The organism is Escherichia sp. KTE114 (assembly GCF_000407765.1).
Taxonomy (GTDB): domain Bacteria; phylum Pseudomonadota; class Gammaproteobacteria; order Enterobacterales; family Enterobacteriaceae; genus Escherichia; species Escherichia ruysiae.
Map to the genome: position 1 here is coordinate 2,980,920 of NZ_KE136626.1, position 57,671 is coordinate 3,038,590.

Sequence of the window (57,671 nt, forward strand, 5' to 3'; positions counted from 1 at the left end):
TGGAAAACAACGAGCTGACGTCGCAACTGGCGCAAATCAGCACGGTCAGCGGGATTGAAAAACTCAATACAACGCTCGGTTCGATTTCCGGGCAGATAGACAACAGTCAGTCGCTACAGGCCAGTAACCTGATTGGTCATGGTGTGATGATCCCCGGCACCACCATTCTTGCCGGAACCGGCAGTGAAGAAGGCGCGGTAACCACGACCACACCGTTCGGTGTTGAACTGCAACAGGCGGCAGATAAAGTCACTGCCACTATCACTGATAAAAACGGCGCGGTTGTGCGCACTATTGATATCGGTGAACTGACCGCCGGCGTCCACAGTTTCACCTGGGACGGCACGTTAACTGACGGCACAACCGCTCCAAATGGTTCTTATAACGTGGCGATTAGCGCCAGTAACGGTGGTTCGCAGTTAGTGGCTCAACCGCTGCAGTTTGCTCTGGTGCAGGGCGTGATTCGCGGCAACAACGGGAACACGCTGGATCTTGGTACTTACGGCACCACCACGCTCGACGAAGTACGGCAGATAATCTAAGCCTTCACATTTCAGGAGTCAGTCATGGCCTTTTCTCAAGCGGTAAGCGGATTAAACGCTGCCGCCACCAACCTCGATGTCATTGGCAACAATATCGCCAACTCCGCCACCTATGGCTTTAAATCCGGCACGGCTTCATTTGCTGATATGTTCGCGGGTTCTAAAGTGGGACTGGGGGTAAAAGTTGCCGGTATCACCCAGGATTTTACCGATGGCACGACCACCAATACCGGACGTGGTCTTGACGTTGCTATCAGCCAGAACGGTTTTTTTCGCCTGGTAGACAGCAACGGCTCGGTGTTTTACAGCCGTAACGGGCAATTCAAACTCGATGAAAACCGCAACCTGGTGAATATGCAAGGTTTGCAATTGACGGGCTATCCGGCAACCGGCACGCCACCGACCATTCAGCAAGGGGCGAATCCGACCAATATTTCGATTCCAAATACCCTGATGGCGGCAAAAACCACCACCACGGCGTCGATGCAGATCAACCTGAACTCCAGTGATCCGCTTCCGTCTGTGACTACCTTCGATGCCAGTAATGCGGATAGCTATAACAAAAAAGGCTCGGTGACTGTTTTCGATAGTCAGGGCAATGCTCACGACATGAACGTCTTTTTTGTGAAGACCGGGGATAATAACTGGGATGTTTACACCCAGGACAGCAGTGATCCAACAGGCACAGCGAACCACGCAACGACGCTAGCGTTTAATGCCAATGGCATATTGACTTCGGGGGGGACAGCGAACATTACCACTGGCGCAATTAACGGCGCAGATCCTGCCTCATTCTCGTTAAGTTTCCTCAATTCTATGCAGCAAAACACTGGCGCGAACAACATTGTGGCAACCACCCAGGACGGCTACAAACCTGGCGATTTGGTGAGCTATCAAATCAACGATGACGGCACGGTAGTCGGTAACTATTCCAACGAACAAACCCAGTTGCTGGGGCAGATTGTGCTGGCAAACTTCGCTAACAACGAAGGTCTGGCATCCGAAGGCGATAACGTCTGGTCTGCGACACAATCTTCTGGCGTGGCGCTGCTGGGCACTGCCGGAACGGGTAATTTTGGCAGTCTGACTAACGGCGCGCTGGAAGCGTCCAACGTCGATCTCAGTAAAGAACTGGTCAATATGATTGTCGCCCAGCGTAACTATCAGTCTAACGCCCAGACCATCAAAACCCAGGATCAGATCCTTAACACGCTGGTTAACTTACGCTAATCGCTGACGGGATAGCTCAATGGATCACGCAATCTATACCGCAATGGGCGCCGCCAGCCAGACGCTGAATCAACAGGCGGTAACCGCCAGTAATCTGGCAAATGCCTCTACGCCCGGTTTTCGCGCGCAGTTAAACGCCTTGCGCGCAGTGCCGGTGGAAGGGCTTTCACTGCCTACGCGTACGCTGGTAACGGCGTCAACGCCGGGTGCAGACATGACACCCGGCAAGATGGATTACACCTCGCGCCCGCTGGACGTTGCATTACAGCAGGACGGCTGGCTGGCTGTGCAGACTACTGACGGCAGCGAAGGGTATACGCGTAATGGCAGCATTCAGGTTGATCCCACCGGGCAACTGACGATTCAGGGGCATCCGGTGATTGGCGAAGCGGGGCCAATTGCTGTGCCGGAAGGGGCAGAAATCACTATTGCCGCCGATGGCACTATTTCGGCGCTGAATCCCGGCGATCCGGCAAATACCGTCGCGCCAGTGGGTCGTCTGAAACTGGTGAAAGCCACGGGCAGTGAAGTACTGCGTGGTGATGACGGTATTTTTCGTTTAAGTGCGGAAAGCCAGGCAACGCGTGGCACGGTGCTGCAGACGGATCCGACGTTGCGCGTGATGTCGGGCGTACTGGAAGGCAGTAACGTCAATGCCGTTGCGGCAATGAGCGACATGATTGCCAGTGCGCGGCGTTTTGAAATGCAGATGAAGGTGATCAGCAGCGTCGATGATAACGCAGGCCGTGCCAACCAACTGCTGTCGATGAGTTAATTGAACGATTGATGACATTGCAATAAAAGCGCGCGGACTGTTCCCTCGCCCCTTTGGGGAGAGGGTTAGGGAGAGGGGAAATTCGCACCGCCGCGTGCTTTTGCTCTGCTTGTCAGCAATCCACCACAGGACATTTTATGATCAGTTCATTATGGATCGCTAAAACGGGTCTCGACGCCCAGCAAACCAATATGGACGTTATTGCCAACAACCTGGCAAACGTCAGCACCAACGGTTTTAAGCGCCAGCGGGCGGTGTTTGAAGATCTGCTTTATCAAACTATTCGCCAGCCTGGCGCACAGTCTTCCGAACAAACTACCTTACCATCCGGGTTGCAAATTGGCACCGGTGTGCGTCCGGTCGCCACTGAGCGTTTACACAGTCAGGGCAATCTGTCGCAAACCAATAACAGCAAAGATGTTGCCATCAAAGGGCAGGGTTTTTTCCAGATCATGCTGCCGGATGGTTCATCAGCCTATACCCGTGACGGCTCTTTCCAGGTGGATCAGAACGGGCAACTGGTGACGGCCGGTGGTTTTCAGGTGCAGCCAGCAATCACCATTCCGGCGAATGCGTTAACTATCACTATTGGTCGTGATGGGGTGGTAAGCGTAACCCAGCAAGGCCAGGCGGCGCCGGTTCAGGTTGGACAACTCAATCTCACCACCTTTATGAACGACACCGGGCTGGAGAGTATTGGTGAAAACCTCTACACCGAAACGCAATCCTCCGGTGCACCGAACGAAAGCACGCCAGGCCTGAACGGCGCGGGACTGCTGTATCAAGGGTATGTTGAAACGTCTAACGTCAACGTGGCGGAAGAACTGGTCAATATGATTCAGGTGCAACGCGCTTACGAAATCAACAGTAAAGCGGTATCCACCACCGATCAGATGCTGCAAAAACTGACGCAACTCTAAGGCATAACCGGTGGCAGGTTCACCGGTTTACTGATTTTTGAAGATGATAGCCATGCAAAAAAATGCTGTGCACACTTACGCCATTTCCAGCTTGTTGGTACTTTCACTATCCGGCTGTGCCTGGATACCCTCCACGCCGCTGGTGCAGGGGGCGACCAGTGCACAGCCGGTTCCCGGACCGACGCCCGTTGCCAACGGTTCTATTTTTCAGTCTGCCCAGCCGATTAACTATGGCTATCAACCGCTGTTTGAAGATCGCCGGCCGCGCAATATTGGTGACACGCTGACCATTGTGTTGCAGGAGAACGTCAGCGCCAGCAAGAGTTCCTCCGCTAATGCCAGCCGCGATGGCAAAACCAGCTTCGGTTTTGATACCGTGCCACGCTATTTGCAGGGGCTGTTTGGTAACGCCCGCGCCGATGTCGATGCCTCTGGCGGCAATAGTTTCAACGGTAAAGGCGGTGCTAATGCCAGCAATACCTTTAGCGGCACATTAACAGTGACGGTCGATCAGGTGCTGGTCAACGGTAACCTGCATGTAGTGGGCGAAAAACAGATCGCCATTAATCAGGGCACCGAATTTATTCGCTTCTCCGGCGTGGTCAATCCACGCACCATCAGCGGCAGCAATACCGTACCGTCTACTCAGGTGGCGGATGCGCGCATTGAGTACGTGGGTAACGGCTACATTAACGAAGCGCAAAATATGGGCTGGTTGCAGCGTTTCTTCCTTAACCTGTCGCCAATGTAAGTGAGGCTGTGGTGATTAAATTTCTCTCTGCGTTCATTCTTCTGCTGGTTGCGACGGTGGCGCAGGCCGACCGTATTCGCGATCTCACCAGCGTTCAGGGCGTACGGCAAAACTCGCTGATCGGTTATGGCCTGGTCGTTGGCCTGGATGGTACGGGCGACCAGACGACCCAGACGCCGTTTACCACTCAAACGCTTAATAACATGCTCTCGCAGTTGGGTATTACCGTTCCGACTGGCACTAATATGCAACTCAAAAACGTGGCTGCGGTAATGGTGACGGCGTCGCTTCCGCCATTTGGTCGCCAGGGGCAAACCATTGACGTGGTGGTTTCCTCTATGGGGAACGCCAAAAGTTTGCGTGGCGGCACGTTGTTAATGACCCCGCTTAAGGGCGTTGATAGCCAGGTGTATGCGCTGGCGCAGGGCAACATTCTGGTTGGCGGCGCGGGCGCATCGGCGGGAGGCAGCAGTGTCCAGGTTAACCAACTGAACGGCGGACGGATCACTAATGGTGCGATTATTGAGCGCGAATTGCCCAGCCAGTTTGGCGCTGGCAATACCCTCAATTTGCAGCTCAATGAGGAAGATTTCACCATGGCGCAGGAAATTGCCGATACCATCAACCGCACACGTGGATACGGTAACGCTACGGCGTTAGATGCGCGAACCATTCAGGTGCGCGTGCCGAGTGGCAACAGTTCCCAGGTGCGTTTCCTTGCCGATATCCAGAATATGCAGGTTAATGTCATCCCGCAGGACGCCAAAGTGATTATTAACTCGCGTACTGGTTCAGTGGTGATGAACCGTGAAGTGACGCTGGACAGTTGCGCGGTAGCGCAGGGGAATCTCTCGGTTACGGTAAATCGTCAGGCTAACGTGAGCCAACCAGACACACCGTTTGGTGGCGGGCAGACTGTGGTAACGCCACAAACCCAGATCGACTTACGCCAGAGCGGCGGTTCGCTGCAAAGCGTACGTTCTAGTGCCAGCCTCAATAACGTGGTGCGCGCGCTCAATGCGCTGGGCGCTACGCCGATGGATCTGATGTCCATACTGCAATCAATGCAAAGCGCGGGATGTCTGCGGGCAAAACTGGAAATCATCTGATGATTAGCGACAGCAAACTACTGGCGAGTGCCGCCTGGGATGCGCAATCGCTTAACGATCTGAAAGCGAAAGCGGGCGAAGATCCTGCGGCAAATATTCGCCCGGTTGCCCGCCAGGTGGAAGGGATGTTCGTGCAGATGATGCTGAAAAGTATGCGTGAAGCCCTACCGAAAGAGGGGCTGTTCAGCAGCGAGCACACTCGCCTCTACACCAGTATGTATGACCAGCAGATTGCCCAACAGATGACGGCGGGAAAAGGTCTGGGACTGGCGGAGATGATGGTTAAGCAGATGACGCCAGAACAACCACTGCCAGATGAAGCGACACCAGCGGCACCGATGAAATTCCCGCTCGAAACCGTGGTGCGTTATCAAAATCAGACACTCACGCAGCTGGTGCAAAAAGCCGTGCCACGCAACTACGATGATTCACTGCCTGGTGACAGTAAAGCATTCCTCGCCCAACTCTCATTGCCCGCACAACTGGCAAGCCAGCAAAGCGGTGTGCCACATCATCTGATCCTCGCCCAGGCTGCGCTGGAATCAGGCTGGGGTCAACGGCAAATTCGTCGTGAAAATGGTGAACCAAGCTATAACCTGTTTGGCGTCAAAGCCTCCGGCAACTGGAAAGGACCGGTGACTGAAATTACCACCACCGAATATGAAAACGGCGAAGCGAAAAAAGTGAAGGCGAAGTTTCGGGTTTACAGCTCTTATCTTGAAGCATTGTCGGATTATGTTGGACTGTTAACGCGTAATCCGCGTTACGCTGCCGTGACGACCGCCGCAAGCGCCGAGCAGGGGGCGCAGGCATTACAGGACGCGGGCTATGCTACCGATCCTCACTATGCCCGCAAACTCACCAATATGATTCAACAGATGAAATCGGTAAGCGACAAGGTGAGTAAAACCTACAACATGAGTATCGATAATCTGTTCTGAACAACTCAAGTCCGGCGGGTGTCTGCCGATAATGCTCTGTAATTGAAAGCTTATAAGGAACCTCCATGTCCAGCTTGATCAATAACGCCATGAGCGGACTTAACGCGGCTCAGGCGGCGTTAAATACGGCGAGTAATAATATTTCCAGCTATAACGTTGCCGGATATACCCGTCAAACGACCATTATGGCGCAGGCCAATAGCACTCTGGGTGCAGGCGGCTGGGTTGGCAATGGCGTCTACGTTTCTGGCGTGCAGCGTGAGTACGACGCCTTTATTACCAACCAGTTACGTGCGGCGCAGACCCAGAGTAGCGGCCTGACTTCCCGCTATGAACAGATGTCGAAAATCGACAATATGCTCTCTGGTAGCACCACGTCGCTGGCAACACAGATGCAGGACTTCTTCACCAGTCTGCAAACGCTGGTCAGCAACGCGGAAGATCCAGCAGCACGTCAGGCGATGATTGGTAAATCAGAAGGGCTGGTGAATCAGTTTAAAACCACCGATCAGTATCTGCGCGACCAGGACAAACAGGTCAATATCGCGATAGGTGCAAGTGTTGACCAGATCAACAATTACGCTAAACAAATCGCCAGCCTGAACGATCAAATCTCACGCCTGACAGGTGTGGGGGCAGGGGCGTCACCCAACGATCTCCTGGATCAACGCGATCAACTGGTGAGTGAATTAAACCAGATTGTTGGTGTAGAAGTCAGCGTTCAGGATGGCGGCACTTATAACATCACGATGGCCAATGGTTACTCGCTGGTACAAGGTAGCACGGCGCGCCAGCTTGCGGCAGTACCGTCCAGCGCCGATCCTTCTCGTACCACTGTCGCTTATGTTGATGGGACAGCAGGCAATATTGAGATCCCGGAGAAGTTACTGAATACCGGGTCGCTGGGCGGCATTCTGACATTCCGTTCTCAGGATCTTGACCAGACGCGCAATACGCTCGGGCAACTGGCGCTGGCATTTGCCGAGGCTTTCAATACCCAACATAACAAGGGATTTGATGCCAATGGTAAGGAAGGGCAGGATTTCTTTGCCGTCGGGAAGCCGGCTGTACTGGAGAATACTAAAAACCAGGGTAACAGCGCGATTAGCGCCACCGTGACCGATGGCTCCGCCGTGCTGGCGACAGATTACAAAATCTCCTTTAGCAACGATCAGTGGCAGGTCACCCGCCTTGCCAGCAATACCACTTTTACGGTGACGCCTGATGCTGACGGTAAAGTCACGTTTGATGGTCTGGAGTTGACGTTTACTGGCACACCAGACGCTAACGACAGCTTTACGCTGAAACCGGTAAGCGATGCCATCGTCAACATGGATGTTTTAATCACCGATGAAGCAGAAATCGCCATGGCGAGTGATAAAACGGCTGGTGAGAGCGACAACCGCAATGGTCAGGCGCTGCTGGATTTGCAAAGCAACAGTAAAACGGTGGGCGGGGCGAAATCCTTTAACGACGCCTATGCCTCGTTGGTCAGCGACATCGGTAATAAAACAGCTACCTTGAAAACCAGCAGTACTACGCAGGGTAATGTGGTGACGCAGCTTTCTAATCAGCAGCAATCTATTTCCGGCGTCAACCTCGACGAAGAGTACGGCAACCTGCAACGTTTTCAACAGTATTACCTGGCGAATGCGCAGGTTTTGCAGACGGCGAACGCCATTTTTGATGCGCTGATTAACATTCGCTAAGGGAGAGAAAAAATGCGTTTCAGTACTCAAATGATGTACCAGCAGAATATGCGCGGTATCACCAGTTCTCAGGCTGAATGGATGAAGTATGGCGAACAGATGTCGACGGGTAAGCGAGTCGTTAACCCTTCAGATGATCCCATTGCTGCATCACAAGCCGTAGTGCTCTCACAAGCGCAGGCGCAAAACAGCCAGTACACGCTGGCGCGTACTTTTGCCACTCAAAAAGTGTCACTGGAAGAGAGTGTGCTTAGCCAGGTGACCACTGCTATCCAGAATGCTCAGGAGAAAATTGTCTATGCCAGCAACGGCACCTTGAGTGACGATGACCGGGCATCGCTGGCAACGGATATTCAGGGGCTACGTGACCAGTTGTTGAATCTGGCGAATACCACTGACGGTAACGGGCGCTACATTTTTGCGGGTTATAAAACAGAAACCGCGCCGTTTAGCGAAGAGAAAGGTAAATATGTCGGCGGAACAGAAAGTATTAAGCAACAGGTCGATGCTTCGCGTTCGATGGTGATAGGGCATACCGGCGACAAAATTTTTAATAGCATTACCAGTAATGCTGTAGCGGAACCAGACGGTAGCGATTCTGAAACCAATCTTTTTGCCATGCTGGATAGCGCCATTGCGGCGCTTAAAACACCGATTGCGGATAGTGAAGCGGATAAAGAAACCTCCGCTGCGGCGTTAGATAAAACCAACCGTGGCCTGAAAAACTCGCTGAATAATGTGCTCACCGTACGCGCGGAATTAGGCACACAGCTGAACGAGCTGGAGTCGCTTGATTCTTTAGGTAGCGATCGCGCTTTAGGCCAAACGCAGCAGATGAGTGATTTGGTTGATGTGGACTGGAACGCGACTATTTCATCTTACATCATGCAGCAAACGGCGTTGCAGGCGTCGTACAAAGCGTTTACTGATATGCAGGGGTTATCACTTTTCCAGCTCAACAAATAAGCACTTTTTCAAACATATCATGAAACTGGGTATGTTTTGTCTGCCTGCTCTGGGATCGCCGGGGCGGGCATTTTTTTTGCCTGATTTGAGTAGTTGGCTAGCAAGAATGCCATTTGATGAATTTGAATCTATTGATTCAAAGATGAAATAAAAAGCCCCGGCGGTTGCCAGGGCTTGATTACTTTGAGCTAATGATTACTCAACAGGTTGCGGACGCGCAGGAGCGGCAGAGGCATGATGCGTTGCCGTATGACCACCTGCGGCACCTTTACCTTCGAAGGCAAAAGTAGGGCGCTGCCAGTCACTGTGACGCGGTGCTTCCGGAACATATTCCGGTGCCGGAGCGCGTGTCATCGGCGCGGTAGCGTGGTTATGTTCAGCTGCGACCTCAGGTTCAACAGCGGCTACCGTTTCAACTTCTGCTGCGACTTCAGCGACCACAGGTGCGGCAGGTTGAGCGACAACTTCAGGTTCGGCAACCACAACCTCGGCAGTTTCAGCCACTTCTTCAATATCTGCCGTCTCTTCCTGTGGTTCAACCACTGGCTCCGCATGTTCTGCAACGTCCTGTGCTACAGCAACATCAGCCTCGGCAATCACCTGTGGCTGTTCAGTTACCGCTGCGGCAATCACTTCAGGATGCGTCGTTTCAACCACTTCCGGTTGCGCTTGTGCAACCTGAACTGGTGCTTCTACGGTTTCGGTCACTTCTTCAATAACCGGCGCAGTAACGACGGGTTCGACGGCGGCGGCGACAGGAACTTCAGTCACCATCGGCTGCATCTGTACTTCTTCCTGTTCGCGTTGCTCTTCAACCTGTACATCTTGCGGACGTACTACCGGATAGCGAATCCAGACTTTGCCAGAGGCCAGTTCAGGAGACGCACACGCTACGGTTAATGGCATTGGTGACTGAACCGGATAACGCTCATCACGATAGCGGCGACGACGCTGACCACTCACGCGCAGGTGGCGCGGCGAGCGGCGAGAACGACGCGGCATACCACCGTTGTCACGGTTATCGGCATTGTTCTCTTCTTGTTGTTGTTCCGGCGCAGTTTGTGCAACGACTGGCAATGGTACTTTCACCAGTTCAGTACGCTGGGCTGGCGCTTCATGCATAACAGGTTCGGCGGCGACGGTTTCTTCAACCACCGGTGCGGCTACTACTTCTTCCGCAACGCTTTGCTCGTAACGCACTTTCTGATTTAGCTGGCGCTGTTTACGACGCGGCTGAACCGGACGTACACGCTCCTCCTGTTCGGTTTCCTGAACAGATTGCTCTTCAACATTCAGTGCCTTCGCTTCTTGTTGTACCTGACGTTTATCATCGTTGCGGCGACGACTACGCTCACGACGCGGTGCTTGCTGCTCGTCGGTGGTACGCGCTTTTTCTGTTACATCAGTCTGCTGACGGCTCTCACGCGTCTCGGCAGTCTGCTGCTGTGACTGGCGACGATTACGACGGTTTTCTTCGCGATTATCGCTACCCTCTGTACGTTCGCTACGCGTGTCGCGGCGTTCATTACGGTCACGGCGATTGTTCTGACGAGGCTTGCGGCGATCCTGTTGACGTTCCGGTTTCGCTTCTGCTTTCGGTGCAGGCTGCTCGGTTGGTTTGGTTTCTTCACCACCGCTGAACAGCGATTTCAGGGCGCTGAAGAGACGGCTTAACAGGCCTGGTTGGGCAGGAGCAGCAGGCGTTGTCGGCGCTGCTTTAGGCGCCGGGGCTGCTGCAGGCGCTACAGGTTCAGCCGGGGCTGGAGCAGGTGGCACATCCGGCATGGCAAAAGTTGCCAGTGCAGGTTGTTCCGGACGTTTACGCTCCGCAAACTCTTCTTCTGACGGCAGCGCCATTGCTTCTTCATGTAGCTTCGGCAGCATGTAGCTTAAGGTCGGCGTCTCTTCCCCTTTACGCACGCGCAGTACGTGGTAGTGCGGAGTTTCCATCTGATCGTTTGGTACAATCACACAGCGCACGCCGTCCTGACGGGTTTCAATTGCATTTACCGCAGAACGTTTTTCGTTCAGCAGGTAAGAGGCAATAGGGACAGGAACAATAGCGTGGACTTCCTGAGTGTTCTCTTTCAGGGCTTCTTCTTCAATCAGACGCAGAATAGAGAGCGACAGGGATTCATTATCACGCACGGTGCCAGTACCAGAGCAACGCGGGCAGACGTGATGGCTGGATTCACCCAGCGACGGGCTCAGGCGCTGACGGGACATCTCCAGCAGGCCAAAGCGAGAGATATGGCTGATTTGAATACGCGCACGATCCTGACGCACTGCTTCACGCAGACGGTTTTCTACGGCACGCTGGTGGCGTACTGGCGTCATGTCGATGAAGTCGATAACAATCAGACCGCCGAGGTCACGCAGGCGTAGCTGACGAGCAATTTCATCGGCAGCTTCCAGGTTGGTGTTAAACGCGGTTTCTTCGATATCGCCGCCGCGAGTTGCACGAGCGGAGTTGATGTCGATGGCGGTTAACGCTTCGGTGCTGTCGATAACAATGGAGCCACCAGACGGCAGACGGACTTCACGCTGGAAAGCGGACTCGATCTGCGATTCGATCTGGTAGTGGCTGAACAGTGGAATTTCACCCGTGTACAGTTTGATTTTGCTGCTGAAATCCGGGCGACCTAATGCAGCGATATGCTGACGCGCCAGTTCGAGTACTTTCGGGTTATCGATAAGGATTTCGCCGATGTCCTGGCGTAAGTAATCGCGGAATGCGCGAACGATAACATTGCTCTCCTGATGGATCAGGAACGGAGCAGGGCGACTTTCAGCGGCTTTTTTGATTGCTTCCCAGTGTTTCAGACGGAAGCTTAAATCCCATTGCAGCGCCTCAGCAGATTTGCCGACGCCTGCGGTGCGCACGATAAGCCCCATGCCTTCAGGCAGTTCGAGGCTCGCCAGTGCTTCTTTTAATTCGGTACGGTCGTCGCCTTCAATACGGCGAGAAATGCCACCCGCGCGCGGGTTGTTCGGCATCAGAACCAGATAGCTACCCGCCAGACTGATAAAGGTGGTTAATGCCGCGCCTTTGTTGCCGCGCTCTTCTTTATCGATCTGAACAATGACTTCCTGACCTTCACGCAACACATCTTTAATGTTGGGACGACCATGAGCACTGTAGTTAGCAGGGAAATATTCGCGGGCAATTTCTTTTAGTGGGAGGAAACCATGACGTTCAGCGCCGTAATCAACAAAAGCAGCTTCCAGACTCGGTTCAATGCGGGTGATTTTACCTTTGTAGATGTTCGCCTTTTTCTGTTCATGCCCTGGACTTTCGATATCCAGATCATACAGACGCTGCCCATCTACAAGGGCAACGCGCAACTCTTCCTGCTGAGTTGCGTTGATTAACATTCTTTTCATCGTAACTTACTCATTATTCTTACATTGACGACTAAGCTGCGGGCAAAGTAACGCCTTTCCGGGTGTGAACCGATGGCCTCGTGTCTAGTCGCGTCGCCAACCTCACGGTTATCGTCAGCTCAAAGAGGCGCAGAGTGTCGGTTGCCCGTTTTTCATGCGGAAAAACAGCGCAATTATCAGAGAAACAGACTGGGTATTACTCTCCAGAAATATTTCCATCTACCGGTAAGGACTGCAACCCGCAGCCCGCTAACTGCCTGAAAGATCAATACGTCTTACGCCATTGCTGCGTTGATGATCGGTCGGGCAAAATGGGGTATTCCGTAAAATTTCTTGTTTTAACAAGGTTGGACACGGAAACGTTCTCATTATTCCACTGCAAGCCTTGTTATAGCAAGATGACTTTTACCATTTATCACCCACTTACTCACAGTTTTTTCACTTCTTGCTGGCGATTGGTTTAATAACCATCAATTAAGTGATTGCACTGGGAAGTAATAAGGTGCAGAACTAAATATAAGCATAGAAAAATGAGTGGCGCGAATCCTGTTGGCTATTTAGAATCGCCCACCATGAAAACAGAGACTCCATCCGTAAAAATCGTTGCTATCACCGCTGATGAAGCGGGGCAACGTATCGACAACTTTTTGCGTACCCAATTGAAAGGCGTACCAAAAAGTATGATTTACCGTATTTTGCGTAAAGGCGAAGTGCGGGTGAACAAAAAACGTATTAAGCCTGAATATAAACTCGAAGCTGGTGATGAAGTGCGTATTCCGCCGGTTCGCGTTGCCGAACGGGAAGAAGAGGCCGTTTCGCCGCATCTGCAAAAAGTGGCGGCGCTGGCGGACGTCATCTTATATGAAGATGATCATATCCTGGTGCTCAATAAACCCTCAGGTACGGCGGTGCATGGCGGCAGTGGTTTAAGTTTCGGCGTTATTGAAGGGCTGAGGGCGTTGCGCCCGGAAGCGCGGTTCCTTGAACTGGTGCATCGACTCGACCGGGACACTTCAGGTGTATTGCTGGTAGCGAAAAAACGTTCGGCGTTACGTTCTCTGCATGAGCAATTACGTGAAAAAGGGATGCAAAAAGATTATCTGGCGCTGGTGCGCGGTCAGTGGCAGTCACACGTGAAGAGTGTCCAGGCTCCGCTGCTGAAGAATATTCTGCAAAGCGGCGAACGTATTGTGCGTGTGAGCCAGGAAGGTAAACCGTCAGAAACACGCTTCAAAGTGGAAGAACGCTATGCGTTTGCCACGCTGGTTCGTTGCAGTCCGGTTACCGGACGTACACACCAGATCCGTGTGCATACTCAATACGCTGGTCATCCGATTGCGTTTGATGATCGTTACGGCGATCGTGAGTTTGATCAACAGCTCACTGAGACCGGAACGGGGCTGAAGCGTTTGTTCCTGCACGCGGCAGCGTTGAAGTTTACCCATCCGGGTACGGGTGAGGTGATGCGTATCGAAGCGCCGATGGATGATGGTCTGAAGCGTTGTTTGCAGAAACTGCGTAATGCGCGTTAATACAAACATATAAGCCAGATATAATGGGTGGTAGACCTGATAAGGTGTTTACGTCGCGTCAGGCCGCCAGAACCGATTGCCGGATGCGGCGTAAATGCTTTATCCGGCAGACAAAACTACCCCATCAGCGGGTTTTTCCCTTCCCGACGTAACATCTGACAGAGCGCGATGAGCGGTAAACCAACCAGCGTATTAGGGTCACGTCCTTCTAAACGTTCGAATAGCGTAATGCCAAACCCTTCACTCTTAAAACTGCCAGCGCAGTGCAGGGGATGTTCTTTACGCACGTAATTATCAATCTCCGCCTCGCTTAAGTGGCGGAAATGAACGTCAAAAGGTTCCACTTCCGTTTGCAGATGCCCGCTCGCCGAATTAAACAGCGCCAGCCCAGTATAGAAGGTGACAATATTGCCGCTGGCTTTGCGTAATTGCAGACGCGCATTTTCTTCCGTTAACGGTTTACCGGTGATTTCGCCATCAAGAACACACACCTGGTCTGAACCGATAATTAAATGAGAGGGATAACGTGATGCTAAGGATTGCGCTTTTTCTTGCGCCAGCCGGAGCACCAGCTGGCGCGGCGATTCATCGCTATGCGGGGTTTCGTCGACCTCCGGAGCGGCACATTCGAAAGAGATTTGTAGTTTTTCAAGTAAGGCGCGGCGCCAGGGCGAAGTGGAGGCTAAAATAAGTTTAGACATATTTTTTTCCATCAGATATAGCGTATTGATGATAGCCATTTTAAACTATGCGCTTCGTTTTGCAGGTTGATGTTCGTTATCAGCACTGAACGAAAATAAAGCAGTAACCCGCAATGTGTGCGAATTATTGGCAAAAGGCAACCACAGGCTGCCTTTTTCTTTGACTCTATGACGTTACAAAGTTAATATGCGCGCCCTATGCAAAAGGTAAAATTACCCCTGACTCTCGATCCGGTTCGTACGGCTCAAAAACGCCTTGATTACCAGGGTATCTATACTCCTGATCAGGTTGAGCGCGTCGCCGAATCCGTAGTCAGTGTGGACAGTGATGTGGAATGCTCCATGTCGTTCGCTATCGATAACCAACGTCTCGCAGTGTTAAACGGCGATGCGAAGGTGACGGTAACGCTCGAGTGTCAGCGTTGCGGGAAGCCGTTTACTCATCAGGTCTACACAACGTATTGTTTTAGTCCTGTGCGTTCAGACGAACAGGCTGAAGCACTGCCGGAAGCGTATGAACCGATTGAGGTTAACGAATTCGGTGAAATCGATCTGCTTGCAATGGTTGAAGATGAAATCATCCTCGCCTTGCCGGTAGTTCCGGTGCATGATTCTGAACACTGTGAAGTGTCCGAAGCGGACATGGTCTTTGGTGAACTGCCTGAAGAAGCGCAAAAGCCAAACCCATTTGCCGTATTAGCCAGCTTAAAGCGTAAGTAATTGGTGCTCCCCGTTGGATCGGGGATAAACCGTAATTGAGGAGTAAGGTCCATGGCCGTACAACAGAATAAACCAACCCGTTCCAAACGTGGCATGCGTCGTTCCCATGACGCGCTGACCGCAGTCACCAGCCTGTCTGTAGACAAAACTTCTGGTGAAAAACACCTGCGTCACCACATCACTGCCGACGGTTACTACCGTGGCCGCAAGGTCATCGCTAAGTAATCACGCATCTGCGTGATGAAGCTTAGTGAGGATTTTCCCCAGGCAACTGGGGAAAGACCAAACCGGGCGGCGACGATACCTTGACACGTCTAACCCTGGCGTTAGATGTCATGGGGGGTGATTTTGGCCCTTCTGTGACAGTGCCTGCAGCTTTGCAGGCACTGAACTCTAATTCGCAACTCACTCTTCTTTTAGTCGGTAACCCCGACGCCATCACGCCATTACTTGCTAAAGCTGATTTTGAACAACGTTCGCGTTTGCAGATTATTCCTGCGCAGTCAGTTATCGCCAGTGATGCCCGGCCTTCGCAGGCTATCCGCGCCAGTCGCGGTAGCTCAATGCGCGTGGCGCTGGAGCTGGTGAAAGAAGGTCGAGCGCAAGCCTGTGTCAGTGCTGGCAATACCGGGGCGCTGATGGGGCTGGCTAAATTATTACTCAAGCCCCTGGAGGGGATTGAGCGCCCGGCGTTGGTGACGGTGTTACCGCATCAACAAAAGGGCAAAACGGTGGTTCTCGATTTAGGAGCCAACGTCGATTGTGACAGCACAATGTTGGTGCAATTTGCCATTATGGGCTCAGTTTTGGCTGAAGAGGTGGTGGAAATCCCTAACCCTCGCGTGGCGTTGCTCAATATTGGTGAAGAAGAAGTAAAGGGTCTCGACAGTATTCGGGATGCCTCAGCGGTGCTTAAAACAATCCCTTCTATCAATTATATCGGCTATCTTGAAGCCAATGAGTTATTAACTGGCAAGACAGATGTGTTGGTCTGTGACGGCTTTACAGGAAATGTCACATTAAAGACGATGGAAGGTGTTGTCAGGATGTTCCTTTCTCTGCTGAAATCTCAGGGAGAAGGGAAAAAACGGTCGTGGTGGCTACTGTTATTAAAGCGTTGGCTACAAAAGAGCCTGACGAGGCGATTCAGTCACCTCAACCCCGACCAGTATAACGGCGCCTGTCTGTTAGGATTGCGCGGCACGGTGATAAAAAGTCATGGTGCAGCCAATCAGCGAGCTTTTGCGGTCGCGATTGAACAGGCAGTGCAGGCGGTGCAGCGACAAGTTCCTCAGCGAATTGCCGCTCGCCTGGAATCTGTATACCCAGCTGGTTTTGAGCTGTTGGACGGTGGCAAAAGCGGATCTCTGCGGTAGCAGGACGCTGCCAGCGAACTCGCAGTTTGCAAGTGACGGTATATAACCGAAAAGTGACTGAGCGTACATGTATACGAAGATTATTGGTACTGGCAGCTATCTGCCCGAACAAGTGCGGACAAACGCCGATCTGGAAAAAATGGTGGATACCTCTGACGAGTGGATTGTCACTCGTACTGGCATCCGCGAACGCCACATTGCCGCGCCAAACGAAACCGTTTCTACCATGGGCTTCGAAGCGGCGACGCGTGCAATTGAAATGGCGGGCATTGATAAAGACCAGATTGGCCTGATCGTTGTGGCAACAACTTCTGCCACGCACGCCTTCCCGAGCGCAGCATGTCAGATTCAAAGCATGTTGGGCATCAAAGGTTGCCCGGCGTTTGACGTTGCTGCAGCCTGTGCAGGTTTCACCTACGCGCTGAGCGTAGCCGATCAATATGTGAAATCTGGTGCGGTGAAGTATGCTCTGGTCGTCGGTTCCGATGTACTGGCGCGCACCTGCGATCCAACAGATCGCGGGACCATTATCATTTTTGGCGACGGCGCGGGCGCTGCGGTGCTTGCTGCCTCTGAAGAGCCTGGAATTATCTCCACGCATCTTCATGCCGATGGCAGCTATGGTGAATTGCTGACATTGCCTAACGCCGACCGTGTGAATCCAGAAAATTCAATTCATCTGACCATGGCGGGCAACGAAGTCTTCAAGGTTGCGGTAACCGAGTTGGCGCACATCGTTGATGAGACGCTGGCGGCAAATAACCTTGATCGTTCCCAACTGGACTGGCTGGTTCCGCATCAGGCGAACTTGCGTATTATCAGCGCGACGGCGAAAAAACTCGGCATGTCGATGGACAATGTCGTCGTGACGCTGGATCGACACGGTAATACCTCTGCCGCTTCTGTGCCTTGTGCACTTGATGAAGCTGTACGCGACGGGCGTATTAAGCCTGGACAGCTGGTTCTGCTTGAAGCCTTTGGCGGTGGGTTCACCTGGGGCTCCGCGCTGGTTCGTTTCTAGGATAAGGATTTAAAGATGACGCAATTTGCATTTGTGTTCCCTGGACAGGGCTCTCAAACCGTTGGAATGCTGGCTGATATGGCGGCGAGCTATCCCATTGTCGAAGAAACGTTTGCTGAAGCCTCTGCGGCGCTGGGCTACGACCTGTGGGCGCTGACCCAGCAGGGGTCTGCCGAAGAACTGAATAAAACCTGGCAAACCCAGCCTGCGCTGTTGACTGCATCTGTTGCGTTGTACCGTGTGTGGCAGCAGCAGGGCGGTAAAACACCGGCGATGATGGCCGGTCACAGCCTGGGTGAATACTCCGCGCTGGTTTGCGCTGGTGTGATTGATTTTGCTGATGCAGTGCGTCTGGTTGAGATGCGCGGCAAGTTCATGCAGGAAGCTGTACCGGAAGGGACAGGCGCAATGGCGGCAATCATCGGTCTTGATGATGCGTCTATTGCTAAAGCTTGCGAAGAAGCGGCAGAAGGTCAGGTGGTTTCTCCGGTAAACTTTAACTCTCCGGGGCAGGTCGTTATTGCCGGTCATAAAGAAGCGGTTGAGCGTGCAGGTGCTGCCTGTAAAGCTGCGGGCGCAAAACGTGCGTTGCCGTTGCCAGTGAGCGTACCGTCTCACTGTGCGCTGATGAAACCGGCTGCCGATAAACTGGCTGTTGAATTGGCGAAAATCACCTTCAATACCCCAACCGTCCCGGTTGTGAATAACGTTGATGTGAAATGCGAAACTAATGGCGATGCTATCCGTGATGCGCTGGTACGTCAGCTGTATAATCCGGTTCAATGGACGAAATCTGTTGAATACATGGCAGCGCAAGGCGTTGAACATCTTTATGAAGTGGGACCAGGCAAAGTGCTTACTGGCCTGACAAAACGCATTGTCGACACCCTGACCGCCTCGGCGCTGAACGAACCTTCAGCGATGGCAGCGGCGCTCGAGCTTTAAAAGAGGAAAAACATGAATTTTGAAGGAAAAATCGCACTGGTAACCGGTGCAAGCCGTGGGATTGGTCGCGCAATTGCGGAAACGCTCGCAGCTCGTGGCGCGAAAGTTATCGGTACTGCGACCAGTGAAAGCGGTGCTCAGGCGATCAGCGATTATTTAGGTGATAACGGTAAAGGTCTGATGTTGAATGTGACCGACCCGGCATCTATCGAATCTGTTCTGGAAAAAATTCGCGCAGAATTTGGTGAAGTCGATATCCTGGTCAATAATGCCGGTATCACTCGTGATAACCTGTTAATGCGAATGAAAGATGATGAGTGGAACGATATTATCGAAACCAACCTTTCATCTGTTTTCCGTCTGTCAAAAGCGGTAATGCGCGCTATGATGAAAAAGCGTCATGGTCGTATTATCACTATCGGTTCTGTGGTTGGTACCATGGGAAATGGCGGTCAGGCCAACTACGCTGCGGCGAAAGCGGGCTTGATCGGCTTCAGTAAATCCCTGGCGCGCGAAGTTGCGTCACGTGGTATTACTGTAAACGTTGTTGCTCCGGGCTTTATTGAAACGGACATGACACGTGCGCTGAGCGATGACCAGCGTGCGGGTATCCTGGCGCAGGTTCCTGCGGGTCGCCTCGGCGGCGCACAGGAAATCGCCAACGCGGTTGCATTCCTGGCATCCGACGAAGCAGCTTACATCACGGGTGAAACTTTGCATGTGAACGGCGGGATGTACATGGTCTGACCGCGATTTGCACAAAATGCTCATGTTGCGCGCAGTCTGCGTGGTTATGAGTAATAATTAGTGCAAAATGATTTGCGTTGTTGGGGGGTATGGCCTCAAAATAACGTAAAATCGTGGTAAGACCTGCCGGGATTTAGTTGCAAATTTTTCAACATTTTATACACTACGAAAACCATCGCGAAAGCGAGTTTTGATAGGAAATTTAAGAGTATGAGCACTATCGAAGAACGCGTTAAGAAAATTATCGGCGAACAGCTGGGCGTTAAGCAGGAAGAAGTTACCAACAATGCTTCTTTCGTTGAAGACCTGGGCGCGGATTCTCTTGACACCGTTGAGCTGGTAATGGCTCTGGAAGAAGAGTTTGATACTGAGATTCCGGACGAAGAAGCTGAGAAAATCACCACCGTTCAGGCTGCCATTGATTACATCAACGGCCACCAGGCGTAAGTGAACATCTCCAGGCGGTCGTTCGACCGCCTGAGTTTTATCTTTTTGTCCCACTAGAATCATTTTTTTCCCTCCCTGGAGGACAAACGTGTCTAAGCGTCGTGTAGTTGTGACCGGACTGGGCATGTTGTCTCCTGTCGGCAATACCGTAGAGTCTACCTGGAAAGCTCTGCTTGCCGGTCAGAGTGGCATCAGCCTAATCGACCATTTCGATACTAGCGCCTATGCAACGAAATTTGCTGGCTTAGTAAAGGATTTTAACTGTGAGGACATTATCTCGCGCAAAGAACAGCGCAAGATGGATGCCTTCATTCAATATGGAATTGTCGCTGGCGTTCAGGCCATGCAGGATTCTGGCCTTGAAATAACGGAAGAGAACGCAACCCGCATTGGTGCCGCAATTGGCTCCGGGATTGGCGGCCTCGGACTGATCGAAGAAAACCACACATCTTTGATGAACGGTGGTCCACGTAAGATCAGCCCATTCTTCGTTCCGTCAACGATTGTGAACATGGTGGCAGGTCACCTGACTATCATGTATGGCCTGCGTGGCCCAAGCATCTCTATCGCGACCGCCTGTACTTCCGGCGTGCACAACATTGGTCATGCTGCGCGTATTATCGCGTATGGCGATGCTGACGTGATGGTTGCAGGTGGCGCAGAGAAAGCCAGTACGCCGCTGGGCGTTGGCGGTTTCGGCGCGGCACGTGCATTATCTACCCGCAATGATAACCCGCAAGCGGCTAGCCGCCCGTGGGATAAAGAGCGTGATGGTTTCGTACTGGGCGATGGTGCCGGTATGCTGGTGCTCGAAGAGTACGAACACGCGAAAAAACGCGGTGCGAAAATTTACGCTGAACTCGTCGGCTTTGGTATGAGCAGCGATGCCTATCATATGACGTCGCCGCCGGAAAATGGCGCAGGCGCAGCTCTGGCAATGGCAAATGCTCTGCGTGATGCAGGTATTGAAGCGAGCCAGATTGGCTACGTTAACGCGCACGGTACTTCAACGCCTGCTGGCGATAAAGCCGAAGCGCAGGCAGTGAAAACCATCTTCGGTGAAGCTGCAAGCCGTGTGCTGGTAAGTTCCACGAAATCCATGACCGGTCACCTGTTAGGTGCGGCGGGTGCGGTAGAGTCTATCTACTCCATCCTGGCGCTGCGCGATCAGGCTGTTCCGCCGACCATCAACCTGGATAACCCGGATGAAGGTTGCGATCTGGATTTCGTACCGCATGAAGCGCGTCAGGTCAGCGGAATGGAGTATACCCTGTGTAACTCCTTCGGCTTCGGTGGCACTAATGGTTCTTTGATCTTTAAAAAGATCTAAGTTGCTATTTCCCACCTGTATAAAAGGTCCGCTTGCGGGCCTTTTTTCTTAGCTTTTATTCAGACTTGTTCCGCAGTGAACATGCTGCCACACTAACAATCCTCTGATAAGGAGCCGGTATGTTCTTAATTAACGGTCATAAACAGGATTCGCTGGCAGCAAGCGATCGGGCAACGCAATTTGGCGATGGTTGTTTCACCACAGCCAGAATTATCGACGGTGAAGTCAGTTTGTTATCCGCGCATATACAGCGACTACAGGAAGCTACTCAGCGGTTAATGATCGCCTGTGATTTCTGGCCGCAGCTTGAGCAAGAGATGAAAACGCTGGCAGCAGCACAGCAGAACGGTGTGCTGAAAGTGGTGATCAGTCGCGGCAGCGGTGGGCGAGGATACAGCACATTGAACAGCGGTCCGGCAACGCGCATTCTCTCCGTTGCGGCTTACCCTGCACATTATGACCGCTTACGCAAAGAGGGCATTACTCTGGCGCTAAGTCCAGTACGCCTTGGACGCAATCCTTATCTCGCAGGTATTAAACATCTTAATCGGCTTGAGCAAGTGCTAATTCGCTCTCATCTTGAGCAGACAAACGCCGATGAGGCGCTGGTTCTTGACAGCGAAGGGTGGGTTACGGAATGCTGTGCGGCTAATTTGTTATGGCGCAAGAGCAACGTAGTTTATACGCCGCGTCTGGATCAGGCTGGTGTCAACGGTATTATGCGACAATTCTGCATCCGTTTACTGGCACAATCCTCTTATCAGCTTGTCGAAGTACAAGCCTCGCTGGAGGAGGTGATGCAGGCAGATGAGATGGTAGTTTGTAATGCGTTGATGCCAGTGATTCCCGTGCGTGCCTGTGGCGAGGCCTCCTTTTCGTCAACAACGCTATATGAATATTTAGCCCCACTTTGTGAGCACCCGAATTAGTCATGAAAAAAGTGTTATTGATTGTTTTGTTATTGCTGGTGGTACTGGGTATCGCCGCTGGTGTGGGCGTCTGGAAGGTTCGCCACCTCGCCGACAGCAAATTACTTATTAAAGAAGAGACGATATTTACTCTGAAACCGGGGACCGGACGTCTGGCGCTCGGTGAACAGCTTTATGCCGATAAGATCATCAATCGCCCACGGGTATTTCAATGGTTGCTGCGTATCGAGCCGGATCTTTCTCATTTCAAAGCCGGGACTTACCGCTTTACACCGCAGATGACCGTGCGTGAGATGCTGAAATTGCTGGAAAGCGGTAAAGAAGCACAGTTTCCACTACGCCTGGTGGAGGGGATGCGTCTGAGCGATTACCTCAAACAATTGCGTGAGGCACCGTATGTCAAGCACACGCTGAGCGACGATAAATACACCACCGTGGCACAGGCGCTGGAGCTGGAAAACCCTGAGTGGATTGAAGGCTGGTTCTGGCCAGACACCTGGATGTATACCGCCAATACCACCGATATTGCGTTACTCAAGCGAGCGCACAAGAAAATGGTGAAAGCGGTAGAAAGCGCCTGGGAAGGGCGTGCGGACGGTCTGCCCTATAAAGATAAGAACCAGCTGGTAACGATGGCGTCAATTATCGAAAAAGAAACGGCCGTTGCCAGTGAACGCGATCAAGTTGCCTCGGTATTTATCAACCGCTTACGCATTGGTATGCGCCTGCAGACCGACCCGACGGTGATTTACGGGATGGGAGAGCGTTATAATGGCAAACTTTCTCGTGCAGATCTGGAAACGCCGACAGCGTATAACACCTACACCATAACTGGTCTGCCGCCAGGCGCGATTGCTACGCCGGGGGCAGATTCGCTGAAGGCTGCTGCGCATCCGGCGAAAACGCCGTATCTCTATTTTGTGGCCGATGGTAAAGGTGGTCACACGTTTAATACCAATCTTGCCAGTCATAACAAGTCTGTGCAGGATTATCTGAAAGTGCTTAAGGAAAAAAATGCGCAGTAAGTATATCGTCATTGAAGGGCTGGAAGGCGCAGGCAAAACCACCGCACGCAACGTGGTGGTTGAGACGCTTGAGCAACTGGGTATCCGCGACATGGTTTTCACTCGGGAACCCGGCGGTACGCAACTTGCCGAAAAGTTAAGAAGCCTGGTGCTGGATATCAAATCGGTAGGCGATGAAGTCATTACCGATAAAGCCGAAGTGCTGATGTTTTATGCCGCGCGTGTACAACTGGTAGAAACCGTCATCAAACCGGCACTGGCAAACGGCACATGGGTGATTGGTGATCGCCACGATCTCTCCACTCAGGCGTATCAGGGCGGTGGTCGTGGTATTGACCAGCATATGCTGGCAACGTTGCGTGATGCCGTTCTTGGGGATTTTCGCCCTGATTTAACGCTCTATCTCGATGTTACTCCAGAAGTCGGCCTTAAGCGCGCGCGTGCGCGCGGCGAGCTGGATCGCATTGAGCAAGAGTCTTTTGATTTCTTTAATCGCACCCGCGCTCGCTACCTGGAACTGGCTGCACAAGATAAAAGCATTCACACTATTGATGCAACACAATCGCTGGAAGATGTCATGGACGCGATTCGCACCACCGTGACTCACTGGGTTAAGGAGCAGGGCGAATGAGATGGTATCCATGGTTACGACCTGATTTCGAAAAACTGGTAGCCAGCTATCAGGCCGGAAGGGGTCACCATGCGCTACTGATTCAGGCATTACCTGGCATGGGCGATGATGCCTTAATCTACGCTCTGAGCCGTTATTTACTTTGCCAACAACCGCAGGGCCACAAAAGCTGTGGTCATTGTCGCGGATGCCAGTTGATGCAGGCGGGGACGCACCCCGATTATTACACTCTTGCTCCCGAAAAAGGGAAGAATGCTCTGGGCATTGATGCCGTGCGTGAAGTCACCGAAAAGCTTAATGAACACGCACGATTAGGCGGTGCGAAAGTTGTCTGGGTCACCGATGCCGCCTTGCTGACCGATGCCGCTGCCAATGCCTTGCTGAAAACACTGGAAGAGCCGCCAGCGGAAACCTGGTTTTTCCTCGCTACACGAGAACTTGAACGCTTACTGGCAACACTGCGCAGCCGTTGTCGCTTGCATTATCTTGCACCGCCGCCGGAACAGTACGCAGTGAGCTGGCTTGCGCGTGAAGTGACAATGTCACAAGAGGCTATGCTAACCGCATTGCGCCTGAGCGCCGGTTCGCCTGGCGCTGCATTGGGGCTGTTTCAAGGGGATATCTGGCAGGCACGTGAGACACTTTGTCAGGCGTTGGCAAACAGCGTGCAATCTGGCGACTGGTATTCGATGTTGTCGGCACTTAACCACGAACAAGCTCCGGCGCGTCTGCACTGGTTGGCAACTTTGTTGATGGATGCGCTCAAACGCCATTATGGCGCTTCACAAGTCACCAATGTTGATGTTCCTGGCGTTGTCGCCGCGCTGGCAAACCAGCTTTCTCCCTCTCGCCTGCAGGCTATACTGGGGGATGTTTGCCAAAGTCGTGAGCAGTTAATTTCTGTCACAGGCGTAAACCGCGAGCTTGTCATTACCGATCTTTTACTGCGTATTGAGCATTACCTGCAACCGGACGTTGTGTTACCGGTTCCTCATCTTTAAGAGAGACATTATGTTTTTAGTCGACTCACACTGCCATCTCGATGGTTTGAATTATGAATCTTTACACAAGGACGTGGATGACGTTCTGGCGAAAGCCGCCGCGCGCGATGTGAAATTTTGTCTGGCGGTCGCCACGACATTGCCCGGTTACCTGCATATGCGGGATCTGGTTGGCGAACGTGACAACGTCGTTTTTTCTTGCGGTGTGCATCCGCTAAACCAGAATGATCCCTACGATGTGGAAGATTTACGCCGTCTGGCAGCAGAAGAGGGCGTTGTTGCGCTGGGTGAAACCGGGCTGGATTATTATTACACGCCGGAAACAAAAGTCCGTCAGCAAGAATCCTTCATTCATCATATCCAGATTGGTCGCGAACTGAACAAGCCGGTTATCGTCCATACGCGTGACGCCCGCGCCGATACGCTGGCTATTCTGCGCGAAGAAAAAGTGACGGATTGTGGTGGCGTACTACACTGTTTTACAGAGGACAAAGAAACGGCGGGCAAGTTACTGGATCTCGGATTTTACATCTCCTTTTCCGGCATTGTGACCTTCCGTAATGCGGAACAACTGCGCGATGCCGCGCGTTATGTCCCGCTGGATCGGCTACTGGTGGAAACTGACTCGCCTTACCTGGCGCCAGTGCCACATCGAGGAAAAGAGAATCAACCTGCGATGGTTCGTGACGTTGCAGAATACATGGCTGTGTTGAAAGGTGTTGCCGTTGAAGAACTGGCGCAGGTAACCACCGATAACTTCGCCCGTCTGTTTCACATCGACGCTTCCCGCCTGCAGTCCATCAGTTGAATGAATTTTTTTTAAGCTCGTAATTAATGGTTAAAACGAGTAAAGTTCACCGCCGCAAATTGGGCGGTGGCTAACCATGTTTGAAACATCTTGACATATGTTTTGTCAAAATGTGCAACTTCGCTAAAGACCTGAAGTTGAAACGTGATAGCCGTCAAACAAATCGACACTGAATTATTTTACTCTGTGTAATAAATAAAGGGCGCTTAGATGCCCTGTACACGGCAAGGTTCTCCCCCCTTGCCACGCGTGAGAACGTAAAAAGCACCCATACTCAGGAGCACTCTCAATTATGTTTAAGAATGCATTTGCTAACCTGCAAAAGGTCGGTAAATCGCTGATGCTGCCGGTATCCGTACTGCCTATCGCAGGTATTCTGCTGGGCGTCGGTTCCGCGAATTTCAGCTGGCTGCCAGCCGTTGTATCGCATGTTATGGCAGAAGCAGGCGGTTCCGTCTTTGCAAACATGCCACTTATTTTTGCGATCGGTGTCGCCCTTGGCTTTACCAATAACGATGGCGTATCCGCTCTTGCCGCAGTAGTTGCCTATGGCATCATGGTAAAAACCATGGCTGTGGTCGCGCCGCTGGTACTGCATTTACCTGCTGAAGAAATTGCCGCTAAACATCTGGCGGATACTGGCGTACTTGGGGGGATCATCTCCGGTGCGATTGCAGCGTACATGTTTAACCGTTTCTACCGTATTAAGCTGCCTGAGTATCTTGGCTTCTTTGCCGGTAAACGCTTTGTACCGATCATTTCTGGTCTGGCTGCCATCTTTACTGGCGTTGTGCTGTCCTTCATTTGGCCGCCGATTGGTTCCGCAATCCAGACTTTCTCCCAGTGGGCTGCTTACCAGAACCCGGTAGTTGCATTTGGTATTTACGGCTTCATCGAACGTTGTCTGGTGCCGTTTGGTCTGCACCACATCTGGAACGTACCTTTCCAGATGCAGATTGGTGAATACACCAACGCAGCAGGTCAGGTCTTCCACGGCGATATTCCGCGTTATATGGCGGGTGACCCGACTGCGGGTAAACTGTCTGGCGGCTTCCTGTTTAAAATGTACGGTCTGCCGGCTGCTGCGATTGCTATCTGGCACTCTGCTAAACCAGAAAACCGCGCTAAAGTTGGCGGTATCATGATCTCCGCTGCGTTGACCTCGTTCCTGACCGGTATCACCGAGCCGATCGAGTTCTCCTTCATGTTCGTTGCGCCGATCCTGTACATCATCCACGCTATTCTGGCTGGTCTGGCATTCCCAATCTGTATTCTGCTGGGAATGCGCGACGGTACGTCGTTCTCGCACGGCCTGATCGACTTCATCGTACTGTCTGGTAACAGCAGCAAACTGTGGCTGTTCCCGATTGTCGGTATTGGTTATGCGATTGTTTACTACACCATCTTCCGTGTGCTGATTAAAGCTCTGGATCTGAAAACGCCGGGCCGCGAAGACGCAACTGAAGATGCGAAAGCAACCGGTACTAGCGAAATGGCTCCGGCTCTGGTTGCCGCATTTGGTGGTAAAGAAAACATCACTAACCTCGACGCATGTATTACTCGTCTGCGCGTCAGCGTTGCTGATGTGTCCAAAGTGGATCAGGCTGGCCTGAAGAAACTGGGCGCAGCGGGCGTAGTGGTTGCTGGTTCTGGTGTTCAGGCGATTTTCGGTACTAAATCCGATAACCTGAAAACCGAGATGGATGAGTACATCCGCAACAACTAATCAGTAGAATGTTGGGGAGACTAAGGCAGCCGAATGGCTGCCTTTTTTACAGGTGTTAATCAGAATTGATACGTGCCGGTAATACTGAAATTACGTGGTGCGCCGTAGACGATAGAACCTTCCACATTAGTGTCATAAGTTTTATCGAACAGATTATTGACGTTCCCCTGCAACGAGAAGTTTTTCGTCACCTGGTAGCGGGTGAACAGATCCACCAGCGCGTAGCTACCTTGCTCGGCGCGGAAGGTACCATACGGTGTCACGGTGTCGGTATACACCCGATTTTGCCAGTTAACGCCGCCGCCGACCGTCAACTCTGGCATGACAGGCGACCGATAGCTGGTAAACATTTTAACCGTGGTACGTGGCAGATTCGGATTAACGGCATTCCCCTCGTTATCTTCCGCCACATAGCGCGTTGCGCCAAACGTCAGCTGCCAGTTGTCGGTAATTGCGCCGTTAAGTTCAAATTCCACGCCTTTACTTACTGTCCCATCCACCGCTTTATAGGCGGTTTCGCCGTTACTGCCGGGGATAGGCATTCCGGTGGACTGGGCGACATTATCCTGCTCAATACGGAAGATGGCTAACGTGGTGGTCAGACGGCTATTCATCCAGTCTGATTTTAGACCCAGTTCGTAGTTGTTACCGGTGATTGGCGCCAGATATTTGCCCGAACTGTCGCGATCATTTTGCGGCTGGAAAATAGAGGTATAGCTGGCATAGGTCGACCAGTTGTCATTGATGTCAAACACCAGACCCGCATAAGGCGTAGTGTGGTTTTTCTCCATGCTGTAAGTCAGCGTATCAACCCGCCAGTTGGTATAACGTGCGCCGAGGATAAGATGCAGCGGATCGGCAAGGGTGACACGAGTGGCGGCATATAACGATTTCATATGTGTGGTATCGTCCTGCGCCAGGCTTTGCGGCGCCCAGTTAGTCTGCGGGAAGTTACCGTTGAAGTTGTAGAAACTGCCAATTTCATTGGGGAAAACGTTAGCCCAGGAGCTGAAATAGCGGTTGTTTTGTTTACTGTAGCTACCGCCGAGCATCAGATTGTGCTGGTGACCAAATAATTTATAACTGCCGTCGGCAAACAGATCCAGCGCGTCAACTTTACGTTTGCCACTGTTCCAGCCAGTGCCGCCAACATAATCAAATCCGGGGCCATAGCTGCCATATGGTCCCACCAGCGTTCCATCTGCTTTATTTACGTAGGCATCGATATACATCATTTTGCTGTCAAATTCGACTTCGGAATGGGTAGCATTCAGCGTCGCCTGCCAGGTATCGGCAAATCGCTGCTTCAGTGACAGAAAGACTTTGTTGATCTCTTTGTCGTTATACGCCCAGCCAGGCGCGGTACTGCGGGTGCGATCGTAACTGTTGCTGCTGCCATCGGTATTCCAGCGTGGCAGGCCGCCCCAGGTCGGGCTGTTAACATCAATACGTTGATATTCATAACCGGCAGAAAATGTGGTCAGCTCGCCCAAATCAGCATCCACAATGCCGGAGAAGAAAGTTTTTTCGCTATTGTAGCGATCCAGCCATAAATCGTTGTTCTGATAGCCGCCAACAATTCGTGCGCGGACTTTACCATCTTCCGTGAGCGGACTTTGTAAATCCGCCACATAACGTTCTTTGTTCCAGCTACCGTATTCCGCCGAGACATCGCCTTTAAATTCACGGCTGGTGGCGTGTTTGCGGACCATATTAATCGCCGCAGAAGGATTGCCGGTGCCGGTCATTAGCCCGGTCGCGCCACGCACCACTTCTACACGCTCGAACAGCGCCATATCCGTGAGTGCGTCGCCCAGATTCCAGCGCGATTCAAAATAGGTGGGGAGGCCATCGACCATATAGTTATCGATCTGGAATCCACGCGAATAATAGAGGGTGCGGTCGGAGTCGGCCTGGCTTTTGCTTATCCCCAGAGTGTTTTCCATCACTTCGCCCAGCGTTTGCAGTTGCTGATCTTCCATTCGCTGCTGGCTGACAATAGTGACCGACTGTGGAATATCACGTTGGGTCATCTGCATTTTAGTACCTACAGAGGTAGACGTTACGCTGTAATCATTTTCCTCATCAACTGGAGCATTGGCAGCCCCTTCAACAATCACTGTTTCTTCGGCGGTTGGCACGGCCAGTGTAGCGGAAGGAAATAAAGCCAGAGCAATGCAGGCTGCGAGCAGCGACGGCGTGGCTGCGGCTTGATGCTGATTATCCCTGTTAAATTGTGTCGAAAGCATCTGAAATCTCTTGATTTATGTTGTAGTCAGGCTCATTCCAGAGGAGGGCGATGAGCAGTAATATTTAGCGCGCTAATAATTTTTCATGGTAATGCAAATGAGAAATATACGCATTCATATTTAACATGTAAACCAAAGAGAAAGTGTGTTTTCGGTTCATTCGCAGGCATAAAGGGGAATAATGGCGATGTATGCGGCAGTAAAACGGTTTTTTGCTTAATAAATCGTGGGTTAAGGTTGAAAGAGCGGGTTTAACTCGACCATACTCTATACTCGCAGTGTGGCGCGGCGTAGCATGGCGCAACGCATGACTATTTGAAAAAGGAAAATGTCGTGGCAGAAGAAACTATTTTCAGCAAAATTATTCGTCGTGAGATCCCCTCCGATATCGTCTACCAGGATGATCTGGTAACGGCGTTTCGCGATATTTCGCCGCAAGCGCCAACGCATATTTTAATTATTCCTAATATCCTGATTCCTACCGTAAACGACGTCTCTGCCGAGCATGAGCAGGCGCTGGGACGCATGATCACTGTAGCGGCAAAAATTGCTGAGCAAGAAGGCATTGCCGAAGATGGCTATCGTCTGATCATGAACACCAACCGCCATGGCGGGCAAGAGGTGTACCACATCCATATGCACTTGCTGGGTGGCCGTCCTCTGGGCCCAATGCTGGCGCATAAAGGTCTGTAACGATGAGAAAAGGATGCTTTGGGCTGGTGTCTCTGGCGCTGTTATTGCTGGTGGGGTGTCGTTCACATCCGGAGATTCCGGTGAATGAAGAACAATCTCTGGTGATTGAGTCATCTCTTCTGGCTGCGGGCATCAGTGCAGAAAAGCCCGTTCTTTCAATGTCTGATATTCAGCCTTCTGCATCCTCGACGCTTTATAACGAAAGGCAAGAACCCGTTACCGTTCATTATCGTTTTTACTGGTATGACGCCAGAGGGCTGGAGATGCATCCTCTGGAAACGCCCCGCAGCGTTACCATTCCCGCACGTTCGGCGGTAACTCTGTACGGCAGCGCCAATTATCTGGGGGCGCACAAAGTCAGACTTTATCTATATTTGTAAGGGGTGAATCTTGATGACAAAAATGAGTCGCTACGCCTTAATCACCGCGCTGGCGATGTTTCTCGCCGGGTGTGTGGGGCAACGAGAACCTGCACCGGTAGAAGAGGTGAAACCTGCGCCGGAGCAACCTGCCGAGCCGCAACAGCCTGTACCAACCGTGCCATCGGTGCCGACGATCCCGCAGCAGCCAGGGCCAATTGAGCACGAAGATCAAACCGCACCGCCTGCGCCGCATATTCGTCATTATGACTGGAACGGTGCAATGCAGCCGATGGTCAGTAAAATGCTTGGGGCTGATGGTGTGACCGCAGGCAGCGTTCTGCTGGTTGATAGCGTTAACAACCGTACTAACGGCTCGCTGAATGCCGGAGAAGCGACCGAAACGCTACGTAATGCGCTGGCCAATAACGGTAAATTTACACTCGTTTCTGCCCAACAGCTTTCAATGGCCAAGCAGCAGTTAGGTTTGTCGCCGCAGGACAGTTTAGGCACTCGCAGTAAAGCGATTGGCATTGCCCGTAACGTCGGCGCTCATTATGTGCTGTACTCCAGTGCCTCTGGTAACGTCAATGCACCGACCCTGCAAATGCAACTCATGCTGGTGCAGACGGGTGAAATTATCTGGTCAGGTAAAGGTGCCGTTCAGCAACAATGATCCCATCACGCGCGACGAATTATTGTCGCGCTATTTCCCGCAGTATCATCCCGTCGCGACGTTTAATCATGGACTTAGCGGCGGGAGTTTTCTCATTGAACATCAGGATCTGCGTTTCGTTGTGCGTCAGACTCACGATCCTGATGCTCCGCAGTCCGTGTTCCTGCGCCAGTATCGGGCGTTATCACGATTACCGGCATACCTTGCACCGAAGCCACATCTCTATCTCCGTGGCTGGATGGTGGTTGACTATTTGCCCGGCGAGGTAAAAACGCAATTGCCGGATACCGACGAACTGGCAGGCTTGCTGTATTATCTGCATCAACAACCGCGCTTTGGCTGGCGAATAACCCTGCTGCCGTTACTGGAAAGGTACTGGCAGCGAAGCGATCCTGCGCGGCGGACAGCGGGTTGGCTGCGACTATTAAAACGTCTGCGCAAAATACGGGAACCACAGCCATTACGCTTAAGCCCATTGCATATGGATGTTCATGCCGGAAACTTAGTGCATAGTGAGTCAGGGTTAAAACTCATTGACTGGGAGTATGCCGGTGATGGCGATATCGCGCTGGAACTGGCGGCGGTGTGGGTGGAAAATACTCACCAGCATCGGCAATTGGTCAATGACTATGCCGCGCGTGCGAAGATTAATCCGGCGCAATTATGGCGTCAGGTCAGGCGCTGGTTTCCCTGGTTGCTGATGCTCAAAGCAGGGTGGTTTGAGTACCGTTGGCAACAAACCGGCGATCAACAATTTATCAGGCTTGCCGATGACACCTGGCGGCAGCTATCAATAAAACAATAAGGAGAGCAGTGTGGGTCCAGTAATGTTGGATGTTGAAGGTTACGAACTGGACGCGGAAGAGCGTGAAATACTGGCGCACCCGCTGGTGGGAGGGCTGATTCTCTTTACGCGTAACTATCATGATCCTGCCCAGTTACGCGAACTGGTGCGCCAAATCCGCACAGCTTCGCGCAATCATCTGGTGGTGGCGGTAGATCAGGAAGGTGGGCGCGTGCAGCGTTTTCGTGAAGGTTTTACCCGCTTGCCAGCGGCACAATCATTCGCTGCGCTGTTGGGAATGGAAGAAGGCGGCAAACTGGCACAAGAGGCAGGCTGGTTGATGGCCAGTGAAATGATCGCCATGGATATTGATATCAGCTTTGCACCCGTGCTGGATGTAGGGCACATTAGCGCGGCGATTGGCGAGCGTTCTTACCATGCCGATCCCGAAAAAGCCCTCGCAATCGCCAGCCGGTTTATTGATGGTATGCATGAAGCCGGAATGAAAACCACTGGTAAACACTTTCCTGGCCATGGTGCAGTAACGGCAGACTCGCACAAAGAGACGCCGTGCGACCCACGTCCGCAAGCGGAAATTCGCGCCAAAGATATGTCAGTCTTCAGTACGTTAATTCGCGAAAATAAACTCGACGCCATTATGCCTGCGCATGTGATCTACAGCGATGTTGATCCGTGTCCGGCGAGCGGTTCTCCCTACTGGCTGAAAACAGTTTTACGCCAGGAACTGGGGTTTGACGGCGTGATTTTCTCAGACGATTTATCGATGGAAGGTGCCGCGATTATGGGCAGTTATGCCGAACGTGGGCAGGCATCACTGGATGCGGGTTGCGATATGATCCTGGTCTGCAATAATCGTAAGGGAGCCGTCAGCGTGTTAGATAATCTGTCACCGATCAAGGCAGAGCGTGTTACACGTTTGTATCATAAAGGTTCATTTTCGCGACAGGAGCTGATGGACTCGACTCGCTGGAAAGAGATCAGCGCCCGTCTGAATCAGTTACATGAACGCTGGCAGGAAGAGAAAGCAGGTCACTAACCCTGGCTTATGTGAGGAAGCGATGATTATCTATTTACACGGTTTTGACTCTAACAGTCCGGGTAACCACGAGAAAGTTTTACAATTGCAGTTTATTGACCCGGATGTACGCTTGATAAGCTACAGCACTCTGCATCCGAAACACGATATGCAGCATCTGCTCAAAGAAGTAGACAAAATGCTGCAACTGAATGTTGACGAGCGCCCGCTAATTTGCGGTGTCGGGCTGGGCGGTTACTGGGCAGAACGGATTGGTTTTCTCTGCGATATCCGCCAGGTGATCTTCAACCCCAATTTGTTCCCTTACGAGAACATGGAAGGGAAGATTGATCGCCCGGAAGAGTACACCGATATCGCGACTAAATGTGTGACCAATTTCCGTGAGAAGAATCGCGATCGTTGTCTGGTGATTTTGTCGCGTAACGATGAGGCGCTTAACAGTCAGCGGACATCTGAAGAGTTGCATCATTATTACGAGATTGTCTGGGACGAAGAGCAGACGCACAAATTCAAAAATATCTCCCCGCATTTGCAGCGCATTAAGGCGTTCAAAACCCTCGGTTAAAAGCTATCGTCGGTCGCATCAGGTAACCTTGCTGGTATCTGATGCGCCCCGGATTCTGTAGGTTGGATGAAGCGTCCACGCCGCATCCGACAGCCGTGCACCAATGCCTGATGCGATGCTGCGCATTGTATCTGGCCTACCAAATGCCCTCCATATACGCCTCACTCTCCCGATCCAGCTTAAATAATAAACAATAATCTCTGTTTTTTGATCTCACCCAGTAAATCCGCCTATCTTTTCAGCAACAAAACTTGATTCATATCAATTTTGGTATGACCAATGCACCATTCATGTTATTCTCAATAGCGAAGAGCATTTTCATCACTGTAACCTGCTGTTAATTAAGGGCTATGCATATAACCATTAATTAACAATTGGTTAATAAATTTAAGGGGGTCACGTTGACTACGCCATTGAAAAAGATTGTGATTGTCGGCGGCGGTGCTGGTGGGCTGGAAATGGCGACACAGCTTGGACATAAGCTGGGACGTAAGAAAAAAGCCAAAATTACGCTGGTAGATCGCAATCACAGCCACCTGTGGAAACCGCTGCTGCACGAAGTAGCGACTGGCTCGCTCGATGAAGGCGTCGATGCACTGAGTTACCTGGCTCATGCGCGTAATCATGGTTTTCAGTTCCAGTTGGGTTCTGTGGTTGATATCGATAGAGAAGCGAAAACAATCACCATTGCTGAACTGCGCGACGAAAAAGGCGAACTGCTGGTGCCGGAACGCAAAATCGCTTATGACACGCTGGTGATGGCGCTGGGCAGCACCTCTAACGATTTCAATACGCCGGGTGTAAAAGAGAACTGTATTTTCCTCGATAACCCGCATCAGGCGCGTCGTTTCCATCAGGAGATGCTGAATCTGTTTCTGAAATACTCCGCCAACCTTGGCGCGAATGGCAAAGTGAATATTGCGATTGTTGGCGGCGGCGCGACTGGCGTAGAACTCTCCGCTGAATTGCACAACGCCGTCAAGCAACTGCACAGCTACGGTTACAAAGGCCTGACCAACGAAGCGTTGAACGTAACGCTGGTAGAAGCGGGCGAGCGTATTTTGCCTGCGCTGCCGCCACGTATCTCTGCTGCCGCCCACAATGAGTTAACTAAACTGGGCGTTCGCGTGCTGACGCAAACCATGGTCACCAGCGCCGATAAAGGTGGTCTGCACACTAAAGATGGCGAATATATTGAGGCTGATCTGATGGTGTGGGCTGCCGGGATCAAAGCGCCAGATTTCCTGAAAGATATTGGCGGTCTCGAAACCAACCGTATCAACCAGCTGGTGGTGGAACCGACGCTGCAAACCACGCGCGATCCAGACATTTACGCTATTGGCGACTGTGCGTCATGCCCGCGTCCGGAAGGGGGTTTTGTCCCGCCGCGCGCTCAGGCCGCACACCAGATGGCTACCTGCGCAATGAACAATATTCTGGCGCAGATGAATGGCAAACCGCTGAAAAATTATCAGTATAAAGATCACGGTTCGCTGGTATCGCTGTCGAACTTCTCCACCGTCGGTAGCCTGATGGGTAACCTGACGCGCGGCTCAATGATGATTGAAGGGCGTATTGCGCGCTTTGTGTATATCTCGCTGTATCGGATGCATCAGATTGCGCTGCATGGCTACTTCAAAACTGGACTAATGATGTTGGTAGGTAGTATCAACCGCGTTATCCGTCCGCGTTTGAAACTGCATTAATCAACTTGTACTGGCGGATGCGGCGTAAACGCCTTATCCGCCCAGGATAAATGGTACGAGCGGCAGGCCTGATAAGACGCGTTAAGCGTCGCATCAGGCATTCCCTCAGACTCCTCCGAATCCTTAAGTATTTCCTGCTATTCCTGCGCTTTTCATCTTCTGTCTGATGGTTGTTTCACCCCTTCGATTGCATGATTGACATAACTGCAAAGAAGGAGGTGTTCCCGTGAATAAATCAATGTTGGCGGGTATCGGGATTGGTGTCGCGGCTGCGCTGGGCGTAGCGGCAGTGGCCAGCCTGAACGTGTTTGAACGTGGCCCGCAATACGCTCAGGTTGTTTCTGCAATCCCAATCAAGGAAACAGTTAAAACACCGCGCCAGGAGTGCCGCAATGTCACAGTGACCCATCGCCGGCCGGTGCAGGATGAAAATCGCATCGCTGGTTCAGTTCTGGGCGCTGTGGCTGGTGGGGTGATAGGGCATCAGTTTGGCGGTGGTCGCGGTAAGGATGTTGCTACAGTCGTTGGGGCGCTTGGTGGTGGATATGCTGGTAACCAGATCCAGGGCTCTCTCCAGGAACGTGATACTTACACCACCACCCAACAGCGTTGTAAAACGGTGTATGACAAGTCAGAAAAAATGCTCGGTTATGATGTGACCTATAAGATTGGCGATCAGCAGGGCAAAATCCGCATGGACCGCGATCCGGGTACACAAATCCAATTAGATAACAACGGGCAACTGATTCTGAATAACAAAGTATAACAAGGCTGTACTCTGCAATTTAGCCCCTCATTCGCTCAGGCTGAGGGGCTTTTTTTGCGTTTTATTTCACCAGTTCGGGCCATAAACGCAAAGTGGTTTGAGCAATCTGCATCAGTTTTTCCAGCGATGCGCCTTCGCGGGCGCTGATCGACATTCCCTGAATAATACAATTAAGGAATTCCGCCAGATGCGTCACGTCACAGTGGGTCGGGATTTCCCCGCGCGCCTGTCGTTGACATAAAAACTGCTGCAAAGTGCGCTCTTGCATCGCATGGCGTGATTTCAACGTATTGGCGATATCTCCTGAATCCGGGGAGAGCGTGGTGCAGTTGTTGATCATAAAGCAGCCAGCAGGGGTGTCTTTGCTGGTAAAACAGCTGGCGATGGCAGCGAAATAGTCAGTCAGCGCAGACACCACGCTTTTCTCTTCACAAAACAGTTGTGCTTCGTGCTTTGCGGCAAAACGGTCGATATAGCGATCAAGTACGGCGCGGAATAATCCCTCTTTATTGGTGAACTCCGCGTATAGCGTTGGCGCTTTGGCTCCGGTCGCTTCGACGAGATCGGCAAGAGAAGTAGCTTCATAACCGTGCTGCCAGAACAACTTCATGGCCTTATCAAGCGCGGCTTCCCTGTCGAACACTTTTGGGCGACCACGGCTTTTTTTTACACAATGTGTTGAGTCAGTTGCCATGATGCCGTTGTACCTTTTAGCTGTGAATGAATGGTTATTATAAAAATAATCACTTCTGTTCACCAGTCCAGAAGCCAGAAAAATAATTGCCCTCTATTTAACTGAAATTTAAAGAATTTTAATTTAATTAATGAATGTTATAAAAAACATCTTGTATGTGATCCAGATCACATCTATCATTTAGTTATCGATCGTTAAGTAATTGCTTGCGACGCCATTCATCTGCATAAGGTCACTATTATGAAAAACGTAAAAACCCTCATCGCTGCGGCGATTTTAAGCTCCATATCATTTGCCAGCTTTGCGGCTGTTGAAGTTCAGGCAACACCGGAAGGTCAACAAAAAGTGGGTACTATCAGTGCTAACGCGGGGACAAATCTGGGATCGCTGGAAGAACAACTGGCACAAAAAGCGGATGAGATGGGTGCTAAATCTTTCCGTATTACTTCAGTAACCGGTCCGAATACCCTCCACGGAACGGCAGTAATTTATAAATAAGCATTAACCCTCATTAATGCCTGTTATTGCTGCTTTTTCCCCGCAACACCCTGTGCTGCGGGGATTTTTTTGCTCGCGATTTACAGCGTCTGTTGATTCACTTGATGACGGCGCACATCAACCGGCATTCCGGAACGCACGTCCATTACGCGCTGCATCACTTCGGCGTCAGTTTGCGCAGCATTTTTAAATGCCTGCATCGTACTGTTGAGCGTAATCGGCAACAATTGCGGATCGTCATCTATCTTCTCTGACAGCGGCTGATGCACTTCCACCAGACGTGCGCCGTTTGGTTCGGCGGAGACTTTAATCGGCGTGTTGATAATATTCACTTTGGTGCCGGGGCTGACCTGGCTGAAAAGTGTTTTGATATCGTCATCTCGCAAACGGATGCAGCCAGAACTTACCCGCATACCAATACCGAAATCGGCGTTTGTACCGTGAAGCAAATAGACACCGCCATAGGCCGCCAGACGAATCGCATGATGGCCCATCGGGTTATCCGGTCCTGCCGGAACGACTGGTGGAAGCTCAATCCCCTGGGCTTTATAACGGGCGCGGATGTTTGCAGTCGGCGTCCAGGTTGGGTTTGCACGTTTGTCTGAAACGGTGGTCACCATTGTCGGCGTCAGCGTATCACCCCCCAACTGACCAATGCCGATGGGGTACACGGTCACTGAATTTTTGCCCGGTGGGTAGTAATAGAGACGCAACTCCGCAATGTTGATCACAATGCCTTCACGCGGCGCGTCTGGCAGTAAAGTTTGCAATGGAATGGTTAACACACTGCCTGCGCGCGGTACATACGGATCAATACCGGGATTAGCCTGTAACAGAGCGAGGAAGCCGACGTTATATTTTTTCGCGATAGCTTCCAGCGAACCACCATCGTTTTCCACCACATGAAATTTGTTTTCGCCAACCAGACGACTACCCGCTGGCGGTAGCGGCCAGGTGTTGGCTTTTGCCGGTAGCGCCAGAGCCACGGCAGCGGCGAACGTAAAAAACGTTAGCCAGCGAGAAAAACGCGTTTTGATCATCACCAAAAATCCATAATAAATATAAGGTTATTGTAATAAAAAGATAAGTCTGAATTATGGATGGTGGCAGTGTCGGATAGTGCAGGGAAGTGCAAAGAATTTGTAAATGTTGGGGATGGGGCGCAGAAACGCCCCCGATTTGCCATTATGCGATCGCGTTCTCTTCCAGTTCACGCATAAACTGGCGCACCCATTCGATACGTTTTTTCCGTTCGCCCAAATCCTGAATAAACTTCAGGCGCGTCGGGCCATCGAGACGATAGTGCTGTGGTTGCTTTTGCAGCAAACCAATCAGCCAGGCAGGATTCACGTGATTCTTCTCGGCAAATTCGATCACGCCGCCTTTCTCATTCCCTTCCAGCTTCCTGATCCCCAGCTTCTGCGCTTGCTGGCGCAGACGGGCAATATCTAGCAGGGTTCGCGCCGGATCTGGCAGCAGACCGAAGCGATCGATAAGTTCGACTTTGATCTCTTCCAGTTCGCTTTCCGTTTTGGCGCTGGCAATACGTTTATAGAACGACAGACGGGTATTTACATCAGGAATGAAGTCATCCGGCAACAGCGACGGCATCCGCAGTTCGACTTCCGTTTGCTGGCTGGTGAGATCTTCCAGCGACGGCTCGCGTCCGGCTTTCAGTGCATCGACGGCGTTTTCCAGCAACTCCATATACAGCGAGAAACCGATAGTTTCCATCGAACCACTTTGTTCTTCGCCGAGCAGTTCACCGGCGCCGCGAATCTCCAGATCGTGCGTTGCCAGCGCAAATCCCGCGCCAAGGTCTTCCAGAGACGCAATCGCTTCTAGACGTTTTTGCGCATCGGTAGTCATCGCTTTCGGATGCGGCGTCAGCAGCCATGCATATGCCTGGTGATGCGAACGTCCGACGCGGCCACGCAACTGGTGTAGTTGCGCCAGACCGAAGTGATCTGCTCGTTCAATAATAATGGTGTTGGCGGTAGGGATGTCGATCCCGGTTTCGATAATCGTGGTACAAACCAGCACGTTAAAACGCTGATGATGGAAATCATTCATCACCCGTTCCAGTTCGCGTTCGCGCATCTGCCCGTGACCGATGGCAATCCGCGCTTCTGGCACCAGTTCCGCCAGCCGTTCGGCGGCTTTCTGGATGTTTTCCACATCATTGTAGAGATAATAAACCTGTCCCCCGCGCAGAATTTCACGCAGGACAGCCTCTCTGACCACCAGACTGTCATACTCACGGACAAAGGTTTTAACTGCCAGACGGCGGGCGGGTGGCGTGGCAATAATCGACAGATCGCGCATTCCGCTCATTGCCATATTCAGCGTACGTGGGATCGGCGTTGCGGTAAGCGTCAGAATATCCACGTTCGCGCGCATCGCTTTAATGCGCTCTTTATGACGCACCCCGAAGCGGTGCTCTTCATCGACAATCAGCAGGCCTAAATCTTTAAACTTGACGTCACTTTGCAGCAGTTTGTGCGTACCGATCAGAATATCGATTTTCCCTTCCGCCACTTCCGTAAGGATTTGCGTCTGCTCTTTGGCGCTGCGGAAACGGGAGATCATTTCGATGCGTACCGGCCAGTTGGCGAAACGGTCGCGGAAATTGTCGTAATGCTGCTGTGCGAGAAGAGTCGTTGGCACCAGTACCGCTACCTGCTTGTGGTTCTCTACTGCCAGGAAAGCGGCGCGCATCGCCACTTCTGTTTTACCAAAGCCAACATCGCCGCACACCAGACGATCCATTGCCAGCGGCTGACACATGTCGCTAAGCACCGCATTAATCGCTTGCGCCTGATCCGGCGTGGTTTCGAACGGGAAGCTGTCGCAGAACAATTGATATTGCTCGCGATCGTGTTTAAACGCGAAGCCCTCTTTGGCGGCACGCTGGGCGTAGATATCCAGTAATTCCGCCGCCACATCACGCACTTTTTCCGCCGCTTTCTGCCGCGCCCGCGACCAGGCATCGCCGCCAAGTTTATGCAGCGGGGCATTTTCTTCCGCGCCACCGGCGTAACGGCTAATCAGATGCAGTGACGACACCGGAACATACAGTTTGGCGTCGTTGGCGTAAGTGAGCATCAGGTACTCGCCGGTAATGCCGCCAGCCTCCAGCGTGGTCATTCCGGCATAGCGCCCGACGCCGTGCTCCAGATGCACCACCGGCTGACCAATGTGCAGCTCCGCGAGGTTACGGATCAGTGTATCGGGGTTGATGGCGCGGCGAGAATCCTGACGACGACGGGCAACGCGTTCACCGAGCAGATCGCTTTCGCAAATCAGCGCCAGATTACGTACCGTATCAACAAAACCATGTTCGGCAGCGCCAATCATCAGATAACGCCCACGGTCGCTGGCCTCATCGAGACGCATAATACGTTGTGGAGCTATTTTAATACGGGCGAGCAGTTCACCGAGTGCTTCACGGCGACCTTCACTTTCTACCGAGAACACCACCGGGCCGTCGAAAGATTCAAGAAATTTACGCAGCGCATCCAGCGGGGCTTTTTGCTGCGCCTGAACGGCAAGGTCTGGCAGTTTCTGAAAGCCTAAATTGGCATTCGCTGCTTTTGTCGGTAAATGTTCATTTTTTAGCTGTACACGCGGCCAGTTTTTCAGCTCTGAGAACAGTTCATCGACCCGCAGCCAGAGCGATTGTGGCGGCAGCAGTGGACGCATCGGATCGACGCCGCGATTCTCAAAACGCGCCAGCGTGTCAGCCTGGAAACGTTCGGCACTGTTTTCCAGATCGCCAGTATTCACCAGCAATGTATTGGCAGGGAAATAACTGAACAGTGGCGGCAACGGTTCGCTGAAGAATAGCGGTTGCCAGTACTCGATCCCGGCAGGCAATGTGCCTTTGCTCACTTGTTGATAAATATGTTCTGGATCGCGTTTTACTTCGAAAGAATCACGCCACTGACTGCGGAACAGTTCAATTGCCGCTTTATCGGTCGGAAATTCGTGTGCGGGCAGCAGGTTGATAGCTTCAACTTCCTCCAGCGTGCGTTGGCTATCGACATCAAATACTCGCAGGCTGTCGATTTCATCATCAAAGAAATCAAGACGATAAGGTAGCTCACTACCCATCGGGAAGAGATCCAGCAATGCGCCGCGCGTGGCGTATTCACCGTGCTCCATCACCTGATCAACATGGCGATAACCGGCGCTGTCCAGTTGGGTACGCAATGCATCTCGTGACAGGCGCTGACCTTTTTTCATCACCAGCGCATGACCGTGGAGAAAACTGTGCGGGCAAACGCGCTGCATAAGCGTATTCACCGGAACAATCAGTACGCCACGTTGCATCGTTGGTAACTGGTAAAGGGTGGAAAGACGCGAGGAGATAATATCCTGATGAGGCGAAAAACTGTCGTAAGGGAGGGTTTCCCAGTCCGCCAGATTCATCACCATCTGGTCGGTGAACTGGCTGATTTCATCATGCAAACGTAGAGCATTTTGCATATCTGGTGCAATGAGCACCACCGGTCCGGTGTGACGTTCGGCAATTTCCGCTACCAGCGTCGCGCAGGCAGCGCCGGTTAACTCGCCCAGCAGACGCTGTTCACCCGCTTTGACGGGCAGCGTATAACGATATTGTTCAGGCATAACGGTTGTCAGATTCTCGTTAGGATATGCCTCAACATATGGGGACATATCTCTGATAAGCAATGCTGTTCATTATCCGGAATCGACATGGTTTAGCAAATTGAATCGCCCCGGCTGGGGCGATGGCTTAGCGAGAATAACTGGTTGCAGGCAGAGAAGGCGGGGAGAACAACAGGTCGCTGAATGCGCGTTGTGAAAATTTTCGTACCAGCAAGCCAGCCAGTGTACAAATCAACAAACTGACAAAGGGATAAACCAGCAGGAGCGCCAGTTCGAGTTGCGGCGACCAGCGCGCCGCGTTCATTTGCGGAATCAGACTTAAGCTGAATATCTCTACCAGAATGCGATGGGTGGTGTAGATGGCAATGGTGTTGGAACCAATCACATTCAGCAGGCTGGAGGAGCGCATACCGAAACGCTGCTCGTACTGATAAAACAGCTTCATGATCACCACAATCGACACCAGCGACAACAGCAACGAAATATTAAACAACCAGGCACTGACCGCCAGAACGGCCAGCAGCGAAGACATCAGCAGATGGCGGCGCAACGGTACTTCTTTAACACAGGTCATTAATGTTGCGCCAAACCATGCGCCAAGGCTGTAATAAGGCAAATTGCGGATCACACTGTTCATTCCCCACCACGGCGTGGGAACGAAATTAACAGCCACACTCATCAGTACAAACAGGGCGAATAACGGCAGAGCCTGGCGATTAAAAATTTTACATATCACGAAATAGACAATTAAAGCGTACAGATACCACAAGCTGGTGCTGGCGGTGAGCATCCCGTGCAGGAATTCACCGGTGGAATCGGCATAAGCGGCATTGGAGGCATTGCTTAAATCGCGCTCAGGTGCCAGCCACTGATTCAGTGCGCTTAGCGCCAGCCACTGCACCACGCCCCAAAGCGCCAGCACCCAGAAGATGCTCCAGATGCGTTTATCGAGACAATTTCCCCACGGCACACTGTCGATATAGCGGCGAATCAAATAGCCGGAGATAAAGAAAAAAACCGGCATACGGAAGGGCGCAAGGTAAAGATTGAAATAGATCCAGCATTTACTCAGTACTTCCGATAACGGATGCTGAAAAGTGGTCAGATGCGGGTAAAAGGTGATTACCGAGTGATAAACCACCACCAGACAGATGCATAACCCTTTGATCTGGTTAATCCATAGTTCTTTTTGTTTCATCAGAACAACACGCTCTTTTATTTAACATGCTGTTGATCCTGCGGGGCGAGTCGCGTGGTGTAATGCGTATCTGTCTGTATTTGGTTATTTTTCAGATAAAGATCAGGCCACAAGGCCGATGAGAAAATGAGACCCTTTAGCCGATTGATTTACTGATGCTTTTCAGATTAGCCCTGATGATCACTTACAGTTCAGGCGTTTACCCATCCTGCTTTCGCTTATATACTCGTGTCTTTGCTAACAGCAACCAGACGGATTTCATGTACCAACCTGTCGCTCTATTTATTGGCCTGCGTTACATGCGTGGGCGTGCAGCGGATCGCTTCGGTCGTTTCGTCTCCTGGCTTTCTACCATCGGCATTACCCTCGGGGTGATGGCGCTGGTCACAGTATTGTCAGTGATGAACGGCTTTGAGCGCGAACTGCAAAACAACATCCTTGGCCTGATGCCACAGGCGATCCTCTCTTCGGAGCAGGGCTCTCTTAACCCGCAGAAACTCCCGGAAACGGCAGTCAAACTGGACGGCGTAAATCGCGTCGCGCCTATCACTACTGGTGATGTGGTGCTGCAAAGCGCACGCAGCGTGGCGGTAGGCGTCATGCTGGGTATCGATCCGGCGCAAAAAGATCCGCTAACCCCGTATCTGGTCAATGTGAAACAAGCCGACCTCGAGCCAGGGAAATATAATGTCATCCTCGGTGAACAGCTTGCTTCACAGTTGGGCGTTAATCGCGGTGATCAAATCCGCGTGATGGTGCCTTCTGCCAGCCAGTTCACGCCGATGGGGCGTATTCCAAGTCAGCGCCTGTTCAATGTGATTGGTACTTTTGCCGCTAACAGTGAAGTCGACGGCTATGAAATGCTGGTGAATATTGAGGATGCCTCGCGTCTGATGCGTTATCCGGCAGGCAATATCACCGGCTGGCGTCTGTGGCTGGATGAGCCGCTGAAAGTGGACTCGTTAAGCCAGCAAAAACTGCCAGAAGGCAGTAAATGGCAGGACTGGCGCGACCGTAAAGGTGAGCTGTTCCAGGCCGTGCGCATGGAAAAAAATATGATGGGCTTGCTGCTGAGCCTGATTGTCGCCGTTGCGGCGTTTAACATTATTACCTCGCTGGGGCTGATGGTGATGGAGAAGCAGGGCGAAGTGGCAATCCTGCAAACGCAAGGTTTAACTCCGCGACAAATCATGATGGTCTTTATGGTACAGGGTGCCAGCGCCGGAATTATTGGTGCGATCCTGGGCGCGGCGCTTGGTGCGCTGCTTGCCAGCCAGTTGAATAATCTGATGCCGATAATCGGCGTCCTGCTTGATGGCGCGGCGCTGCCGGTCGCTATCGAACCTTTACAGGTCATTATTATTGCGCTGGTGGCGATGGCTATCGCGCTGCTTTCTACGCTTTACCCTTCCTGGCGCGCTGCCGCCACTCAACCCGCTGAGGCTTTACGTTATGAATAAGATCCTGTTGCAATGCGACAACCTGTGCAAACGCTATCAGGAAGGCAGTGTGCAAACCGACGTGCTGCACAATGTCAGTTTCAGCGTGGGCGAAGGCGAAATGATGGCTATCGTCGGTAGCTCTGGTTCTGGCAAAAGCACCTTGCTGCACTTGCTGGGTGGGCTGGATACGCCAACTTCCGGCGATGTGATTTTTAACGGTCAGCCGATGAGCAAACTATCGTCGGCGGCGAAAGCAGAACTGCGTAACCAGAAGCTGGGCTTTATTTATCAGTTTCACCACCTGCTGCCGGATTTTACCGCGCTGGAAAACGTGGCTATGCCGCTGCTGATTGGCAAGAAAAAGCCCGCTGAAATCAACAGTCGAGCGTTGGAAATGTTAAAAGCGGTGGGGCTGGAGCATCGCGCGAATCACCGTCCATCCGAACTTTCTGGCGGCGAACGTCAGCGTGTGGCGATTGCCCGTGCGCTGGTTAATAACCCGCGTCTGGTACTGGCGGATGAACCTACTGGTAACCTTGACGCACGTAACGCCGACAGCATCTTCCAGTTGCTTGGGGAGTTGAATCGCTTGCAGGGCACCGCTTTCCTGGTGGTTACTCACGACCTGCAACTGGCGAAACGTATGAGCCGCCAACTGGAAATGCGTGATGGTCGTCTGACGGCGGAACTGAGCCTGATGGGGGCGGAGTAATGGCGATGCCTTTATCGTTATTAATTGGTCTGCGTTTTAGTCGCGGACGGCGACGTGGCGGCATGGTGTCGCTGATCTCCGTCATTTCTACCATTGGCATTGCACTTGGCGTGGCGGTATTGATCGTCGGCTTAAGCGCGATGAACGGCTTTGAGCGTGAACTGAATAACCGCATTCTGGCGGTAGTACCGCATGGCGAAATTGAAGCGGTGGATCAGCCGTGGACTAACTGGCAGGAAGCACTGAATAACGTGCAAAAAGTGCCAGGTATTGCCGCCGCTGCGCCGTATATCAACTTCACGGGGCTGGTGGAAAGCGGTGCGAATCTGCGCGCGCTTCAGGTAAAAGGGGTTGATCCGCAACAGGAACAGCGCCTAAGTGCGCTGCCCTCGTTTGTCCAGGGCGATGCCTGGAACAATTTTAAAGCCGGTGAGCAGCAGATTATTATCGGCAAAGGCGTAGCGGATGCGTTAAAAGTGAAGCAGGGCGATTGGGTGTCGATCATGATCCCAAATTCGAATCCCGAGCATAAACTGATGCAGCCAAAACGAGTGCGCTTGCAAATTGCCGGAATTTTGCAGCTGAGCGGTCAACTCGATCACAGTTTTGCCATGATCCCGCTGGCGGATGCCCAACAATATCTTGATATGGGTTCCAGTGTGTCAGGTATTGCCCTTAAAATGACGGATGTTTTTAACGCCAACAAACTGGTGCGTGACGCGGGCGAAGTGACCAATAGCTATGTTTATATCAAGAGCTGGATCGGCACTTACGGCTATATGTATCGTGATATCCAGATGATCCGCGCCATTATGTATCTGGCGATGGTACTGGTGATTGGTGTGGCCTGTTTTAACATCGTCTCCACTTTAGTGATGGCGGTAAAAGACAAGAGTGGCGATATCGCAGTATTAAGAACGCTGGGCGCGAAAGACGGTTTAATTCGCGCCATTTTTGTCTGGTATGGATTGCTGGCTGGGTTGTTCGGCAGCTTGTGTGGTGTGATTATCGGCGTGGTGGTTTCGCTGCAACTCACTCCGATTATCGAGTGGATTGAAGATCTGATCGGCCATCAGTTCCTCTCCAGTGACATTTATTTTATTGACTTCCTGCCATCGGAATTGCACTGGCTGGACGTCTTCTACGTACTGGTCACAGCATTGTTGCTGAGTCTTTTGGCAAGTTGGTATCCGGCGCGGCGCGCCAGTAATATTGACCCTGCGCGAGTCCTTAGCGGCCAGTAAAGGCAGTACATTAAAACAAGGAGCGGCAATGTATTACGGGTTTGATATTGGTGGAACAAAAATTGCGCTAGGTGTGTTTGATAGCAGTCGGCAGTTGCAGTGGGAAAAGCGGGTGCCGACGCCGCGTGACAGCTATGACGCATTTTTGGATGCAGTGTGCGAGCTGGTAGCCGAAGCTGACCAGCGTTTTGGCTGTAAAGGTTCTGTCGGCATCGGTATTCCGGGAATGCCAGAAACAGAAGATGGCACGCTGTATGCTGCCAATGTCCCCGCCGCCAGTGGTAAACCGCTGCGTGCCGACCTGAGCGCACGTCTTGAGCGCGATGTGCGACTTGATAATGACGCTAACTGTTTTGCCCTTTCTGAAGCCTGGGATGATGAATTTACCCAATATCCGCTGGTGATGGGGTTAATTCTCGGCACCGGCGTTGGCGGTGGACTGGTATTCAACGGTAAGGCGGTGACGGGTAAGAGCTACATTACCGGCGAGTTTGGTCATATGCGTCTGCCGGTCGATGCGTTAACCATGATGGGGCTGGATTTCCCATTACGCCGCTGTGGCTGTGGTCAGCATGGCTGCATTGAAAATTATCTGTCTGGTCGCGGTTTTGCGTGGCTGTATCAACACTATTATCATCAACCGTTGCAGGCTCCCGAAATTATTGCGCTTTATGATCAAGGCGATGAGCAGGCAAGGGCGCACGTTGAGCGTTATCTGGATCTATTAGCGGTTTGTCTGGGAAACATCCTGACCATTATTGACCCTGATCTGGTGGTCATTGGCGGTGGGTTATCCAATTTCCCGGCAATCACAACGCAACTGGCGGACAGGCTGCCTCGTCATCTCTTACCTGTAGCTCGTGTTCCGCGTATTGAACGCGCGCGCCACGGTGATGCAGGCGGAATGCGTGGAGCTGCGTTCCTACATCTAACCGATTAAACAACAGAGGTTGCTATGCTGTCGCGTCGGGGTCATCGGTTAAGTCGTTTTCGTAAAAATAAACGCCGCCTGCATGAGCGTTTACGTCAGCGTATTTTTTTCAGAGATAAAGTGGTGTCGGAAGCAATGGAAAAACCAAGAGTACTCGTACTGACAGGGGCTGGTATTTCTGCGGAATCAGGTATTCGTACCTTTCGCGCCGCAGATGGCCTGTGGGAAGAGCATCGTGTTGAAGATGTTGCGACGCCAGAGGGCTTTGATCGCGACCCGGAACTGGTGCAAGCGTTTTATAATGCTCGTCGCCGACAGTTACAGCAGCCAGAAATACAGCCTAACGCCGCGCATCTTGCGCTGGCTAAACTGCAAGATGCCCTCGGCGACCGCTTTTTGCTGGTGACGCAGAATATCGATAACCTGCATGAACGCGCAGGCAATACCAATGTGATTCATATGCATGGAGAATTGCTGAAAGTACGTTGTTCGCAAAGTGGACAGGTTCTCGACTGGACTGGCGATGTTACGCCAGAAGATAAATGTCATTGCTGCCAGTTCCCGGCTCCGCTGCGCCCGCACGTGGTGTGGTTTGGTGAAATGCCGCTCGGCATGGATGAAATTTATATGGCACTGGCAATGGCGGATATTTTCATTGCTATTGGTACATCCGGGCATGTTTATCCGGCGGCCGGTTTTGTTCATGAAGCAAAATTGCATGGCGCGCACACCGTGGAACTCAATCTTGAGCCGAGCCAGGTTGGTAACGAATTTGCCGAGAAATATTACGGTCCGGCAAGCCAGGTAGTGCCAGAGTTTGTTGAAAAGTTGCTGAAGGGCTTATAAAGCAGGCAGCATTGCCTGATGCGCTACGCTTATCAGGCCTACGATGGGGCGCAATTAATTGAATTTGCGGGTTTTGTAGGCCGGATAAGGCGTTCGCGCCGCATCCGGCATAATACACGCGCACTTTACCGGCCTCTTTTAACTTTTACTCGTCCATAACAGTGCTGCAAAAAACGTACAGACTCCAATCAGCCCCGCCCAGAGCGGCGATATTTTAACAATCGCAAAGCTATTATCGATATACAGGCATAAAGCCTGATAGCCCATATTGGCGACAGTCATAGCCACTGCAAATTTTAAGGCATAATAAAAGCGCGACGTGTAGTTAAAAATTGCAGCAAAGATGATGAATGCAACTGCCCAGGCAAAAAGACCTAATGTCGAGGTGCTGCCTGGCGGATCATTCTCATGCTTTTGTTCGGGATGCGGATAATATGTCAGTGGTGGCGTCGGTTGTTTTAATATCTGTGCTTGCAAAATATCCAGGGCATTATTGATTCCCTGATACCAGAGGTCCGCATGTAAATAAGCCAGCGTGTGATTTTCTACCAGAAGGCCAAGATGTTTATCGTCCATGCTGCTTTCAACCTGGCCGTTGGTTATCACAATTAACCGTGGCTCGCGGGTAGTAAAGATTAACAGAACACTCCCTTTTACATCAGTCAATGAAGATGACGCATACGCCAGCATCGCTTTGCCATTTTGCCTGAGACTGGCTTCATTAATGCCAGGAACAACCACGATAAATGGCGCGATCCCGGTTTGTTGGTGGAAGTGTTCTGCTTTACGCGCGATCTCTTCAGCATCTGGTACAGTACCTGTAACATCCGTAAAAAGTGTCTTCATTATTGGAATTAAGGGCTTACTGGTTACCGTCAGAGGCAGAAATATCAGTAAACTGAGCAGTATCATGAATTTTTTCATGGGCGGGACTTCCGTTTCCTGCGTGATTTTTTAGAGGAGGGGACCATGATTATCAGACCGATACCACCGAAAATAATGCCTGCTATGCCAACAAAGCCCCATTCAAAAAAATTAACCCAGGGATTGTTTATTTCGGCTTCTTCTGGATGCCCTGGCGGATAATAGACATTGACTCTGTCACCTTCGCTATCTTCATAAAAATCACTACCAATACTCGAATTAAAAATTAGCGTGTAATCTGGTGTAGGGCGAAAGGCAACCACTGGATACCAGGAACCATTATCACCGACGTCGTTTGAATGATTGTTGTACCAGACGACATCAACAATGACCCCTTCGGTATGCATCGCATTTTTGGTATAGGTGAACTGGTTGTAAAATATAACAACAGAAATAACGAGCAGTACCAAACCAATACCGACGAAAGAGCGGGATAAAACGTTACTGTCCTGACTCATTAGCCACATCCTTGCTAAATAAAAAACGGGCGGTAATACCACCGCCCGTTTGCTGAATTAACGTCCTGCTTTCAGCTTCTGATAATACTCTTCATAAATGCTGCTGGCTGCGCCAACGTCATTCTGCCATTCACCATTTTTAATGGTTTCAGCATCCGGGTAGAGCGTTTTATCGTTCGCCACTTCCGGGCTTAACAGCTTACGCGCCGCAAGGTTTGGCGTTGGATAACCGATAGTTTCGGCAACCTGTTTTGCCACATCCGGGCGCAGCAGGAAGTTGATCAATTTCAGCGCGCCTTCTTTGTTTTTGGCATTTGCCGGGATCGCCAGGCTGTCCATCCAGAAAATGCCGCCTTCTTTCGGCCATACCACGTCAATTGGCGTACCCGCCTGGCGCGCAACGAAAGCAGAGCCGTTCCAGATCATGCCGAGGTTAACTTCGCCTTCCATGTACGGGTTAGCCGGGTTATCGGAGTTAAACGCTGCCACGTTTGGCATCAGTTTTTTCAGCTCGTTATACGCAGCTTCAATCTCTTTCGGGTCGGTAGTGTTACCGGAGTAGCCCAGCTTACGCAGCGCCATCTGGAATACTTCACGGGCATCATCGGTCAGCAGCAGGCTGCCTTTGTACTCAGGCTTCCACAGATCGGCCCAGCTGGTAACGGATTTCGGATCCACCGCATCACCGTTAACGCCAATCGCCGTCGCACCCCAGATATACGGAATGGAGTAGTCGTTATTCGGGTCAAACGGCTTGTTGAGCATGTCTGGATCGAGGTTGCTGAAGTTGCTTAACTTCGACTTGTCGATCTTCTGGATCATCCCTTCTTTACGCATTTTATCGACGTAATAGGTTGAAGGAACCACCAGGTCATAGGCACCGTCTTTGTACGTTTTCAGTTTTGCGTACATGGTTTCATTTGACTCGTAAGTCGAATAGATAACCTTAATACCGGTTTCTTTGGTGAACTGTTCAAGCAGTCCTGGCGGCACGTACTCGGTCCAGTTGTAGAAATACAGCGTGTTGTTGTCATCGGCGTGAGCGGCGCTCATGCCCAGTACCAGAGCACCCGCCGCGAGCAGGTGGCGTGACCATTTTTTCATTTAACGTCCCCTGTGTTACCTTTCGTTTTATCACGAGCAATAAACTGGCTGGCAATAACCATCACCAGCGACAGCACCAGTAATATGGTTGCCAGCGCGTTAACTTCTGGCGATACGCCGACTTTGACCATCGAATAAATTTTTAACGGCAGAATTTCATAGCTCGGTCCGGTGACAAACGACGAAACTACCACATCGTCCATCGACAGGGTAAAGCTTAGCACCCAGCCCGCCGCCACAGCCGGCATTGCCAGTGGCAAAATGATTTTCCGTAGAATGGTAAATTCGCTGGCGCCGAGATCTTTCGCCGCTTCCAGCATCCGCACATCAAAACCTTTCAGGCGCGAATACACTGTCACCACCACAAATGGCAGGCAGAAGGTGATATGCGAGAACAATAGCGACCAGAAGCCAAGCTGAATACCCAACAGCATAAACAGCACCAGCAGAGAAATCGCCATCACGATATCTGGCGACATCATCACCACAAACAGCATTCCGCTAACGAACGGCTTACCGCGAAAGCGATAACGGTACAGCGCAACCGCCGTCAGTGAACCGATAAGCGTAGCAAACGTCGCCGAGAATACCGCCATCGTCAGTGAATGTTGCGCCGCCTGTAACAAGCTGTCGTTGTTCATCAGCAGGCTATACCATTTGGTGGTAAAACCCTGCCAGTTAATGCCAAAGCGCGAGCTGTTAAAGGAGTTCACAATCAAAATAATGATTGGGATATACAGGTACGCGTAGATAGCGGTCATAAAACCGCCGCGAAGCAGTCGACCGATCATTCGAGTTCCACCTTCTTATTCAGCAAACGAGAAGCGCGCCAGTAAACCAGCAACATCAGGCCCATTACGATAGTTAGCGTAATGCTGGTGGCGGCACCAAACGGCCAGTCACGAATATTGAGGAACTGTACCTTGATGACGTTACCGATCAGCAGGTTTTTCGCACCGCCCATCAGGTCGGATACATAGAACAAGCCCATGGCTGGCAGCATCACCAGCAGACATCCGGCAATAATTCCTGGCATCGTCAGCGGAATAATAATACGGATAAAAGTCTGCAGTTTGCTGGCACCGAGATCGCGTGCCGCTTCCAGTAAAGGTTTATCCAGTTTTTCAATACTGGAATAGAGTGGCATCACCATAAACGGTAGCAGAATGTAAACCAGACCGATAATCACCGCGCTGGGGGTGAACATGATGCGAATTGGGGTATCAATAACGCCCAGCCACAGCAGGAACTCGTTGAGATAGCCTTTGGTGCTGAGGAAAATTTTTAGCCCATAGATTCGAATCAGCGAGTTTGTCCAGAACGGAACAATCAGCAGAAACAGCAGCAGCGGTCGCACTTTATGCGGCAGTTTTGCCAGAAACCAGGCAAACGGGTAGCCCAGCACCAGGCAGGCGAGAGTGGCGATCAGCGCCATATTCAGCGAGTGCACGAGCACTTCAAAATAGAGCGGATCGAGCAGACGTGTGTAATTATCCAGCGTAAAGACCATTTTGACGAAACTGGCGTCGTCGCGGGTCAAAAAGCTGGTGCCAATGATCATCAGGTTGGGCAGAAAAACAAACAACACAAGCCAACCGACGATAGTGACAATCACTACATTCTGGAACTTACTTGTGTTCTTCATCAGCCAGTACGACCTCCCAGCTTTCTACCCAATTAATGGCCATTTTCTGGTCGAGAGAGTGGTCAAAGTCAGGATCGTCTTCATTAAAGAATTCGCTAACCATCACCATCTTGCCATTTTCCAGTTCGACAACTGACTCCAGCGTCATGCCTTTGTAGTTGCGTTCGCGAACGTAACCAATCAGCCCTTCGACGTGGTTGTCGTCGTTGATTTCGTCAACGCGTAAGTCTTCCGGGCGTAGCAGAACATGCAGTTTTTGCCCCGGCTCAACGGCGAAGTTAACGTAAATATTACACTCGCGGCCTTCAACGTTGGCGCGTACGCGTTGCTCGTCGAGACGTTCGATCACCGTGGCGTTAAACATATTGATTTCGCCAATGAACCCGGCAACGAACAGGTTTTTTGGCTCTTCGTAGATTTCACGTGGTGTGCCGTCTTGTTCAATGCGACCATCGCGCATCACCACAATCCGGTCAGACATAGTGAGTGCCTCTTCCTGGTCGTGGGTAACGAAGACGAAAGTAATGCCAAGTTTTCGCTGTAACGCTTTTAACTCGTTCTGCATCTGTTTGCGCAGTTTGTAATCCAGCGCGGAAAGCGATTCATCAAGCAACAATAGACGAGGCTTGTTAACCACCGCGCGGGCAATGGCCACGCGTTGCTGCTGACCGCCAGAGAGTTGATGCGGTTTGCGTTGAGCGAAGGTTTCCAGTTGTACCATCCGCAGGGCTTCCATCACGCGAGGCGTAATTTCAGCAGCGGGGGTTTTTTGCATACGCAAGCCAAAGGCCACATTTTCGAATACGGTCATGTGGGGGAATAACGCGTAGCTTTGGAAAACGGTGTTCACATAGCGGTTTTCCGCCGGAACGTGGGTGATGTCCTCGTTATCCAGCATGATGCGCCCGGAATCAACAGTTTCCAGACCCGCAATCAGGCGAAGAACGGTTGTTTTACCGCAGCCAGAAGGGCCAAGCAGCGTGAGGAACTCGCCATTGTTGATAGTCAGATCAAGCTGGGGAATGACTTCTTTACCATCAAAGCATTTGCGAATTCCCGCCAATTGCACCAGCGGTGAAAGCGAACTCGGTTGTTTATTCAATTTTTTACTCTGTCCCATGTAAACGCAACGGATGGCTTACCGATGCGGGGTTTGTGGTTAACCACCTTGGTGACTCTTAATGAGGGCGGTAATTCTACGGCAAACCATCGGAATCGCCAATCCTTGTTGTGAATTACTGGCTTAGCTTTATATTGATTAAGGTAATGTTGATAAATATTCCCGCTTGCAGGGGTAAAAGTGACCTGACGCAATATTTGTCTTTTCTTGCTTCTTAATAATGTTGTCACGAAAAGTGAGGGTGACTACATGGATAAACTACTTGAGCGTTTTTTGAACTACGTGTCTCTGGATACCCAATCAAAAGCGGGAGTGAGACAGGTTCCCAGCACGGAAGGTCAGTGGAAGTTATTGCATCTGTTGAAAGATCAGCTCGAAGAGATGGGGCTTATCAATGTGACCTTAAGTGAGAAAGGAACGCTAATGGCGACGTTACCGGCTAACGTTCCTGGCGATATCCCGGCGATTGGTTTTATTTCTCATGTGGATACCTCTCCGGATTGCAGCGGTAAAAATGTAAATCCGCAAATTGTTGAAAGCTATCGTGGTGGCGACATCGCGTTGGGTATCGGCGATGAAGTTTTATCACCGGTTATGTTCCCGGTTCTGCATCAGCTTCTGGGTCAGACGCTGATTACCACCGATGGTAAAACCTTGTTAGGTGCCGATGACAAAGCAGGTATTGCAGAAATCATGACCGCGCTGGCGGTATTGCAACAGAAAAACATTCCGCATGGTGATATTCGCGTCGCTTTTACGCCAGATGAAGAAGTGGGGAAAGGGGCGAAACACTTTGATGTTGACGCCTTTGATGCCCGTTGGGCTTACACCGTCGATGGCGGTGGCGTAGGCGAACTTGAGTTTGAAAACTTCAACGCCGCATCGGTGAATATCAAAATTGTCGGTAACAACGTTCACCCAGGCTCGGCAAAAGGCGTGATGGTTAACGCGCTATCGCTGGCCGCACGTATTCATGCAGAAGTTCCGGCGGATGAAAGCCCGGAAACTACCGAAGGTTATGAAGGTTTTTATCACCTGACGAGCATGAAAGGCACCGTTGAGCGTGCCGATATGCACTACATCATTCGTGATTTCGACCGTAAACAGTTTGAAGCACGCAAACGTAAAATGATGGAAATTGCCAAGAAAGTGGGCAAAGGGCTGCACCCTGACTGCTACATTGAACTGGTGATTGAAGACAGTTACTACAACATGCGCGAGAAAATTGTGGATCATCCGCATATTCTCGATATCGCCCAGCAGGCGATGCGCGATTGTGATATTGAACCGGATCTGAAACCGATCCGTGGCGGCACCGACGGCGCGCAGTTGTCGTTTATGGGATTACCGTGCCCGAACCTGTTTACTGGCGGTTACAACTATCATGGTAAACATGAATTTGTGACCCTGGAAGGAATGGAAAAAGCGGTGCAGGTGATCGTGCGTATTGCCGAGTTAACGGCGCAACGGAAGTAAGCGAAAAGGGATGCGGCATGTGATGCCGCATCCGGCTTACATTCAAACTTACCCTTCGAAGAACCAATACCCGCTATTGACCAGCGCCGCGAGCATCGCGAGGAATGACGGATCTTCCAGCGCATCGCCAAAATTCTCGGCGGTCAGCACAATATTACTGGCGAGCGCATCCAGCGCCGGACGGTGCGGAGAATCGATCTTTTCGCCATTGGCGTACACATCATCACCAATGCGCAACACGCGTAAACCACCCAGACGAACCAGTACATCACCTTGTTTCAGCGCGTCGTAAATTTCATCCGGCTGATAAGGCGGTTCTGGCGGGGCGATATCCAGTTCATGACGTGACTGGGAAATAAACTCGCCAAACCATTGTTTAAAGTGTTCCGGCTGGTTGATCAATTCGAGCATCATCTCACGCAGTTTATCCATCTCCTGCGGCAGAACATCAGCCGGATGGGCGCGAGGAGGGATATCCGGATCGCTGTAATAATTACCGCCCAGCTCACGTTGCAGAACATAATCGGCAAAACCGCTGATCAGCTCCCGCGTATTGGGCGCACGAAAACCGACAGAGTAGTTCATCGCATTTTCCAGCGCGTAGCCTTCGTGCGGGAATCCCGGTGGAATATAAAGAATATCGCCCGGCTCCAGTTCTTCGTCGATAATTGCTTCAAACGGATCGACCTGTAACAGATCCGGGTGCGGACAATGCTGTTTCATTTGCAGCTTTTCGCCGACCCGCCAGCGACGACGACCGGTGCCCTGGATAATAAACACGTCGTACTGATCGAGATGCGGGCCGACGCCACCACCAGGTACGGAAAATGAGATCATCAGATCGTCAATGCGCCAGTCCGGTAATTCACGGAACGGACGCATCAGCGCGGCAGTTGGTTCATGCCAGTGATTTACTGCCTGCACCAGCAATGACCAGTTGGTCTCACCGAGATGATCGTAGCTTTCGAACGGGCCGTGGCTGACCTGCCATTTGCCATCCTGGTGACTGACCAGTCGACTGTCGACTTCACTTTCCATCGCCAGACCCGCCAACTCGTCTGGAGAGATCGGATCAATAAAATTATTAAAGCCGCGTTTTAACACTACCGGACGTTTCTGCCAGTGGCGTTCAAGAAAATCGGGCCAGTTAAGGGTAAGTTGGTATTCCATGTTAAGCGTCCATAGGCGGGTATCTGCAACCGATTATAACGGATGCTTAACGTAATGCGTGAAGAAAGGGCATATTTATTCACTCTTTGGCGAAGGATGCTGGCGACCAAAAATCACTTCCATTCGTGCACCGCCGAGCATACTCTCTCCGGCGATGATTTTTCCGTCGTATTGCTCGGTAATTTCACGTGCGACAGCCAGACCAACACCTTGTCCTGGACGCAAGGTATCAACCCGTTGACCACGGTCGAAGACCACTTCACGCTTGCTTTTCGGGATACCGGGGCCATCATCCTCGACCACAATATAGAGATGATCATCGGTTTGTCTGGCTGAAATTTCGACAAACTCAAGACAATATTTACAGGCGTTATCCAGTACGTTGCCCATCACTTCGACAAAATCATTCTGCTCTCCCACAAAGCTGATTTCTGGCGAGATATCGAGGGAAATATTAACCCCTTTACGCTGATAAACTTTGTTCAGCGCCGAGGTGAGATTGTCCAGCAGTGGGGCGACAGGATGCAACTCGCGGCTAAGTAATGTTCCACCGCGCATACTGGCGCGATGCAGGTAGTAGCCAATTTGCTGCGAGATGCGGCTGATTTGTTCCAGCATTACCGGCTCTGCTTCGCTGACGCTCATCTTCTCACTACGCATGGAACGTAGCGTACTTTGCAGCACCGCCAGAGGTGTTTTCAGACTGTGCGTCAGGTCGGTGAGCGTGGTGCGGTATTTGTCGTAACGTTCACGCTCACTTTTTAACAGTCGGTTCAGGTTACGTACCAGGCTGGTAAGTTCCCTCGTGGTGGTGGGGTTGAGCAGTTCCCGGTTGTGCTCTTCCAGTTCGCGGACTTCTTTTGCCAGGGCTTCGATAGGGCGTAAACTCCACCATGCGGCGACCCATAACAGAGGGATCACTAACAGCAGGTTGGCTGAGAGCACATAGACAAACCAGCTCCACACCATATAGGAACTTTTAAGCTCTACAGGGATGGTATCAACCACCACAATGGTTAACTTCGGCATCTGCGACGTTGCCGGGTAGATGTTTACCGCCACCGAGTGAGTCATCTCAGCGTCGTCGTCATCTTCCCGTACCTCCTGCAACTGTTGCTGTATAGAATGATCTTCACTCAGCAAGATGCTGGTATCGTTAACATCCGCTTCTATTTCATGGAAGCCATTAGATTTCAGCCAGTCAGGCTGGATCATTTTCATCAGCCAGGGAACGTCACGCTGCGCCCATAAAAGCTGCCCGTTCTCATCATAGATCAGTGTCATAGTAGGGCTTTGCTTGTCGATATTTTCTGGCAATTCGACATGCAATTTGTTGTTTTCCCACTTCGCGAGGGTATAGAACAGGTTGCTCTCGCCACGTAACAGCCGAAACGTGGTTTTATCGAAACTGACGCTATAACCGATCAGCGCGACCATCCCGTAGGCAAGCGAAAGC

The 57,671-nt window shown here is 51.6% G+C and carries 54 protein-coding genes (2 of these 54 cut by a window edge); 39 read left to right on the top strand and 15 right to left on the bottom strand.

Annotated features, from left to right (window positions below; genetic code table 11):
* The 9 genes from flgD to flgL all read left to right on the top strand — a co-directional run.
* On the top strand, nucleotides 1-542 hold the 3' portion of the coding sequence (gene flgD, locus WC5_RS07035; RefSeq protein ID WP_000020457.1) for a flagellar hook assembly protein FlgD. It extends 154 nt beyond the left edge of the window; 542 of the gene's 696 nt are visible here — the last part of the coding sequence; the start codon falls outside the window, past its left edge; it ends in the stop codon at nucleotides 540-542.
* 24 nt (nucleotides 543-566) lie between these two features.
* Nucleotides 567-1,772, top strand: coding sequence for a flagellar hook protein FlgE (gene flgE / locus WC5_RS07030; protein WP_000885863.1), 1,206 nt, complete (start codon nucleotides 567-569; stop codon nucleotides 1,770-1,772).
* 19 nt (nucleotides 1,773-1,791) lie between these two features.
* Nucleotides 1,792-2,547, top strand: a complete 756-nt coding sequence (flgF, locus tag WC5_RS07025) for a flagellar basal-body rod protein FlgF (protein ID WP_000349337.1) — start codon at nucleotides 1,792-1,794, stop codon at nucleotides 2,545-2,547.
* Nucleotides 2,548-2,684: 137 nt separating this feature from the next.
* Nucleotides 2,685-3,467 (top strand): flagellar basal-body rod protein FlgG, encoded by a 783-nt coding sequence (gene flgG / locus WC5_RS07020; protein WP_000625824.1) that lies wholly within the window; start codon nucleotides 2,685-2,687, stop codon nucleotides 3,465-3,467.
* 52 nt (nucleotides 3,468-3,519) lie between these two features.
* Nucleotides 3,520-4,218 carry a flagellar basal body L-ring protein FlgH gene (flgH, locus tag WC5_RS07015; RefSeq protein ID WP_010351791.1) on the top strand — a complete coding sequence of 233 codons (699 nt, stop codon included), beginning with the start codon at nucleotides 3,520-3,522 and terminating at the stop codon, nucleotides 4,216-4,218.
* Nucleotides 4,219-4,229: 11 nt separating this feature from the next.
* Complete coding sequence (gene flgI, locus WC5_RS07010; protein ID WP_000589294.1) at nucleotides 4,230-5,327, top strand: flagellar basal body P-ring protein FlgI; 1,098 nt, start codon at nucleotides 4,230-4,232, stop codon at nucleotides 5,325-5,327.
* Nucleotides 5,327-6,268: a flagellar assembly peptidoglycan hydrolase FlgJ gene (gene flgJ / locus WC5_RS07005; protein ID WP_016158060.1), complete on the top strand. Its 942-nt coding sequence runs from the start codon at nucleotides 5,327-5,329 to the stop codon at nucleotides 6,266-6,268. The genes flgI and flgJ overlap by 1 nt, the downstream gene beginning before the upstream one ends.
* A gap of 65 nt (nucleotides 6,269-6,333) precedes the next feature.
* On the top strand, nucleotides 6,334-7,977 hold the full coding sequence (flgK, locus tag WC5_RS07000; protein WP_000096515.1) for a flagellar hook-associated protein FlgK: 1,644 nt from the start codon (nucleotides 6,334-6,336) through the stop codon (nucleotides 7,975-7,977).
* 12 nt (nucleotides 7,978-7,989) lie between these two features.
* Nucleotides 7,990-8,943, top strand: coding sequence for a flagellar hook-associated protein FlgL (gene flgL / locus WC5_RS06995; RefSeq protein ID WP_001212794.1), 954 nt, complete (start codon nucleotides 7,990-7,992; stop codon nucleotides 8,941-8,943).
* Between the two features lie 195 nt (nucleotides 8,944-9,138).
* On the opposite strand, the gene rne is transcribed toward flgL, so the two are convergent.
* Nucleotides 9,139-12,327, bottom strand: coding sequence for a ribonuclease E (rne, locus tag WC5_RS06990; RefSeq protein WP_000827348.1), 3,189 nt, complete (start codon nucleotides 12,325-12,327; stop codon nucleotides 9,139-9,141).
* 572 nt (nucleotides 12,328-12,899) lie between these two features.
* Here rne and rluC point away from each other — a divergent pair.
* Entirely contained in the window at nucleotides 12,900-13,859 is a 960-nt protein-coding gene (rluC, locus tag WC5_RS06985) for a 23S rRNA pseudouridine(955/2504/2580) synthase RluC (RefSeq protein ID WP_024191101.1), read from the top strand.
* A 116-nt stretch (nucleotides 13,860-13,975) separates the two neighbouring features.
* On the opposite strand, the gene yceF is transcribed toward rluC, so the two are convergent.
* Nucleotides 13,976-14,560 carry a 7-methyl-GTP pyrophosphatase gene (gene yceF / locus WC5_RS06980; protein ID WP_010352275.1) on the bottom strand — a complete coding sequence of 195 codons (585 nt, stop codon included), beginning with the start codon at nucleotides 14,558-14,560 and terminating at the stop codon, nucleotides 13,976-13,978.
* 198 nt (nucleotides 14,561-14,758) lie between these two features.
* Between yceF and yceD the strand changes: the two genes are divergently transcribed.
* The 14 genes from yceD to ptsG all read left to right on the top strand — a co-directional run bounded on the left by yceD (nucleotide 14,759) and on the right by ptsG (nucleotide 27,266).
* On the top strand, nucleotides 14,759-15,280 hold the full coding sequence (gene yceD, locus WC5_RS06975) for a 23S rRNA accumulation protein YceD (RefSeq protein ID WP_001174481.1): 522 nt from the start codon (nucleotides 14,759-14,761) through the stop codon (nucleotides 15,278-15,280).
* A gap of 51 nt (nucleotides 15,281-15,331) precedes the next feature.
* Entirely contained in the window at nucleotides 15,332-15,505 is a 174-nt protein-coding gene (gene rpmF, locus WC5_RS06970) for a 50S ribosomal protein L32 (RefSeq protein WP_000290727.1), read from the top strand.
* 80 nt (nucleotides 15,506-15,585) lie between these two features.
* The gene (gene plsX / locus WC5_RS06965) at nucleotides 15,586-16,656 is read left to right on the top strand and encodes a phosphate acyltransferase PlsX (RefSeq protein ID WP_000197577.1); all 1,071 of its coding nucleotides are present in this window, start codon (nucleotides 15,586-15,588) and stop codon (nucleotides 16,654-16,656) included.
* 67 nt (nucleotides 16,657-16,723) lie between these two features.
* Nucleotides 16,724-17,677, top strand: a complete 954-nt coding sequence (gene fabH, locus WC5_RS06960) for a beta-ketoacyl-ACP synthase III (protein WP_000288127.1) — start codon at nucleotides 16,724-16,726, stop codon at nucleotides 17,675-17,677.
* 15 nt (nucleotides 17,678-17,692) lie between these two features.
* Entirely contained in the window at nucleotides 17,693-18,622 is a 930-nt protein-coding gene (gene fabD / locus WC5_RS06955; RefSeq protein ID WP_000191388.1) for an ACP S-malonyltransferase, read from the top strand.
* Between the two features lie 12 nt (nucleotides 18,623-18,634).
* The gene (fabG, locus tag WC5_RS06950) at nucleotides 18,635-19,369 is read left to right on the top strand and encodes a 3-oxoacyl-ACP reductase FabG (RefSeq protein ID WP_001008544.1); all 735 of its coding nucleotides are present in this window, start codon (nucleotides 18,635-18,637) and stop codon (nucleotides 19,367-19,369) included.
* A gap of 210 nt (nucleotides 19,370-19,579) precedes the next feature.
* A complete protein-coding gene (gene acpP, locus WC5_RS06945; RefSeq protein ID WP_000103754.1) occupies nucleotides 19,580-19,816 on the top strand; it encodes an acyl carrier protein in 237 nt (78 codons plus the stop codon).
* A gap of 88 nt (nucleotides 19,817-19,904) precedes the next feature.
* Nucleotides 19,905-21,146 carry a beta-ketoacyl-ACP synthase II gene (fabF, locus tag WC5_RS06940; protein ID WP_000044679.1) on the top strand — a complete coding sequence of 414 codons (1,242 nt, stop codon included), beginning with the start codon at nucleotides 19,905-19,907 and terminating at the stop codon, nucleotides 21,144-21,146.
* Between the two features lie 119 nt (nucleotides 21,147-21,265).
* Complete coding sequence (gene pabC / locus WC5_RS06935) at nucleotides 21,266-22,075, top strand: aminodeoxychorismate lyase (RefSeq protein ID WP_000478661.1); 810 nt, start codon at nucleotides 21,266-21,268, stop codon at nucleotides 22,073-22,075.
* A 2-nt stretch (nucleotides 22,076-22,077) separates the two neighbouring features.
* Nucleotides 22,078-23,100, top strand: coding sequence for a cell division protein YceG (gene yceG, locus WC5_RS06930; protein WP_000756885.1), 1,023 nt, complete (start codon nucleotides 22,078-22,080; stop codon nucleotides 23,098-23,100).
* A complete protein-coding gene (gene tmk, locus WC5_RS06925) occupies nucleotides 23,090-23,731 on the top strand; it encodes a dTMP kinase (RefSeq protein ID WP_001257009.1) in 642 nt (213 codons plus the stop codon). The genes yceG and tmk overlap by 11 nt, the downstream gene beginning before the upstream one ends.
* On the top strand, nucleotides 23,728-24,732 hold the full coding sequence (gene holB / locus WC5_RS06920) for a DNA polymerase III subunit delta' (RefSeq protein ID WP_001267911.1): 1,005 nt from the start codon (nucleotides 23,728-23,730) through the stop codon (nucleotides 24,730-24,732). Before tmk ends, holB begins: the two co-directional genes overlap by 4 nt.
* A 10-nt stretch (nucleotides 24,733-24,742) precedes the next feature.
* Nucleotides 24,743-25,540: a metal-dependent hydrolase gene (locus WC5_RS06915; RefSeq protein ID WP_000480283.1), complete on the top strand. Its 798-nt coding sequence runs from the start codon at nucleotides 24,743-24,745 to the stop codon at nucleotides 25,538-25,540.
* Between the two features lie 292 nt (nucleotides 25,541-25,832).
* Nucleotides 25,833-27,266 (top strand): PTS glucose transporter subunit IIBC, encoded by a 1,434-nt coding sequence (gene ptsG, locus WC5_RS06910; RefSeq protein ID WP_000475698.1) that lies wholly within the window; start codon nucleotides 25,833-25,835, stop codon nucleotides 27,264-27,266.
* Nucleotides 27,267-27,325: 59 nt separating this feature from the next.
* Here the strand turns inward: ptsG and fhuE are convergent, their stop codons facing one another.
* A complete protein-coding gene (gene fhuE, locus WC5_RS06905) occupies nucleotides 27,326-29,515 on the bottom strand; it encodes a ferric-rhodotorulic acid/ferric-coprogen receptor FhuE (protein ID WP_000953401.1) in 2,190 nt (729 codons plus the stop codon).
* 333 nt (nucleotides 29,516-29,848) lie between these two features.
* On the opposite strand from fhuE, the gene hinT reads away from it, so the two are divergent.
* From hinT to WC5_RS06865, 8 genes are all read left to right on the top strand, one after another.
* Nucleotides 29,849-30,208: a purine nucleoside phosphoramidase gene (hinT, locus tag WC5_RS06900; protein WP_000807125.1), complete on the top strand. Its 360-nt coding sequence runs from the start codon at nucleotides 29,849-29,851 to the stop codon at nucleotides 30,206-30,208.
* Between the two features lie 2 nt (nucleotides 30,209-30,210).
* Nucleotides 30,211-30,588, top strand: coding sequence for a YcfL family putative periplasmic lipoprotein (locus tag WC5_RS06895; RefSeq protein ID WP_001225286.1), 378 nt, complete (start codon nucleotides 30,211-30,213; stop codon nucleotides 30,586-30,588).
* Between the two features lie 13 nt (nucleotides 30,589-30,601).
* Complete coding sequence (gene lpoB / locus WC5_RS06890; RefSeq protein ID WP_000164442.1) at nucleotides 30,602-31,243, top strand: penicillin-binding protein activator LpoB; 642 nt, start codon at nucleotides 30,602-30,604, stop codon at nucleotides 31,241-31,243.
* On the top strand, nucleotides 31,224-32,048 hold the full coding sequence (gene thiK / locus WC5_RS06885; RefSeq protein WP_001116776.1) for a thiamine kinase: 825 nt from the start codon (nucleotides 31,224-31,226) through the stop codon (nucleotides 32,046-32,048). The genes lpoB and thiK overlap by 20 nt, the downstream gene beginning before the upstream one ends.
* Before the next feature lie 10 nt (nucleotides 32,049-32,058).
* Complete coding sequence (nagZ, locus tag WC5_RS06880) at nucleotides 32,059-33,084, top strand: beta-N-acetylhexosaminidase (protein ID WP_000529324.1); 1,026 nt, start codon at nucleotides 32,059-32,061, stop codon at nucleotides 33,082-33,084.
* A gap of 22 nt (nucleotides 33,085-33,106) precedes the next feature.
* On the top strand, nucleotides 33,107-33,649 hold the full coding sequence (gene ycfP, locus WC5_RS06875) for an alpha/beta hydrolase YcfP (RefSeq protein WP_000587922.1): 543 nt from the start codon (nucleotides 33,107-33,109) through the stop codon (nucleotides 33,647-33,649).
* 401 nt (nucleotides 33,650-34,050) lie between these two features.
* Nucleotides 34,051-35,355 (top strand): NADH-quinone dehydrogenase, encoded by a 1,305-nt coding sequence (gene ndh, locus WC5_RS06870; protein ID WP_010352391.1) that lies wholly within the window; start codon nucleotides 34,051-34,053, stop codon nucleotides 35,353-35,355.
* Between the two features lie 226 nt (nucleotides 35,356-35,581).
* Complete coding sequence (locus WC5_RS06865; protein ID WP_010350841.1) at nucleotides 35,582-36,121, top strand: glycine zipper 2TM domain-containing protein; 540 nt, start codon at nucleotides 35,582-35,584, stop codon at nucleotides 36,119-36,121.
* A 61-nt stretch (nucleotides 36,122-36,182) separates the two neighbouring features.
* On the opposite strand, the gene comR is transcribed toward WC5_RS06865, so the two are convergent.
* Complete coding sequence (comR, locus tag WC5_RS06860) at nucleotides 36,183-36,815, bottom strand: TetR family copper-responsive transcriptional repressor ComR (protein ID WP_010350843.1); 633 nt, start codon at nucleotides 36,813-36,815, stop codon at nucleotides 36,183-36,185.
* Between the two features lie 240 nt (nucleotides 36,816-37,055).
* On the opposite strand from comR, the gene bhsA reads away from it, so the two are divergent.
* Nucleotides 37,056-37,313: a multiple stress resistance protein BhsA gene (bhsA, locus tag WC5_RS06855; protein WP_000800144.1), complete on the top strand. Its 258-nt coding sequence runs from the start codon at nucleotides 37,056-37,058 to the stop codon at nucleotides 37,311-37,313.
* An 80-nt stretch (nucleotides 37,314-37,393) separates the two neighbouring features.
* On the opposite strand, the gene ldtC is transcribed toward bhsA, so the two are convergent.
* The 3 genes from ldtC to WC5_RS06840 form a co-directional block, all read right to left on the bottom strand.
* Nucleotides 37,394-38,356, bottom strand: a complete 963-nt coding sequence (gene ldtC / locus WC5_RS06850; protein WP_010350845.1) for a L,D-transpeptidase LdtC — start codon at nucleotides 38,354-38,356, stop codon at nucleotides 37,394-37,396.
* Between the two features lie 142 nt (nucleotides 38,357-38,498).
* Nucleotides 38,499-41,945 carry a transcription-repair coupling factor gene (mfd, locus tag WC5_RS06845; protein WP_024192226.1) on the bottom strand — a complete coding sequence of 1,149 codons (3,447 nt, stop codon included), beginning with the start codon at nucleotides 41,943-41,945 and terminating at the stop codon, nucleotides 38,499-38,501.
* Between the two features lie 127 nt (nucleotides 41,946-42,072).
* Nucleotides 42,073-43,143, bottom strand: a complete 1,071-nt coding sequence (locus WC5_RS06840) for an acyltransferase family protein (protein WP_000810303.1) — start codon at nucleotides 43,141-43,143, stop codon at nucleotides 42,073-42,075.
* A gap of 260 nt (nucleotides 43,144-43,403) precedes the next feature.
* Between WC5_RS06840 and lolC the strand changes: the two genes are divergently transcribed.
* The 5 genes from lolC to cobB are packed head-to-tail and all read left to right on the top strand — an operon-like array spanning nucleotide 43,404 to nucleotide 48,318.
* Nucleotides 43,404-44,603, top strand: coding sequence for a lipoprotein-releasing ABC transporter permease subunit LolC (lolC, locus tag WC5_RS06835; protein WP_000284717.1), 1,200 nt, complete (start codon nucleotides 43,404-43,406; stop codon nucleotides 44,601-44,603).
* On the top strand, nucleotides 44,596-45,297 hold the full coding sequence (gene lolD, locus WC5_RS06830; RefSeq protein ID WP_001033695.1) for a lipoprotein-releasing ABC transporter ATP-binding protein LolD: 702 nt from the start codon (nucleotides 44,596-44,598) through the stop codon (nucleotides 45,295-45,297). The genes lolC and lolD overlap by 8 nt, the downstream gene beginning before the upstream one ends.
* Nucleotides 45,297-46,541, top strand: a complete 1,245-nt coding sequence (gene lolE / locus WC5_RS06825; protein WP_001251372.1) for a lipoprotein-releasing ABC transporter permease subunit LolE — start codon at nucleotides 45,297-45,299, stop codon at nucleotides 46,539-46,541. Before lolD ends, lolE begins: the two co-directional genes overlap by 1 nt.
* A 28-nt stretch (nucleotides 46,542-46,569) precedes the next feature.
* Nucleotides 46,570-47,481 carry an N-acetylglucosamine kinase gene (gene nagK, locus WC5_RS06820; protein WP_000291314.1) on the top strand — a complete coding sequence of 304 codons (912 nt, stop codon included), beginning with the start codon at nucleotides 46,570-46,572 and terminating at the stop codon, nucleotides 47,479-47,481.
* A gap of 15 nt (nucleotides 47,482-47,496) precedes the next feature.
* A complete protein-coding gene (gene cobB / locus WC5_RS06815) occupies nucleotides 47,497-48,318 on the top strand; it encodes a Sir2 family NAD+-dependent deacetylase (protein WP_000952723.1) in 822 nt (273 codons plus the stop codon).
* A gap of 138 nt (nucleotides 48,319-48,456) precedes the next feature.
* Here cobB and WC5_RS06810 read toward each other — a convergent pair whose 3' ends face one another.
* The 6 genes from WC5_RS06810 to potA are packed head-to-tail and all read right to left on the bottom strand — an operon-like array spanning nucleotide 48,457 to nucleotide 53,569.
* Nucleotides 48,457-49,242 carry a TPM domain-containing protein gene (locus WC5_RS06810; protein ID WP_000714341.1) on the bottom strand — a complete coding sequence of 262 codons (786 nt, stop codon included), beginning with the start codon at nucleotides 49,240-49,242 and terminating at the stop codon, nucleotides 48,457-48,459.
* Nucleotides 49,239-49,700, bottom strand: coding sequence for a DUF3592 domain-containing protein (locus WC5_RS06805; protein WP_010352234.1), 462 nt, complete (start codon nucleotides 49,698-49,700; stop codon nucleotides 49,239-49,241). The genes WC5_RS06810 and WC5_RS06805 overlap by 4 nt, the downstream gene beginning before the upstream one ends.
* Before the next feature lie 57 nt (nucleotides 49,701-49,757).
* Nucleotides 49,758-50,804 carry a spermidine/putrescine ABC transporter substrate-binding protein PotD gene (potD, locus tag WC5_RS06800; RefSeq protein ID WP_000759337.1) on the bottom strand — a complete coding sequence of 349 codons (1,047 nt, stop codon included), beginning with the start codon at nucleotides 50,802-50,804 and terminating at the stop codon, nucleotides 49,758-49,760.
* The gene (gene potC / locus WC5_RS06795; protein WP_016231668.1) at nucleotides 50,801-51,595 is read right to left on the bottom strand and encodes a spermidine/putrescine ABC transporter permease PotC; all 795 of its coding nucleotides are present in this window, start codon (nucleotides 51,593-51,595) and stop codon (nucleotides 50,801-50,803) included. Before potC ends, potD begins: the two co-directional genes overlap by 4 nt.
* Nucleotides 51,592-52,449 carry a spermidine/putrescine ABC transporter permease PotB gene (potB, locus tag WC5_RS06790; RefSeq protein WP_000799415.1) on the bottom strand — a complete coding sequence of 286 codons (858 nt, stop codon included), beginning with the start codon at nucleotides 52,447-52,449 and terminating at the stop codon, nucleotides 51,592-51,594. Before potB ends, potC begins: the two co-directional genes overlap by 4 nt.
* Entirely contained in the window at nucleotides 52,433-53,569 is a 1,137-nt protein-coding gene (gene potA, locus WC5_RS06785) for a spermidine/putrescine ABC transporter ATP-binding protein PotA (protein WP_000531593.1), read from the bottom strand. Before potA ends, potB begins: the two co-directional genes overlap by 17 nt.
* Nucleotides 53,570-53,818: 249 nt before the next feature.
* On the opposite strand from potA, the gene pepT reads away from it, so the two are divergent.
* Nucleotides 53,819-55,045, top strand: coding sequence for a peptidase T (gene pepT, locus WC5_RS06780; RefSeq protein ID WP_000359430.1), 1,227 nt, complete (start codon nucleotides 53,819-53,821; stop codon nucleotides 55,043-55,045).
* 48 nt (nucleotides 55,046-55,093) lie between these two features.
* Here the strand turns inward: pepT and roxA are convergent, their stop codons facing one another.
* The gene (gene roxA / locus WC5_RS06775; RefSeq protein WP_000456504.1) at nucleotides 55,094-56,215 is read right to left on the bottom strand and encodes a [50S ribosomal protein L16]-arginine 3-hydroxylase; all 1,122 of its coding nucleotides are present in this window, start codon (nucleotides 56,213-56,215) and stop codon (nucleotides 55,094-55,096) included.
* A 75-nt stretch (nucleotides 56,216-56,290) separates the two neighbouring features.
* A protein-coding gene (gene phoQ / locus WC5_RS06770) for a two-component system sensor histidine kinase PhoQ (RefSeq protein WP_000735427.1) crosses the window boundary here: on the bottom strand, nucleotides 56,291-57,671 show its 3' portion. The gene runs 80 nt beyond the window's last position; only the last 1,381 of its 1,461 coding nucleotides appear in the window; its start codon lies beyond the right edge, outside the window; it ends in the stop codon at nucleotides 56,291-56,293.

Bases quoted from the DNA above. Each gene is read 5' to 3' on its own strand.
- flgE (WP_000885863.1), top strand. From the start codon at position 567: ATGGCCTTTTCTCAAGCGGTAAGCGGATTAAACGCTGCCGCCACCAAC.
- flgF (WP_000349337.1), top strand. From the start codon at position 1,792: ATGGATCACGCAATCTATACCGCAATGGGCGCCGCCAGCCAGACGCTG.
- flgG (WP_000625824.1), top strand. From the start codon at position 2,685: ATGATCAGTTCATTATGGATCGCTAAAACGGGTCTCGACGCCCAGCAA.
- flgH (WP_010351791.1), top strand. From the start codon at position 3,520: ATGCAAAAAAATGCTGTGCACACTTACGCCATTTCCAGCTTGTTGGTA.
- flgJ (WP_016158060.1), top strand. From the start codon at position 5,327: ATGATTAGCGACAGCAAACTACTGGCGAGTGCCGCCTGGGATGCGCAA.
- flgK (WP_000096515.1), top strand. From the start codon at position 6,334: ATGTCCAGCTTGATCAATAACGCCATGAGCGGACTTAACGCGGCTCAG.
- flgL (WP_001212794.1), top strand. From the start codon at position 7,990: ATGCGTTTCAGTACTCAAATGATGTACCAGCAGAATATGCGCGGTATC.
- rne (WP_000827348.1), bottom strand. From the start codon at position 12,327: ATGAAAAGAATGTTAATCAACGCAACTCAGCAGGAAGAGTTGCGCGTT.
- rluC (WP_024191101.1), top strand. From the start codon at position 12,900: ATGAAAACAGAGACTCCATCCGTAAAAATCGTTGCTATCACCGCTGAT.
- yceF (WP_010352275.1), bottom strand. From the start codon at position 14,560: ATGTCTAAACTTATTTTAGCCTCCACTTCGCCCTGGCGCCGCGCCTTA.
- yceD (WP_001174481.1), top strand. From the start codon at position 14,759: ATGCAAAAGGTAAAATTACCCCTGACTCTCGATCCGGTTCGTACGGCT.
- rpmF (WP_000290727.1), top strand. From the start codon at position 15,332: ATGGCCGTACAACAGAATAAACCAACCCGTTCCAAACGTGGCATGCGT.
- fabH (WP_000288127.1), top strand. From the start codon at position 16,724: ATGTATACGAAGATTATTGGTACTGGCAGCTATCTGCCCGAACAAGTG.
- fabD (WP_000191388.1), top strand. From the start codon at position 17,693: ATGACGCAATTTGCATTTGTGTTCCCTGGACAGGGCTCTCAAACCGTT.
- fabG (WP_001008544.1), top strand. From the start codon at position 18,635: ATGAATTTTGAAGGAAAAATCGCACTGGTAACCGGTGCAAGCCGTGGG.
- acpP (WP_000103754.1), top strand. From the start codon at position 19,580: ATGAGCACTATCGAAGAACGCGTTAAGAAAATTATCGGCGAACAGCTG.
- pabC (WP_000478661.1), top strand. From the start codon at position 21,266: ATGTTCTTAATTAACGGTCATAAACAGGATTCGCTGGCAGCAAGCGAT.
- yceG (WP_000756885.1), top strand. From the start codon at position 22,078: ATGAAAAAAGTGTTATTGATTGTTTTGTTATTGCTGGTGGTACTGGGT.
- tmk (WP_001257009.1), top strand. From the start codon at position 23,090: ATGCGCAGTAAGTATATCGTCATTGAAGGGCTGGAAGGCGCAGGCAAA.
- holB (WP_001267911.1), top strand. From the start codon at position 23,728: ATGAGATGGTATCCATGGTTACGACCTGATTTCGAAAAACTGGTAGCC.
- WC5_RS06915 (WP_000480283.1), top strand. From the start codon at position 24,743: ATGTTTTTAGTCGACTCACACTGCCATCTCGATGGTTTGAATTATGAA.
- ptsG (WP_000475698.1), top strand. From the start codon at position 25,833: ATGTTTAAGAATGCATTTGCTAACCTGCAAAAGGTCGGTAAATCGCTG.
- fhuE (WP_000953401.1), bottom strand. From the start codon at position 29,515: ATGCTTTCGACACAATTTAACAGGGATAATCAGCATCAAGCCGCAGCC.
- WC5_RS06895 (WP_001225286.1), top strand. From the start codon at position 30,211: ATGAGAAAAGGATGCTTTGGGCTGGTGTCTCTGGCGCTGTTATTGCTG.
- lpoB (WP_000164442.1), top strand. From the start codon at position 30,602: ATGACAAAAATGAGTCGCTACGCCTTAATCACCGCGCTGGCGATGTTT.
- ycfP (WP_000587922.1), top strand. From the start codon at position 33,107: ATGATTATCTATTTACACGGTTTTGACTCTAACAGTCCGGGTAACCAC.
- comR (WP_010350843.1), bottom strand. From the start codon at position 36,815: ATGGCAACTGACTCAACACATTGTGTAAAAAAAAGCCGTGGTCGCCCA.
- bhsA (WP_000800144.1), top strand. From the start codon at position 37,056: ATGAAAAACGTAAAAACCCTCATCGCTGCGGCGATTTTAAGCTCCATA.
- mfd (WP_024192226.1), bottom strand. From the start codon at position 41,945: ATGCCTGAACAATATCGTTATACGCTGCCCGTCAAAGCGGGTGAACAG.
- WC5_RS06840 (WP_000810303.1), bottom strand. From the start codon at position 43,143: ATGAAACAAAAAGAACTATGGATTAACCAGATCAAAGGGTTATGCATC.
- lolC (WP_000284717.1), top strand. From the start codon at position 43,404: ATGTACCAACCTGTCGCTCTATTTATTGGCCTGCGTTACATGCGTGGG.
- lolD (WP_001033695.1), top strand. From the start codon at position 44,596: ATGAATAAGATCCTGTTGCAATGCGACAACCTGTGCAAACGCTATCAG.
- lolE (WP_001251372.1), top strand. From the start codon at position 45,297: ATGGCGATGCCTTTATCGTTATTAATTGGTCTGCGTTTTAGTCGCGGA.
- nagK (WP_000291314.1), top strand. From the start codon at position 46,570: ATGTATTACGGGTTTGATATTGGTGGAACAAAAATTGCGCTAGGTGTG.
- cobB (WP_000952723.1), top strand. From the start codon at position 47,497: ATGCTGTCGCGTCGGGGTCATCGGTTAAGTCGTTTTCGTAAAAATAAA.
- WC5_RS06810 (WP_000714341.1), bottom strand. From the start codon at position 49,242: ATGAAAAAATTCATGATACTGCTCAGTTTACTGATATTTCTGCCTCTG.
- WC5_RS06805 (WP_010352234.1), bottom strand. From the start codon at position 49,700: ATGAGTCAGGACAGTAACGTTTTATCCCGCTCTTTCGTCGGTATTGGT.
- potD (WP_000759337.1), bottom strand. From the start codon at position 50,804: ATGAAAAAATGGTCACGCCACCTGCTCGCGGCGGGTGCTCTGGTACTG.
- potC (WP_016231668.1), bottom strand. From the start codon at position 51,595: ATGATCGGTCGACTGCTTCGCGGCGGTTTTATGACCGCTATCTACGCG.
- potB (WP_000799415.1), bottom strand. From the start codon at position 52,449: ATGAAGAACACAAGTAAGTTCCAGAATGTAGTGATTGTCACTATCGTC.
- potA (WP_000531593.1), bottom strand. From the start codon at position 53,569: ATGGGACAGAGTAAAAAATTGAATAAACAACCGAGTTCGCTTTCACCG.
- pepT (WP_000359430.1), top strand. From the start codon at position 53,819: ATGGATAAACTACTTGAGCGTTTTTTGAACTACGTGTCTCTGGATACC.
- roxA (WP_000456504.1), bottom strand. From the start codon at position 56,215: ATGGAATACCAACTTACCCTTAACTGGCCCGATTTTCTTGAACGCCAC.